The organism is Variovorax sp. OV700 (genome assembly GCF_900099805.1).
Classification (GTDB): Bacteria; Pseudomonadota; Gammaproteobacteria; order Burkholderiales; family Burkholderiaceae_C; genus Variovorax.
The window spans coordinates 394903-451106 of the sequence record NZ_FNDR01000005.1 but is presented as its reverse complement, the minus strand read 5'-3'; the positions used below and the strand labels follow the sequence as shown (position 1 = coordinate 451106).

The 56204-nt window shown below is 66.5% G+C and carries 50 protein-coding genes (2 of these 50 only partly in view); 29 read left to right on the top strand and 21 right to left on the bottom strand.

Annotated elements, in window-relative coordinates:
• A protein-coding gene (nrdR, locus tag BLR24_RS14840) for a transcriptional regulator NrdR (RefSeq protein WP_055806121.1) crosses the window boundary here: on the top strand, positions 1-426 show its 3' portion. Its footprint begins 18 nt before the window's first position; 426 of the gene's 444 nt are visible here — the last part of the coding sequence; the start codon falls outside the window, past its left edge; the stop codon is at positions 424-426.
• Between the two features lie 33 nt (positions 427-459).
• Here the strand turns inward: nrdR and BLR24_RS14835 are convergent, their stop codons facing one another.
• The 6 genes from BLR24_RS14835 to pilV are packed head-to-tail and all read right to left on the bottom strand — an operon-like array spanning position 460 to position 7621.
• On the bottom strand, positions 460-1014 hold the full coding sequence (locus BLR24_RS14835) for a GspH/FimT family pseudopilin (protein WP_093018265.1): 555 nt from the start codon (positions 1012-1014) through the stop codon (positions 460-462).
• Positions 1011-1436 (bottom strand): type IV pilin protein, encoded by a 426-nt coding sequence (locus BLR24_RS14830; protein ID WP_302848508.1) that lies wholly within the window; start codon positions 1434-1436, stop codon positions 1011-1013. Before BLR24_RS14830 ends, BLR24_RS14835 begins: the two co-directional genes overlap by 4 nt.
• On the bottom strand, positions 1433-5347 hold the full coding sequence (locus BLR24_RS14825; RefSeq protein WP_139188760.1) for a pilus assembly protein: 3915 nt from the start codon (positions 5345-5347) through the stop codon (positions 1433-1435). The genes BLR24_RS14830 and BLR24_RS14825 overlap by 4 nt, the downstream gene beginning before the upstream one ends.
• Before the next feature lie 60 nt (positions 5348-5407).
• Positions 5408-6061: a pilus assembly PilX family protein gene (locus tag BLR24_RS14820; RefSeq protein WP_093018076.1), complete on the bottom strand. Its 654-nt coding sequence runs from the start codon at positions 6059-6061 to the stop codon at positions 5408-5410.
• Positions 6058-7032, bottom strand: a complete 975-nt coding sequence (locus BLR24_RS14815; protein WP_093018261.1) for a PilW family protein — start codon at positions 7030-7032, stop codon at positions 6058-6060. The genes BLR24_RS14820 and BLR24_RS14815 overlap by 4 nt, the downstream gene beginning before the upstream one ends.
• Positions 7019-7621: a type IV pilus modification protein PilV gene (gene pilV / locus BLR24_RS14810; protein WP_093018074.1), complete on the bottom strand. Its 603-nt coding sequence runs from the start codon at positions 7619-7621 to the stop codon at positions 7019-7021. Before pilV ends, BLR24_RS14815 begins: the two co-directional genes overlap by 14 nt.
• Before the next feature lie 164 nt (positions 7622-7785).
• Between pilV and ribD the strand changes: the two genes are divergently transcribed.
• The 13 genes from ribD to BLR24_RS14745 all read left to right on the top strand — a co-directional run bounded on the left by ribD (position 7786) and on the right by BLR24_RS14745 (position 23938).
• The gene (ribD, locus tag BLR24_RS14805; protein WP_093018072.1) at positions 7786-8913 is read left to right on the top strand and encodes a bifunctional diaminohydroxyphosphoribosylaminopyrimidine deaminase/5-amino-6-(5-phosphoribosylamino)uracil reductase RibD; all 1128 of its coding nucleotides are present in this window, start codon (positions 7786-7788) and stop codon (positions 8911-8913) included.
• A gap of 86 nt (positions 8914-8999) precedes the next feature.
• Positions 9000-9680 carry a riboflavin synthase gene (locus tag BLR24_RS14800; protein WP_093018070.1) on the top strand — a complete coding sequence of 227 codons (681 nt, stop codon included), beginning with the start codon at positions 9000-9002 and terminating at the stop codon, positions 9678-9680.
• Positions 9677-10831, top strand: coding sequence for a bifunctional 3,4-dihydroxy-2-butanone-4-phosphate synthase/GTP cyclohydrolase II (gene ribBA, locus BLR24_RS14795; protein WP_093018068.1), 1155 nt, complete (start codon positions 9677-9679; stop codon positions 10829-10831). Before BLR24_RS14800 ends, ribBA begins: the two co-directional genes overlap by 4 nt.
• 6 nt (positions 10832-10837) lie before the next feature.
• The gene (ribH, locus tag BLR24_RS14790; protein WP_093018066.1) at positions 10838-11305 is read left to right on the top strand and encodes a 6,7-dimethyl-8-ribityllumazine synthase; all 468 of its coding nucleotides are present in this window, start codon (positions 10838-10840) and stop codon (positions 11303-11305) included.
• A complete protein-coding gene (nusB, locus tag BLR24_RS14785; protein WP_055806086.1) occupies positions 11302-11838 on the top strand; it encodes a transcription antitermination factor NusB in 537 nt (178 codons plus the stop codon). Before ribH ends, nusB begins: the two co-directional genes overlap by 4 nt.
• Positions 11835-13031: a pyridoxal phosphate-dependent aminotransferase gene (locus BLR24_RS14780; RefSeq protein ID WP_093018064.1), complete on the top strand. Its 1197-nt coding sequence runs from the start codon at positions 11835-11837 to the stop codon at positions 13029-13031. The genes nusB and BLR24_RS14780 overlap by 4 nt, the downstream gene beginning before the upstream one ends.
• Positions 13028-13486, top strand: a complete 459-nt coding sequence (locus BLR24_RS14775; RefSeq protein WP_093018062.1) for a YbgC/FadM family acyl-CoA thioesterase — start codon at positions 13028-13030, stop codon at positions 13484-13486. Before BLR24_RS14780 ends, BLR24_RS14775 begins: the two co-directional genes overlap by 4 nt.
• Positions 13483-14205, top strand: a complete 723-nt coding sequence (gene tolQ / locus BLR24_RS14770) for a protein TolQ (protein ID WP_055806079.1) — start codon at positions 13483-13485, stop codon at positions 14203-14205. Before BLR24_RS14775 ends, tolQ begins: the two co-directional genes overlap by 4 nt.
• 15 nt (positions 14206-14220) lie before the next feature.
• Positions 14221-14658 carry an ExbD/TolR family protein gene (locus tag BLR24_RS14765; protein WP_093018060.1) on the top strand — a complete coding sequence of 146 codons (438 nt, stop codon included), beginning with the start codon at positions 14221-14223 and terminating at the stop codon, positions 14656-14658.
• Between the two features lie 3 nt (positions 14659-14661).
• Entirely contained in the window at positions 14662-15588 is a 927-nt protein-coding gene (tolA, locus tag BLR24_RS14760; RefSeq protein WP_093018058.1) for a cell envelope integrity protein TolA, read from the top strand.
• Between the two features lie 118 nt (positions 15589-15706).
• Positions 15707-17437, top strand: coding sequence for a peptidoglycan D,D-transpeptidase FtsI family protein (locus tag BLR24_RS14755; RefSeq protein ID WP_093018056.1), 1731 nt, complete (start codon positions 15707-15709; stop codon positions 17435-17437).
• Positions 17438-17489: 52 nt separating this feature from the next.
• A complete protein-coding gene (locus tag BLR24_RS14750; RefSeq protein ID WP_093018054.1) occupies positions 17490-18710 on the top strand; it encodes a SprT-like domain-containing protein in 1221 nt (406 codons plus the stop codon).
• Positions 18707-23938, top strand: coding sequence for an AAA domain-containing protein (locus BLR24_RS14745; protein ID WP_254787307.1), 5232 nt, complete (start codon positions 18707-18709; stop codon positions 23936-23938). Before BLR24_RS14750 ends, BLR24_RS14745 begins: the two co-directional genes overlap by 4 nt.
• Positions 23939-23999: 61 nt before the next feature.
• Here the strand turns inward: BLR24_RS14745 and dnaE are convergent, their stop codons facing one another.
• Positions 24000-27518: a DNA polymerase III subunit alpha gene (gene dnaE, locus BLR24_RS14740; protein ID WP_093018052.1), complete on the bottom strand. Its 3519-nt coding sequence runs from the start codon at positions 27516-27518 to the stop codon at positions 24000-24002.
• Positions 27519-27579: 61 nt separating this feature from the next.
• Between dnaE and BLR24_RS14735 the strand changes: the two genes are divergently transcribed.
• Positions 27580-28365, top strand: coding sequence for a sulfurtransferase (locus BLR24_RS14735; RefSeq protein ID WP_093018050.1), 786 nt, complete (start codon positions 27580-27582; stop codon positions 28363-28365).
• Between the two features lie 36 nt (positions 28366-28401).
• Here BLR24_RS14735 and BLR24_RS14730 read toward each other — a convergent pair whose 3' ends face one another.
• From BLR24_RS14730 to BLR24_RS14715, 4 genes are all read right to left on the bottom strand, one after another.
• Positions 28402-29313 carry a pirin family protein gene (locus BLR24_RS14730; protein WP_093018048.1) on the bottom strand — a complete coding sequence of 304 codons (912 nt, stop codon included), beginning with the start codon at positions 29311-29313 and terminating at the stop codon, positions 28402-28404.
• A 13-nt stretch (positions 29314-29326) separates the two neighbouring features.
• On the bottom strand, positions 29327-29890 hold the full coding sequence (locus BLR24_RS14725) for a flavodoxin family protein (protein WP_093018046.1): 564 nt from the start codon (positions 29888-29890) through the stop codon (positions 29327-29329).
• Between the two features lie 64 nt (positions 29891-29954).
• Complete coding sequence (locus tag BLR24_RS14720; protein WP_093018044.1) at positions 29955-30395, bottom strand: DoxX family protein; 441 nt, start codon at positions 30393-30395, stop codon at positions 29955-29957.
• A gap of 85 nt (positions 30396-30480) precedes the next feature.
• The gene (locus tag BLR24_RS14715; RefSeq protein ID WP_093018042.1) at positions 30481-31182 is read right to left on the bottom strand and encodes a pirin family protein; all 702 of its coding nucleotides are present in this window, start codon (positions 31180-31182) and stop codon (positions 30481-30483) included.
• A 177-nt stretch (positions 31183-31359) separates the two neighbouring features.
• Here BLR24_RS14715 and BLR24_RS14710 point away from each other — a divergent pair, with 177 nt between their 5' ends.
• The 4 genes from BLR24_RS14710 to trmB all read left to right on the top strand — a co-directional run bounded on the left by BLR24_RS14710 (position 31360) and on the right by trmB (position 35167).
• Positions 31360-32313, top strand: coding sequence for a LysR family transcriptional regulator (locus tag BLR24_RS14710; RefSeq protein ID WP_093018040.1), 954 nt, complete (start codon positions 31360-31362; stop codon positions 32311-32313).
• Positions 32314-32400: 87 nt separating this feature from the next.
• On the top strand, positions 32401-33483 hold the full coding sequence (locus BLR24_RS14705; protein ID WP_093018038.1) for an NAD(P)/FAD-dependent oxidoreductase: 1083 nt from the start codon (positions 32401-32403) through the stop codon (positions 33481-33483).
• Positions 33484-33494: 11 nt separating this feature from the next.
• A complete protein-coding gene (gene gluQRS / locus BLR24_RS14700; protein WP_093018036.1) occupies positions 33495-34418 on the top strand; it encodes a tRNA glutamyl-Q(34) synthetase GluQRS in 924 nt (307 codons plus the stop codon).
• A complete protein-coding gene (gene trmB, locus BLR24_RS14695) occupies positions 34418-35167 on the top strand; it encodes a tRNA (guanosine(46)-N7)-methyltransferase TrmB (RefSeq protein WP_093018034.1) in 750 nt (249 codons plus the stop codon). Before gluQRS ends, trmB begins: the two co-directional genes overlap by 1 nt.
• A gap of 16 nt (positions 35168-35183) precedes the next feature.
• Here the strand turns inward: trmB and BLR24_RS14690 are convergent, their stop codons facing one another.
• Positions 35184-36629 carry a MocR-like pyridoxine biosynthesis transcription factor PdxR gene (locus BLR24_RS14690; RefSeq protein WP_093018032.1) on the bottom strand — a complete coding sequence of 482 codons (1446 nt, stop codon included), beginning with the start codon at positions 36627-36629 and terminating at the stop codon, positions 35184-35186.
• Between the two features lie 96 nt (positions 36630-36725).
• Between BLR24_RS14690 and BLR24_RS14685 the strand changes: the two genes are divergently transcribed.
• The 3 genes from BLR24_RS14685 to BLR24_RS14675 all read left to right on the top strand — a co-directional run bounded on the left by BLR24_RS14685 (position 36726) and on the right by BLR24_RS14675 (position 39267).
• Positions 36726-37490, top strand: a complete 765-nt coding sequence (locus BLR24_RS14685; RefSeq protein WP_093018030.1) for an NAD-dependent epimerase/dehydratase family protein — start codon at positions 36726-36728, stop codon at positions 37488-37490.
• Entirely contained in the window at positions 37487-38026 is a 540-nt protein-coding gene (locus BLR24_RS14680) for a cupin domain-containing protein (protein WP_093018028.1), read from the top strand. Before BLR24_RS14685 ends, BLR24_RS14680 begins: the two co-directional genes overlap by 4 nt.
• A gap of 77 nt (positions 38027-38103) precedes the next feature.
• Positions 38104-39267 carry an ABC transporter substrate-binding protein gene (locus BLR24_RS14675; RefSeq protein ID WP_093018026.1) on the top strand — a complete coding sequence of 388 codons (1164 nt, stop codon included), beginning with the start codon at positions 38104-38106 and terminating at the stop codon, positions 39265-39267.
• Between the two features lies 1 nt (position 39268).
• On the opposite strand, the gene BLR24_RS14670 is transcribed toward BLR24_RS14675, so the two are convergent.
• The gene (locus BLR24_RS14670; RefSeq protein ID WP_093018024.1) at positions 39269-39988 is read right to left on the bottom strand and encodes a Crp/Fnr family transcriptional regulator; all 720 of its coding nucleotides are present in this window, start codon (positions 39986-39988) and stop codon (positions 39269-39271) included.
• A 132-nt stretch (positions 39989-40120) separates the two neighbouring features.
• Between BLR24_RS14670 and BLR24_RS14665 the strand changes: the two genes are divergently transcribed.
• The 6 genes from BLR24_RS14665 (at position 40121) to BLR24_RS14640 (ending at position 47634) form a co-directional block, all read left to right on the top strand.
• Positions 40121-40711: an HD domain-containing protein gene (locus BLR24_RS14665; RefSeq protein ID WP_093018022.1), complete on the top strand. Its 591-nt coding sequence runs from the start codon at positions 40121-40123 to the stop codon at positions 40709-40711.
• A 23-nt stretch (positions 40712-40734) separates the two neighbouring features.
• Positions 40735-41502, top strand: a complete 768-nt coding sequence (locus BLR24_RS14660) for a class II aldolase/adducin family protein (protein WP_093018020.1) — start codon at positions 40735-40737, stop codon at positions 41500-41502.
• Between the two features lie 83 nt (positions 41503-41585).
• Positions 41586-42512, top strand: coding sequence for a LysR family transcriptional regulator (locus BLR24_RS14655; RefSeq protein ID WP_093018018.1), 927 nt, complete (start codon positions 41586-41588; stop codon positions 42510-42512).
• 77 nt (positions 42513-42589) lie between these two features.
• Positions 42590-44017 carry an FAD-dependent tricarballylate dehydrogenase TcuA gene (gene tcuA / locus BLR24_RS14650; protein ID WP_093018016.1) on the top strand — a complete coding sequence of 476 codons (1428 nt, stop codon included), beginning with the start codon at positions 42590-42592 and terminating at the stop codon, positions 44015-44017.
• Positions 44001-45233 (top strand): tricarballylate utilization 4Fe-4S protein TcuB, encoded by a 1233-nt coding sequence (tcuB, locus tag BLR24_RS14645; RefSeq protein WP_093018014.1) that lies wholly within the window; start codon positions 44001-44003, stop codon positions 45231-45233. Before tcuA ends, tcuB begins: the two co-directional genes overlap by 17 nt.
• A 124-nt stretch (positions 45234-45357) precedes the next feature.
• Entirely contained in the window at positions 45358-47634 is a 2277-nt protein-coding gene (locus BLR24_RS14640) for a glycoside hydrolase family 3 N-terminal domain-containing protein (RefSeq protein ID WP_093018012.1), read from the top strand.
• A gap of 87 nt (positions 47635-47721) precedes the next feature.
• Here BLR24_RS14640 and BLR24_RS14635 read toward each other — a convergent pair whose 3' ends face one another.
• The 8 genes from BLR24_RS14635 to urtA all read right to left on the bottom strand — a co-directional run bounded on the left by BLR24_RS14635 (position 47722) and on the right by urtA (position 55176).
• Positions 47722-48072, bottom strand: a complete 351-nt coding sequence (locus BLR24_RS14635; protein ID WP_093018010.1) for an alpha/beta hydrolase — start codon at positions 48070-48072, stop codon at positions 47722-47724.
• Positions 48073-48219: 147 nt separating this feature from the next.
• Positions 48220-48564, bottom strand: a complete 345-nt coding sequence (locus BLR24_RS14630; RefSeq protein WP_093018008.1) for an FmdB family zinc ribbon protein — start codon at positions 48562-48564, stop codon at positions 48220-48222.
• Between the two features lie 7 nt (positions 48565-48571).
• Positions 48572-49804, bottom strand: coding sequence for a formamidase (fmdA, locus tag BLR24_RS14625; RefSeq protein WP_093018006.1), 1233 nt, complete (start codon positions 49802-49804; stop codon positions 48572-48574).
• A 23-nt stretch (positions 49805-49827) separates the two neighbouring features.
• Positions 49828-50517 (bottom strand): urea ABC transporter ATP-binding subunit UrtE, encoded by a 690-nt coding sequence (gene urtE / locus BLR24_RS14620; RefSeq protein WP_093018259.1) that lies wholly within the window; start codon positions 50515-50517, stop codon positions 49828-49830.
• Positions 50518-50844: 327 nt separating this feature from the next.
• Positions 50845-51588: an urea ABC transporter ATP-binding protein UrtD gene (gene urtD, locus BLR24_RS14615; RefSeq protein WP_093018004.1), complete on the bottom strand. Its 744-nt coding sequence runs from the start codon at positions 51586-51588 to the stop codon at positions 50845-50847.
• 18 nt (positions 51589-51606) lie between these two features.
• Complete coding sequence (urtC, locus tag BLR24_RS14610; RefSeq protein ID WP_093018256.1) at positions 51607-52818, bottom strand: urea ABC transporter permease subunit UrtC; 1212 nt, start codon at positions 52816-52818, stop codon at positions 51607-51609.
• A 34-nt stretch (positions 52819-52852) separates the two neighbouring features.
• Positions 52853-53767 (bottom strand): urea ABC transporter permease subunit UrtB, encoded by a 915-nt coding sequence (gene urtB / locus BLR24_RS14605; RefSeq protein ID WP_093018002.1) that lies wholly within the window; start codon positions 53765-53767, stop codon positions 52853-52855.
• 143 nt (positions 53768-53910) lie between these two features.
• Complete coding sequence (urtA, locus tag BLR24_RS14600) at positions 53911-55176, bottom strand: urea ABC transporter substrate-binding protein (RefSeq protein ID WP_021007789.1); 1266 nt, start codon at positions 55174-55176, stop codon at positions 53911-53913.
• Positions 55177-55447: 271 nt separating this feature from the next.
• Between urtA and BLR24_RS14595 the strand changes: the two genes are divergently transcribed.
• Positions 55448-56204 carry the beginning of a hybrid sensor histidine kinase/response regulator gene (locus BLR24_RS14595; protein WP_254787304.1) on the top strand. 2639 nt of this gene lie beyond the right edge of the window, so the window shows 757 of its 3396 coding nt (coding positions 1-757); the start codon lies at positions 55448-55450; its stop codon lies beyond the right edge, outside the window.

Here is a 56204-nt window from a genome sequence, read left to right as displayed (position 1 = left end):
GGTCATCTCGAAACGCAGGTCGTCGAGACCCGCGTGTCGGAAGACGCCGACTTCGTTCGCAGGCGCCGCCAATGCAGCGCCTGCGACAAGCGCTTTACCACCTATGAGCGGCCGGACGTCAACTTTCCGGTCGTCGTCAAGAAGGATGGCAGCCGCGCCGACTTCGACTCGTCCAAGGTTCGAGCCTCGATGATGCTGGCGCTGCGCAAGCGGCCGGTGAGCATCGAGCAGATCGACAACGCCCTGCTGCGCATCGAGCAGAAGCTGCTCGCCAGCGGCATGCGCGAGATCGATTCGACCAAGGTGGGCGAACTCGTGATGCGCGAGCTCAAGAAGCTCGACAAGGTGGCCTACGTGCGCTTTGCCTCCGTGTACCGGAGCTTCGAAGACGTGGACGAGTTCAGGCAGCTGCTGCGGGATATCTGAGCGGGACCGGTCAGCCGTTCGCGTTTGGCGGATTCATTGGCCTTCCTTGCCGCAGGCGCCGCTTCCGCAATCGCCCTTGAGGTCGGGATTGCAGACTCTCGCGCGGCCCGAGGCCGACACGACGATCGACGCCCTGCGGCCCGACTCCGCCTTCAAGGTCAGGCAGCCGGCGCCAAAGCCCGATCCGCCCGCCCGGCGCGAGAAGCCGTTGCTGTCGTAATCCAGGCCCTGCACGAAGCCGTCTCCAAGCCCCGCATCGATGCCGACGCCGTTCGGCAGCCTTTCGAATTTGCGCACCGTCTGCGGTGCGGCGTCCGTTCCCGCCCGCACCGCCCATCCGCTCGACCAGTCGCCTGCGCTCAGCGCCACGACGTGAACCCTCTGCGAACGTTGAATGGCTTCGGTGCGGGCGAGGTTCAGCGCGGCTACGAAACCATTGGACGCGGACGCGAGGCGCTGATTGAGCAGCAGGTCGCGAAATGCCGGCACGCCGAGCGAGCCCAGGATCGCCGCGATGGCGATGACCATCATCAATTCCACCAGCGTGAAGCCGCCGCGCGGCCTGCGCAATGGCCCGCAGCGCTTCATTGCCAGCACCTGCTTGGCGCGGTGCCGTCACAGCCCTTGTCGCCCGTGCTGTCGAGCCAGAGAACCCCGACCTCCGGGTCGGAAAGGCTTTCGTTTGGCGTCGCGGTCAGCCGGATGCAGCGGTCGATGCTGCCCTGCCCTTCGCAATTGCCGCTCTGAACGAGGTATTTGCCGCCTGCGCCGCCATCGCCGGAACCGCCTTCGTAGCGCTTGTACTGCCCGGCCAAGGTGTAGGTGCGCTCCTGCTGCTGCATTTGCTGCACCAGCGCCGACCGCGCCTCCGCGCGCCACCCCTTGCGCATGAAGCCCAGGTACGACGGATAGGAAATGGCAGCCAGGATCGCGAGGATTGCAACCACGATCATCGCCTCGATCAACGTGAAGCCACGGATGGACCCGGCGCTGCTCTTCAGGGCCGTCACGGTTTCGCGCTCCGGTAATCGGCGATCTGGCGCCAATTCAAGCGTCCGGACACCTGCGAGACTCGGCCGCCCTCTGTGGGCCGCACAGTCGAAACGCGGGCGGCACCCGCACCACCGGGAACGCCGACATTGACGACGGAGAGCTTCTTGGTTTCCGTTCGGCGTCCGAACGCATCGGTGGCCGTGTAGGCGCTCTCGCCCAGCTCGACCAGCAATGGCGACGACAGCAGCCCCACTGTCGAAGAAACGCAAGTGCCGCCTTGCGAGAGTCCGGTCATCGCATTGACCGCACAGCTGCGGCCGCCGGCGCTGGCGCCACACGCTTCGGCACCGGGTATCAGCGTGTTGAAGAACAGGAGTCCGTCGCTCAGCGCGAGCCGCGAGACTTGTCGCTCGCCCGATTCCAGCGCGCCCGGAAAGTCGAAATACCAGCCGCGGCGGCTCGCGGTGCTGGTGGTTGCAGCGCCATAGACGAAGAGCTCGCCCACGATGGCCGGCAATGACTGGCCTGCGGCGGCAACAGCCCGGCGCGACTGGAGCTGCACACGTGTCTCGCCGGCCGGAATCGACGTGCCGCTGTCGTACACGCCGTACAGGGTCTGCACGCCGCGGCTGGCACGGCCCATGTCGTCGGCACTCACGAACTTGCCGGTACCGAACAGCACGATGGCACCGCCGTTCGGTCCGACGCCGACTTCGGGCGCCACGGTGATGGGCTGGCGCTTTGCATCTGCGCCGCCTGAAGTTGCGACCATCAACGGAACGCCTCCCAGTCCGAGTGCGTTGGCTTCGCTCCACGGCGCGTTGCCGGTGAAGTCGAACTTCCAGAGGTTGCCTTGCGTGTCGCCGGCGTACAGCCAGCGTGCCCAGCCGTCCGCCGCGGCAAAGTCGCCGGGTGTGGCCAAGGCATTCACAAGCGCGCTGTCCGCCTGCGCGGGCAGCATGATCTTGTGATAGTTGAGGCCGCGCTTCCATGCGGCGCTGGCCGGCTTGTCGAGCGAAAGCAGGAACAGCGCGCTCCGCTTTTCGAGATTCGCGTTGTTGAACCCGGAGGGAACAACGGCGAACCAGGCGTACGTCGCGGGCTGGGTGCGAGTCGCTGAGGACACACGGAACCTCATGATGCGCGGCGCCTGGAGCACGTGGCCCATGTCGCCATCGTCCGCGCCGGTGAACTCCCACAGCACCTTGTCGGCGGAAAACGCGGCGGGGTCGGAGACATCGAGCGCAAAAACACCAGTCGCCCCTGCCCCGGTCCCAGAGACCAGCACGGTCTTCCAGGCACCGTTGGCCATCCGCGCCTCCGCTGCCGTGGGCGAGCCGTCGACATAGGCCTGATGCGCATAGCCGGGTGAGGTGTAGCCGGCCAGCTTCGAAGAAACTGCGCGGGGAACATAGGCGAAGAGCTCGTTGCCCGTAGCGGCCGAGAACGCATGCAACATGCCGTCGTTGGCGCCGACGTACACGGCCTGCTGCCGTGCCTTGTGCGCGTCGAGAAACTGCTCGTAGCCGACGCCCCGCAGGTTCAGGCTCGGAGAGCCGACGAAGAGCGGGTTCGAATTGGCCACGTCGCCCATCACCGAATCGCGCACGCGGAACACGCCGCCGAGGGCAGACAGCTCCTTGCGCCGGTCGCCGCGCAGGTAGCCCACCCGATCGGCGCCCAGGCCATCGGTTGCCGCTGGCACCGCATAGGGCACGGCGTTCAATTGGCTTTGCAGTGGCTTGTCCAGCGCGTCCCATTGAAAGGGCGTGCCGATGCCTGTGGCCGAGAGGGTGAAGATGCGCCTGTCCGACGGGTCGCGTGCAGGCACCGCGGCCTGCGCCGATGCATTGCCGGTCAGCAAGGCCCCTGCGTCCCACATCGGTTCGTCGCTCTGGCGAACGGTGCCCGAACTCGCTTCGTACGCCAGCGGATAAGCCAGCAGCGTGCCAGACCATCTGCGCCCGCTGAACCGGGCCACATAGAGATTGCTTCCCGCCGCTCCGATGCGATTCGACGAAATAGCTGGGTCCGCCGTGCTCTCGCCCAATGGCGCGGCCGCCGACTGGAACACCTTGCGGATTGCGGCCAAAAGCTGCTGAGGCTCGCCGGCCAGGAAGTAGTTGGACGGCTTCGGCTGGCCGTCGTCGTCGAGGCCTTCGGCCCATTCGGCATTGCTGATCATGTCCGCCCCGGCGCTCCCTCCCGCCCCGCGGAACGGATTTCCATCGGCGTTGCTGTCGACGAAACCGCCGTACTTCGATGCGAGATACAAGGCGCTGCCGCGCTGGCCCTGCCGAATGGCGCCCTGCCCGCCCGCGTCCAGATCGATGCCGAAGGTCTGCACCCGAACGTCGGGAAAATCGTCACGAATCTTCTGCGTATTGGCCCAGTAGGCCAGCCCCGCCATGCCAAACGAGCCCCGGTCCGAGCCGGTTTCTGCATTGACGATGTTGCCCGAGCCCAGTTGCGCGCCGCCCTTGTAGTTGAAGGCCGGAAGTCCGCTGTTGCCGGTGGTGGCAAGGCCTGTCTTGCCCGAAGGATGCGTATAGGAAAGCGATTCGCGGTTCTCGAACGCGCCGACGAGGCGTGTCCAGTAGGCGGTGTCGGGCACGAAGGACGCGCTGTTGGATCCTGGACCGAACATGCCAGGCAGCGAACGGTCATCGTGCGTTTCGAGATCGCCGATCGCCAGGATGTGGTTCTTGCGGCAGCTGGCGGCCACCGGGTCCCAGTTGCTCTTGCGGCTCTCTTCGCCCCACCGGGCAGTGTCGTTGAAGACCGGCAGCCCGTCCTTGCGCGGATCGTCCGGTGCGGCCACGCCGGCTACAGCTTCGGGCGTGGCGGCCTTGGCCTGCAAATAGCGCAAAGACTCGTAGTAGAGCTCGCCCGCGGGGTCGAACTTCTTGTAGGCGCCGCCACGCCCGAAGCGGTTCAGGTAGTTGACGACGCCGCTGTACCGGCCGCCCTGCGCATCCGCATCGGGATCGTCCACGAAGACGCCGGTCGTCGCGTTCCACTCCGCCTGGGGGTTGTCCACGCTGTCGAGGCCGGCGTCGCGCTTCCGAGGCCCGGTGTACTTCATCGGCGCACGCAGCACGCCGCCGTAGCGCGACAGGTCGTTGTCCAGCAAGTAGCCGAAAGCGGCGAAGCGCATGCGACTCGAATGGCGCTGGATTTCGCCCACGGGCTTGAATTGGCCGCTCGGGTACTTGAGGCAGAGATCGACGCGTGTCGCGGCCTCGGCCGCGGTGCAAACCTCGACCCGTGCAAAGTAAGGTGCACTCGCAGCGCCCGGGCCAAATTGCTGGTCGGTACCGGGACCTGCGCAACTGCCGCTGGCGCTCGGCCCGACAAACATGCGGTCGAGACAATGGTTGATGTGAACAGTGGCCGCCGCACCCACGCCCATGCGGCCGTCCGCGACGAGCGGCGTGAGCTTGTCGAGGTTGCCGGTCACCGTCTTGTCGGGAAAGTAGCTGCTCCGGTAGAAGTCTTCTTGCAGCATCGCGCGCTGCAGCACGGTGCGATCGACTTGGTCGACCACGCGGTCTCCGCCCGTCAGCGCGAGCCGCAGCACGTCGATGGTGGAGGTGGCCGCCCAGTTCAACAGATTGCCGCTCCATTGATTGGCACATGCGATCTCGCCGCCCGCGAGCTTCACCGCAGGTGCAAGGCGCCTGAAATAACCATCGGCCGCCGCATAGCCGTAGCAGGCCATCGGATCCCAGTAGCCGCGGTAGACCTTCTTCCAGTCGAAGCCGCCGCGGTAGGCGGCACCGGCATTGGAGAACTCCAGAGCGAGGTCGATCACCAGGTTGGGATCGGCGCGCGAGGCCATGGAAGACAGCGCTTCAGTGGGAAGCTCGACCGCCTCTGCCGCCAATGCCTGCGGAGCGATGCAGAGGGCGATTGCGGCAATGACCATCGCTTTGATTCCATGGTTGTCAAGAGAACGCATTCGGGTTCCGGTTTCAGGTGAAAAATCTCAGGAAGGGCAGCCGGGGCTTGCGCCAGCCTTGTACAGATTGGTCTGCAAAACCACCTGCGTGTCCTCTTGCATGCCGAAGCCGATGGCCGTGACGCGAAAGAGATGTGAGGCATTGCGCGCGCTCGCGTTCTGCAACAGGCCCGACTGCCAGCCGCCGAGATTGCGAACCGCCTCGACGATGTAGCGCGGCGCACGCGCGGGCAATGTCCCGGCGCGCGCGTCCGCAGCCCCGTCGCCAGCGGCGTAGGCTTGTCCGGTGAAGGTGCCGTAGACGACGGATGCCGTGCTGTCGGCAGCGAAGTCGGCGGTCATCCACGCTGGCTTGTCGCCGGCCTCGGCGGGCGCACACAGCCCTTGGTGAATGCCCGCGCCACCGCATCTGGGAACGAAGGCCGAGATATCGCTGCCGCTGAAAAGACAGAGGCGCTGAGCCGCGCTGGAATTGGGGCCGAGCACGTCGCGTTCGGCGTCGACGAGCGCGGCTTCCGCGGCCTGGAACGCAACCTCGGTGTCACGGTCGTTGCGCGCACTTCGCTCGCCCACCAGCGAAACCTGTGCCGCACCGATGCCCAGCACCATGGCGATGACCAGCATCAACAGCACCACGATCAACGAGAAGCCTCGTTGCGGCAGGCGATCCGCGCGGGTCATGGCGCCGGCTCTTTCATGACGTTGCGCAGCATGACCGTGAAGGTCGAGGTGCGACGCAGCCTGCCATCGGCCGGGGGCTTGAAACTTGTACTCGAGAACTCCGCGCCCAGCGGGTACAGCGGCTCGCCCTGGACGCGAGCCCAGCTGCTGTTGCGGCCACTGCGCGCGACCATGCCGATGCGCAGACCGACGACCTTGCGCCATTCGGCGTTGATGGCGGCAACCGATCCCGCCTGCGCCTCCAGTTGCGCGGCATCGAGCCAGCGTTCGGGCACGCCATCGCCGTTGCCGTCGTAGGCATAGATAACCTTGAACACCTCGATGCCGCGGGCGAGCGTCTCGGACCTGAACGTGTCCACCGTTTCGCTGTGGTACTTGCAATAGAGCTCGGGCTCCTTGTCGGCCGCTTCGGCGACGTGAAAGAAGCTCCACGCACGATCGGCAAGCGCCGGCTTGCCGGCCGATGGCCCGGCCTGCGAAATTCCCATGCAGTCGACCATGGTGCCATCGGGCTCGGTACCGTCGCCTCCGGTGCGGCTGCGGCCGAAGAAGCGCACGCGAAGTGAATCGCTTCCGTTCACGCCCTTGCTGTTGTGAGTGCCGTGGCTTTCGCCTGTGGCGCTGACCTTGGCATTGCTCGCGCCGACGATGTCGAGGTCGGACGGATCGTCCGCAGATGCCGCCAGATTGGCACTGCTGGCAATGACCACGGTGCCGTCCGCGGCGGTGTGGTCGGGCGCGTAATCGGAATATCCGGCCTGACGCACGATGCCCCGGACGACGAAACCTGCGAACCGCAGCGAATCTTCCACCGCCTGCGCTTCCGCGTTGGCAACGAAGAGCTGCTTGCTGCCGAGGAAGGTTGCCGTGGCCGCAAGCACAACCAGCAGCCCGGCGGCCATGGCGACCAGCAGTTCGACGAGCGTCATGCCTTGCTCGCGGCAAGGCCGTGCGGCGTCAGGAGCCGTCATGGCCAGCCTGCGCCCAGCCAGAGACCAGCTGCATCACGAGACGCGGTGGAAGCTCCCGTTGCGATTCGCCCTTCTGCCTGCCGCTTGATGCATCTGCATGGGGTGCCCAGCCAAGCTTTGCGACCAGGCTGCGGCCGCTCTGGCTGCATGTCCAGGCGAATTCGCCGGCCGCCGCGTTCCAGGGCTTGTCGTCGAAGCACACGCGTACCCGGGCGCCAGGCAACGCCTTGGCGACTCGGCGTATCCATTCGTCCATGTCCCACGCGGCCAGGCCCGCTGCGTCGCAGGTCGCACCCGGCGCCGTGCAGCCGCCGGTCGCGGCGCTCGAAGCGGCACCCTCGGCCGAGCGATCGACCAGATAGGTGTTGGCCGCGCCGTTGCCTGCCGCGACGCCGGGGTTCATGCGAACCTTCTCGGACAGGTCGCGCACGAGCCCGACCGCGACGTTGAACGTGGCGGTCTCCTTGCCCGCGCGCACCGCCGCCAGCAGCATGCCAATCGTGCCCAGCAAGCCGATGCTCAGCACGGCAACGGAAACGAGCACCTCCACGAGCGAAAAGCCCGCGCCGGACCGTCTTGTGGTCGTCATTTTTCGATGTCCTCCCGTCCTGCAACTTGTGTTGCTTCTTTATTCCTGCCATCGAATCCGGAGCGTAGGCGTGGGCTTCAGCGGTGGATTTACCGTTCATCCGCTTTGGACTGCCGCTCGTATGATCCGGCGGCCCAGGTGTTAAATAATTCTTCTCGCAGTCCATGCCCTCTCTTGACCAAGACGCGCAGCACATGGCCACCGCCTTGCGGCTGGCTTCCGCCGCGCTGTTGCTGACCGACCCCAATCCCCGCGTCGGTTGCGTGCTGTGCGATGCAGAGGGCCGGGTGCTGGGCCAGGGCCACACGCAGCAGGCCGGCGGGCCGCATGCCGAAGTGATGGCGCTGCGCGATGCGGCGGCCAAGGGCCATGCCGTCGCGGGCGCCACCGCGTACGTCACGCTCGAGCCTTGCTCGCACCACGGGCGCACCGGCCCCTGCTGCGACGCGCTCATCGCGGCCGGCATCGGCCGGGTCGTGGCATCGCTGGCCGATCCGAATCCGCTAGTGGCGGGCCAAGGCTTCGCCCGCCTGCGTGCGGCCGGCGTCCAGGTGGAAACCGGCCCGGGCGCCGCCGAGTCGCGCGAGCTCAACATCGGGTTCTTCAGCCGCATGGTCCGCAAGCTGCCCTGGGTGCGCCTCAAGGTAGCGGCCTCGCTCGACGGCAAGACCGGCCTGGCCAACGGCGTGAGCCAATGGATCACCGCCGAAGCCGCCCGCGCCGACGGCCACGCCTGGCGCGCCCGTGCCAGCGCCGTACTGACGGGCGTGGGCACCGTGCTCGAAGACAACCCCCGCCTCGACGTGCGCCTGGTCGACACGCCGCGCCAGCCGCACCTGGTGGTGGTCGACAGCCATCTGCAGACGCCGCCCGATGCTCATGTTTTCATAGCAGGTCGGCCGGTGTGGATCTATGCCGCAGCGCGCGATGAAGCCCGCGCCAAGGCGCTGGAGGCACGGGGCGCCACGATCACCTGCCTGCCCAATCCAAGCGGAAAGGTCGACCTGGCCGCCATGCTGAAAGACCTGGCTCAGCGCGGCGTCAACGAGCTTCACGTCGAAGCCGGCCACAAGCTGAACGGCTCGTTGATTCGCGAAGGCTGCGTCGACGAACTGCTGGTGTATCTGGCACCCAAGCTGATCGGCAGCGGCCTGGAGATGGCAAGCCACCTGCATGCCGAGGGTCCGCTCACCTCGCTGGCTGGCGCGCTGCCGCTCGAATTCAAGTCGGTGGAGATGCTGGGACCAGATCTTCGGATCGAGTCGCGGGTGAGTGGACGCGACAACTTCTAATCGCCTCGCGCTTTCAGGGGACGGATCACATCGCCCTAAAGCGCCATGAAAAGCCGGGGGGCTCACGCATCTGCGAAAATGTGCGAATGTTCACCGGAATCATTACCGGCGTGGGGCGCATCGCCGCCATCCACGACCTCGGCCCCTCCTCCTCCTACGGCAAAAGACTCGGCATTTCGGTGCCCGACGGGTATCTCGACGATGTCGGGCTCGGCGACAGCATTGCGCTCAACGGCGCGTGCATGACCGTCACCACCCTCGATCCGGCGCAGCAGCAGTTCACCATCGACATTTCGGCCGAATCCCTCGACAAGACCGCGGGCCTCACCGAAGACGGCGCCCGCATCAACCTCGAGAAGGCGCTGCGCGCCAGCGACCGGCTGGGCGGCCACATCGTCTCGGGCCATGTGGACGGCATCGGCACGGTGAGCCACTTTGCGCCGGTCGGCGAAAGCTGGGAGCTGCGCGTGCTCGCACCGCACGCGCTGGCACGCTTTCTGGCCTACAAAGGCTCCATCACCATCAACGGCGTGAGCCTGACCGTCAACAGCGTGGCCGACAGCGCCGATGGCAGCGAGATCAGCATCAACCTGATTCCGCACACCGTCGAGAACACCTCGCTGGGCGACCTGAAGGCGGGTTCCCAGGTCAACCTCGAAATCGATACCGTGGCGCGCTACGTGGAGCGCATGCTTCAGGCCGGCGTTCTTGCGCCCACATCCATGGCTTCCATGCAATCCACGTACTCCAAGGACACTGCCGAATGAACGCTTCCGTCACGCCCATCGGCGCGCCCCGCAGCTCGCGGGCACCCGCGCCGATTTCCTCCGTCGAGGAGATCGTGGCCGAGCTCGCCGCCGGCCGCATGGTGATCCTGGTGGACGAGGAAGACCGCGAGAACGAAGGCGACATCGTCATTGCGGCGGACCACATCACGCCCGAGTCCATCAACTTCATGGCGCGGCATGCGCGCGGGCTGATCTGCCTCACGCTTTCGCGCGAAATGTGCGAGCGGCTGCAGCTGCCGCCGATGGTCTCCCGCAATGGCGCCAAGCACTCGACCGCCTTTACCGTTTCGATCGAAGCGGCCGAAGGCGTGACCACCGGCATCTCGGCCGCCGACCGCGCGCGCACCGTGCAGGCGGCCGTGGCGCGCAACGCGGTGGCCAGCGACCTGGTGCAGCCTGGCCACATCTTTCCGTTGCAGGCGGTGGACGGCGGCGTGCTCATGCGCGCCGGCCATACCGAAGCCGGCTGCGACCTCGCGGCCATGGCCGGCTGCTCGCCCGCCTCGGTGATCTGCGAGGTGATGAACGAAGACGGCACCATGGCGCGCCTGCCCGACCTGCAGATTTTTGCGGCCGAGCACGGGCTCAAGATCGGCACCATTGCCGCGCTCATCGAGCACCGCAGCCGCACCGAATCGCTGGTCGAGAAGGTCGGCTGCCGCGAAATCCAGACCGCCTGGGGCACCTTCACCGCCCACGCCTTCACCGACAAGCCCAGCCGCGGCGTGCACCTTGCACTGGTGCGCGGCAAGTGGGCGCCCGAAGACACGGTGTCGGTGCGCGTGCACGAGCCGCTCTCGGTGCTCGACGCGCTCGAAATCAACCGCTCGCTGCACTCGTGGAGCCTCGATGCCAGCCTCGCGCACATCGCGAACGAAGGCAAGGGCGTGGCCGTGCTGCTCAACTGCGGCGAAACGGCCGGCGAGCTGCTCGCGCAGTTCGACGGCACCGCGCGCCCCGCGCAAGCCCCCGAGCGCGGCCGCATGGATCTGCGCAGCTACGGCATCGGCGCGCAAATCCTGCGCGAATGCGGCGTGCACAAGATGAACCTGCTCGGCACGCCCCGCCGCATGCCGAGCATGGCCGCAGGCTACGGCCTCGAAATTGCCGGCTACCTCACGAAAGACTGACACGACATGCAAGGTGCAAACAAGGGCGCGGATGCCAAGCCGCTCGACGGAAAAGGGCTGCGCATCGGCATCGTGCAAGCGCGCTTCAACGCCGACATCACCGATGCGCTGGCCGCGGCCTGCGTCGCCGAGCTCGAAAAGCTGGGCGTGGCCGCGGACAACATCCATCATGTGCAGGTTCCCGGCGCGCTCGAAGTGCCCGTGGCCCTGCAGGCGATGGCCGTGCGCGGCGGCTACCACGCGCTGGTCGCGCTAGGCTGCATCATCCGCGGCGAGACCTACCACTTCGAACTGGTGGCCAACGAATCGGGCGCAAGCGTGAGCCGCGTTGCGCTCGACCATCGCCTTCCCATCGCCAACGCGATCCTCACGACCGAAAACATGGAACAAGCCATTGCCCGGCAGACCGACAAGGGCCGCGATGCGGCCCAGGTGGCTGTCGAGATGGCGCAATTGCTGGCCTCTCTCCAATGACCGAAGACAACAACAAGACAGCCGGCGCCAAGCCGCGCCAGGCGCGCACCGGACTCACCAGCACGGGCGCGCGCAAGGCTTCGGCCAAGTCCAACCGCAGCCGCGCACGCGAATTCGCGCTGCAGGCGCTCTACCAGCACCTGGTGGGCCGCAACGACCCGACCGAGATCGATCACTTCACGCGCGACCTCGCGGGCTTTCACAAGGCCGACGCCGCGCACTACGACGCGCTGCTGCACGGCTCCATCGAAGGCGCCGAGCAGCTCGACGCATTGATCCGGCCGCTGCTCGACCGCAAGTTCGAAGAAATATCGCCCATCGAGCATGCCGTGATGTGGATCGGCGTGTACGAGTTCCAGCATTGCCTGGACGTGCCGTGGCGCGTGGTGCTCAACGAGTGCATCGAGCTTGCCAAGGAATTCGGCGGCACCGACGGCCACAAGTACGTCAACGCCGTGCTCAACGGCCTGGCGCCTCAACTGCGCGCTGCCGAGGTCGAGGCCGACCGGGCTTCAGGCAAGGCCAGGACGTGAAGATTTCGGCGCGCGCACAGCGCATCGAACCCTTCTATGTGATGGAGGTCGCCAAGGCGGCCGGCGTGCTCGCGCGCGAGGTGGCCCACACCGACCGGCCGATGATCTTTCTCAACATCGGCGAGCCCGACTTCACCGCGCCACCGCTCGTGCAGGAAGCTGCCGCTCGCGCCGTGCGTGCCGGTGCCACGCAGTACACGCAGGCCACCGGCCTGGACCTGCTGCGCGAGCGCATCAGCGGCTGGTACGCGCAGCGCTTCGGCGTCGACGTGCCAGCCCGCCGCATCGTGGTGACCGCGGGGGCTTCGGCCGCATTGCAGCTGGCCTGCCTCGCACTGATCGAATCCGGCGACGAGATCCTGCTGCCCGACCCGAGCTATCCGTGCAACCGCCACTTCGTGAGCGCCGCGGACGGCAAGGCCGTGCTGGTGCCGACCACCGCCGAAGAGCGTTTCCAGCTCACCGCCGTCAAGGTGGAAGCTGCATGGACCGACAAGACGCGCGGCGTGCTGCTCGCCTCGCCCTCCAACCCGACCGGCACCTCGATTGCGCCCGACGAGTTGCGCCGCATCCACGAGGTGGTGTCGCAGCGTGGCGGCATCACGCTGATCGACGAGATCTATCTCGGTCTCTCGTATGACGACGCGTTCGGCCAGACGGCGCTGGCCATCGACGACAACGTCATCAGCATCAACAGCTTCAGCAAGTACTTCAACATGACCGGCTGGCGACTCGGCTGGCTGGTGGTGCCCGAAGCGCTGGTGCCCGTGATCGAGCGGCTTGCGCAGAACCTCTTCATCTGCCCCAGCACCGTGTCGCAATACGCCGCGCTGGCCTGCTTCGAAGAACCGAGCATTGCCGAATACGAACGCCGCCGCGCGGAGTTCAAGGCGCGACGCGACTGGTTCATTCCGCAGCTCAACGCATTGGGCCTCGACGTGCCCGTGGTGCCCGACGGTGCCTTCTATGCCTGGGCCGACTGCACCCGCGTCGCCGAGAAGCTGGGCATTTCGGGCAGCTGGGATTTCGCTTTCGAAACCATGAAGCGCGCCCACGTCGCCGTCACGCCCGGGCGCGATTTCGGCACTGCTGAAACCAGCAAGTTCGTGCGCTTCTCCACCGCCAGTTCGATGGCGCATCTGCAGGAATCCGTCGAACGCCTGCGCGCCATGATCGCGAACCCGGCCCGATGAGCTACGCGTTTCCGATCCGCGTCTACTGGGAAGACACCGACGCCGGCGGCATCGTGTTCTACGCCAACTACCTCAAGTTCATGGAACGCGGCCGCACCGAGTGGCTGCGCTCGCTGGGCGTGGAGCAGCGAAAGCTGCGCGAGGAAACCGGCGGCCAGTTCGTGGTGAGCGAAACGCAGCTCAAATACCATCGCCCTTCCCGCCTGGACGACGAACTGCTGGTTACAGCCGATCTTCAACAACTGGGCACTGCGTCGTTGATAATCGGTCAACGCGTGCTATCAAAAACAGAGCAAGAGCGTACGGGAGCCTCGGCGCCCGTCCTGCTGTGCGAAGGCAAGATCCGCATCGGCTGGGTGGATGCTTCCACTTTGCGCCCCGCGCGCATACCGAGCCAAGTTTCGGGAACCCTGGAGCGCTGCGGCGGCTCCATGACTCAACCTTTCAAGCCATGAACCAAGACCTCTCCATCATCAATCTCCTGCTCCACGCGAGCTTCGTGGTGCAACTGGTCGTGCTGCTGCTCGTGATCGTCTCGATCGCCAGCTGGGCCGCGATCATCCGCAAGTACTTTTCCCTGCGCCGCATGCGCGCGCTCAACGACGACTTCGAGCGCGAGTTCTGGTCGGGCACCAGCTTGAATGAGCTGTTTGCCTCGGCCGCGCAGAACGCCAAGTTCGCCGGCCCCATGGAGCGCATCTTCGCTTCGGGCATGCGCGAGTACCAGAAGCTGCGCGAGCGCCACGTGAGCGACGCCCCCACCCTGCTCGACGGCGCCCGCCGTGCCATGCGCGCGAGCTTCCAGCGCGAACTCGACGCGGCCGAACAGAACCTGTCGTTCCTCGCCACCGTCGGTTCGGTCTCGCCGTACGTCGGCCTCTTCGGCACGGTCTGGGGGATCATGCATGCCTTCACCGGCCTGGCCGCGCTCGCGCAAGTGACGCTGGCCACCGTGGCGCCCGGCATCGCCGAAGCGCTGGTGGCCACCGCCATCGGCCTGTTTGCCGCGATTCCGGCCGTGGTGGGCTACAACCGCTTTGCGCGCGAGATTGACAAGATCGCCATTGCCCTGGAGACCTACATCGAGGAGTTCTCCAACATCCTGCAGCGCAACCTGTCGGCCAACCCGGCCGCGGTGGCGTCGGCAACTTCGGCGGCTCCGGCCAACCGCTGAACGGAGGTCCAGCGCATGCCCGCCGTTTCATCCCGGGGCCGAGGCCGCCGCACGATCAACGAGATCAACATGGTCCCGTTCATCGACGTGATGCTGGTACTGTTGATCATCTTCATGGTCACGGCGCCGCTCATCACGCCGAGCGTGATCAACCTGCCCTCGGTCGACCGCGCCAACAAGCAGCCCGACAAGCCCATCGAGATCGTGATCAAGAGCGACGATGAAGTGCAGATCAAGAAAGACCCGTCCACCGGCAGCGGCGGCGCGTCGATTCCCATGACCCAGATCGGCTCCGCGGCCAAGACCGCCCAGGGCGGCGACGAGCAGCGCCCCGTGGTTATCAGCGCCGACAAGTCCGTCAAGTACGAAACCGTCGTGAAGGCGATGAACCAGCTCAAGCGCAGCGGCATCGAGCGCGTAGGCCTGTCCGTCACCACCACGGGCGGCAAATAAGGCATGTCGCTCGCCCTGGATCGCCCCGAGTTCGCACCACCACCGCAGCGCGGCACGCCGCGCGCGGTGATGCTCGCACTGGTCGCGCATGCGCTCCTGATCGCGGCGCTGACGTGGGGAGTGCGCTGGCGCAGCGAGGCCGACGACGGCGCGGTCGATGCGGAGCTGTGGTCTTCCACGGTGCAGCAGGCTGCGCCGCGCCTGTCCGCACCGCAAGCCCCGACGCCCGCCCCCGCACCACCGCCGCCTGCGCCCGCACCGCCCCCGCCACCGCCGCAGGTGAAGGCCCCGGAACCCGCGCCACCGCCGCGCGCGCCCGACATCGCCCTGGAGCGTGAGAAAAAGCTCAAGGAAGAAAAAGAGCAGAAGGAGCGCGAGCTCGAGCGCCAGCAACAGCAGCGCAAGAAAGAGCTCGAGGCCAAGCAGCGCGCCGAAGACGAAGCCGAGCGCAAGAAGGTCCAGCAGCAAAAGCTCGCCGAGCAGCAGAAGAAGCAGCAAGAGGCCGAGGCCAAGCAGGCCGAAGCGAAAAAGCAGCAGGAAGCTGCCGCCAAGCAGGCGGCCGCCGACCGCGCCGCAACGCTCAAGCGCATGCAGGGCCTGGCCGGCGCGAGCGGCGCCGACGATTCGAAGGGCACGGCCCTGCGTTCGTCGGGGCCCTCGAGCGGCTACGCGGGACGCATTGCAGCGGCGGTGCGGCCGAACATCACCTTCCCCGATGCGGAGACGGTGAACGGCAACCCCGCGGCCGAGTTCGAAGTGAATCTCGCGCCAGACGGCACCATCGTCGGCGTCAAGCTCACCAAGTCGAGTGGGCTCCCTGCCTGGGACGAAGCCGCCGAACGCGGCCTGCACAAGACCGACAAGCTGCCGCGCGACACCGACGGGCGCATCTTCCCGTCGCTGATCGTCTCGCTGCGGCCCAAGCGCTGACGGCGCAGCATCGATTTGCGCATCGATTCCGGGCGGTTTCGGACCACCGCCCGGAACTCGTCCGATGCCCCGTTGTCTACCCGCGGACAACAACAGCCGGGTGCCATGCCCGCACAAGATGAATCCCAACGGCCGCATCCGCTACGGCAGCAGTCCGCTGCTTGCCAGTCCAACGCCCGTGTGGCGCAGCAAGTTCATCGTCGCCAGCATTGCCTTTGGCTTCGTGCTGCTGGCGGGCCGTGCGGCCTACATCGAGATCTTCGACAACGACTTCTTCCAGCACCAGGGCGATGTGCGCTACCTGCGCACGCTGGAACTGCCTGCGAACCGCGGCCGCATCCTCGACCGCAATGGGATGATCCTTGCCTCCGACGTTCCCGCGCCCAGCATCTGGGCCATTCCCGAGGACATCGAGCGCGACGATCCCGCGGTGCAGGCCAAGCTCAAGCAAGCGGCCAGGTTGCTTGGCATGCCGCAGAAGGATTTCGACAAGAAGCTCGAGGACGAGGACAAGAGCTTCGTCTGGATCAAGCGCCAAGTCGACCCGTCGGTCGGCCGGGAGATCGCGGCGCTCGACATCAAGGGCATCTATCTGCGGCGCGACTACCGCCGCCAGTACCCCGAAGGCGAGGCGGCGGCGCACCTGGCCGGCTTCACCAACGTGGAGGACACCGGGCAGGAAGGTGTGGAGCTTGCCTTCAACCGCGAACTGGCCGGCACCTCCGGCTCGCGCCACGTCATCAAGGACCGGCTGGGCCACATCGTCGAGGACACCGAGGACCAGGTGCCGCCGACCGATGGCCACGACGTCCAGCTGAGCATCGACGACCGCGTGCAGTACTTCGCCTACGAGAAGATCCGCGACGCCGTCATTGCCAACAAGGCGCACGCCGGCAGCGTGGTGGTGGTCAACGCCCAGACGGGCGAACTGCTGGCCATGGCCAATTACCCGAGCTACGACCCCAATGACCGCCGCAATCTCACCGGAGAGCAACTGCGCAACCGCGCGATGACCGACGTGTTCGAGCCCGGCTCGACGATGAAGCCAATCACCGTTGCCACCGCGCTGCAACTGGGCCGCGTCACGCCCAAGACCATCATCGACACCAATCCGGGACGCATCACCGTGTCGGGCGCGACCATCCATGACGACGAGAACTTCGGCGTGCTCACGGTCGAGGGTGTGATCCAGAAGTCGAGCAACGTGGGGGCGACCAAGATATCGCAACGCATGACGGCCGAGGAGATGTGGAACTCGCTCACGGCCGTCGGCCTCGGGCAGAAGCCGCAGACGCCTTTTCCCGGTGCGGTGACGGGGCGGCTGCGGCCATGGAAGTCATGGCGCCCGATCGAGCAGGCCACCATGTCCTACGGTTACGGCCTTTCGGCCTCGCTGTTCCAGATTGCGCATGCATACACCGCCTTCGCTCACAACGGCGAGGTGATCCCTGTGAACCTGCTGAAGAACAACGGCGAGCAGCCGGCCGGCGTGCAGGTGTTCTCGCCGCTGGTGGCGAGCGAGGTGCGCCAGATGATGCACATGGCGGCCGCGCCCGGCGGCACCGCGCCGCTGGCACAGACCGAGGGCTATTCGGTGGGCGGCAAGACCGGCACCGCGCACAAGCAGGTCGGCAAGGGTTACGCCGGCAACAAGTACCGCGCCTGGTACACGGGCATGTCGCCAATCGACAAGCCGCGCATCATCGTCGCGGTGATGGTCGACGAGCCGAGCGCCGGCAAGTACTTCGGCGGTCTGGTGGCGGCGCCGGTGTTCAGCCAGGTGGTGCAGCAGACGCTGCGCATCATGAACGTGATGCCCGATCTGGCCGTCGCGCCGATGGCGCACTGAGCAGAGCCGCTCGTTTAGGATCGTCGGCAACTTATTGCCTGGCGCTCCTGACATGGTCGACACCACTCCCGCCGTTCGCCTCGAAGATCTGACCCCGCTTCCCTACCAGCAAGCACTTGCCGCCCATCTGCAGGCGAACGAGCGCGAGGTCTGGCGCTGGGCTGCCTCGGCAGAAGCGCGCGAGGAGCATGCCGCGGCAGTGCGCGCCGACCTGCTGCGCAATTCGTACCGGCTCGATGCCGATGCCCATCCCGATCTGCACGCGCATTGCACCGCGGCCGCGCTGCACTTGGGCATCACTGCGCGCGTCACGCTCTACCAGGCGGGCGACGGCACGATGAACGCCACACTCTACTTCCTGCCCGGCGAGGCGCACATCGTGCTCTCGGGCCCGCTGCTGGAACGCCTGCAGGGCCCCGAGCTGCAGGCCGTGCTCGGCCATGAACTCGCGCACTACCTGCTGTGGGAGCGCGACGGCGGCAAGTACCACGTGGTCGACCGCATCCTGCAGGCCGCGGCGGCCGACTCCCGCGCCGACGCGAGCCATCTGCATGCGGCGCGCCGCTACGGGCTCTACACCGAGGCTTTTGCCGACCGCGGTGCCTGCATCGCCTGCGCGGCGCTCGAACCCGCGGTCACTGCGCTGGTCAAGGTGCAGACCGGCCTCGCGCAGGTCAATGCGGCGAGCTACCTGCGGCAGGCCGACGAGATCTGCGCCGAGCCCGAACTCCAGACGCGCGGCACCAGCCACCCCGAGGTGTTCGTGCGAGCGCGGGCGCTGCGCCTGTGGACCGAGCGCCAGCCCGAAGCCGACGAATGGCTGGCGGGCGCGCTCGAAGGCCCGCTGGACGTCGCCACGCTCGACCTGCTCGGCCAGCAGCGCGCCAATGCACTGACGCGCGAGACCATCGCCCAGTTGCTGCAACGCCCGTTCCTGCAGTCCGAATCGCTGCTGGCCCACGCGCGCCGCTTCTTCCCGAACTTCGCGCCGCCCTCGGCGACCATGCCGCCGCCCGCGCCGGTGCCGGCTGGCGTGCACGACTACCTGGCCAGCGTGCTGGTCGATTTCGTCGCGGCCGACCCCGACCTCGACGACATCACGCTCGCCGCCGCGCTCGGTCTTGCCGAAGCCATGGGCTGCGCCGACCAGCTCGAACAGCGCGTCCTGAAAGACATGCGCTTTCCCAAGCGCAGCCTGACCCGCGTGAAGCGCGATGCCGCCACCCTGCTTGAAAAGGCAGCGGCCCAACATCTTCAGGGCGCATCCGCATGACGACACCCGCCACCTCTCCCATTCAGCAGCTGCTGGACACCGGCGACGCCCACGGTGGCCTGCAGACCGACGACGTGCTGAGCCTCGTGCTGCCGCTGCTGCGCGAGGTGTCCGCCTTGCACGAGCAAGGCAAGGTCGCCGCGCTCGGAAGCGTATTCGCCTACCGTGTCGACGACGCACCCGCCCTCGCGCTCGCACAGCCCACAGGCGCAGAGCCGCGCCAGAACCGCGAAGCCATCGCACCGCTCGAACAGCCCGCGGCTTCCGTGCTGCGCGTGGTCGGCGAACACCGCGTGACGGTCGATACCGACGAAGGCGTGTCGGTCGAGAACCTTGCGCTCATGGCCGACGCCTCGCCCGACGCCCTGCCGACGCGCCCCGTCTACCTGCCCGGCTACACGGCGTGGGAGTTGCGCTTCGGGCACCATGACGCGCTGACCGACATCCTCTGCCTCGGCCAGGTGCTGGCCAGCCTCTCGTGCGGGCTCGACTTCACCGACACCGAGGACCTGAGCCGCTTCGTCGCGGGCCGCGGCAACCTGTTCGCACTCAACCACCGTCTGCACCCGGTGGTGGGCGCGGTGATCGGCGAGATGACCGCGCTCGACCGCCACGAACGCGCACGAGACCTGCCCTCGGTGATCCGCCGGCTCGAAACCTACCGTGACCAGCCCCTGGACCTCGGCCTCGACCGCATCGCGCCCGCCAGGGACGGCGCGGGCCAGCGCCGCCAGGCGATCCGCCTGCATCTGCGCGACCGCCTCTTCGACCTCTCGCGACGCAACCGCCTGCTGCATTTCAAACCCAGCCAGACGCACGTGAACCTCACGGTGGCGAGCGTGCCGCTGGTGGTCGACATCAAGAACATCCGCGTCGACCAGCTCTGCGTGTGGGACGGCCGCTTTGCGAGCGACATCGCCACCTGCGACCCCGTGCCGCTCGCGCGCTGGCTGCGCTTCGAAGACCAGCCCTACCTGCCGGGCGCACTCGACCGCATCCTGCAGGAGGCGCGGCGTGACCGCTCCGAATACGGCTTCTCGCAGCTGTCACTGGTGATCGCCTTCCTGCGCTGGCACAACCTGAAGGAAGGAGAAACCGAGCGGGCCGAGCGCATCGCGTCGCCGCTCCTCATGCTGTCGGTCGAACTCACGCGCAAGAAGGGAGTAAAAGACCAGTACCTGCTTGAAGCCGCCTCGAGCGAAGCCCAGGTCAACCCGACGCTGCGGCACCACCTGCGCCAGCTCTACGGCATCGTGCTGCCCGAGACGGTGGATCTGCGCGAAACCACCATCGAGCAGTTCCATGCCCAGCTCGCCGCACAGATCGCGGCCAGCGAGCCCGGCGTGCAGCTGCGGCTCGTGAAGCAGCCCGAAATCGAACTGATTCATCAGCGTGCCCGCCAGCGGCTCGAACAGTTCAAGCGCCGCGCGCGCGTGCGCAACCCCGGTGCGCAACCCGTCGCGGCGCAGGACTTCAGCTACGCGCGCGACGACTTCCGCCCGCTCGGCCTTCAGCTCTTTCACGCGAAGGTGCGGCCGGTTCCGCTGCCGTTGCGCGATGCGGTCGGCGCCCGGCCCGTGCCGCGCGCACCGCAGATGGCCTCCACCGCAGCCCAGACCGAGCGCGAGACCTTCACGCTGCGCGAAAGCACCGGCAATCCCTACCAGTGGGACGTCGACCTCACCTCGGTGACGCTCGGCAATTTCAACCATCGCAAGATGTCCCTGGTGCGCGACTATTCGGCGCTGAGCGAAACCGAAATCGCGAGCGAGGCCTTCGACCGCGTGTTCTCGCTGCAGCCGCGCCAGGTCGATGCCGAACCGCCGGCTGCGCTGCCGCTGGCCGACCAGTGGCCCGTGGTGCAGGCCGACGCCACGCAGACCGCCGCCGTGGCGCTGGCGCGCACCGGCACCAGCTACATCATCCAGGGGCCGCCCGGCACCGGGAAGTCGCAGACCATCACCAACCTCATCGCCGACTACGTCGGGCGGGGCCAGCGCGTGCTCTTCGTCTGCGAGAAGCGCGCCGCCATCGACGTGGTGTTCCATCGGCTGAGGCAGCAGGGGCTGGACGAGCTGTGCTGCATGATTCATGACTCGCAGGGCGACAAGAAGGCCTTCGTGCAGAACCTCAAGAAGACCTACGAGCACTGGCTCGCGTCGCCCGAGGAACTGGAGGCCGAGACCCGCGAGCGCAAGCAACTCGTCGACACCATGGACGCCGACCTGAAGGCGCTGGAGCGGTTCGACGCCGCGATGCGCGAAGCACCCGAACATCTGGCCGTGACAGTGCGTACGCTGATGGCGCGGCTGATCGCGCTCAAGCCGCACGACCCGGCGCTCACGCCGTTGCAGGCCGAGGCCCTGCCCACCTTCGCGGCCTGGCGCCGTCATGCCGACCTGATCGCCCGCCTGCACCTCGCCGTGACCGAAAGCCTCGGCGTGCCGTATCTCGCGCAGCATGCCTTCGCGCAGCTCGCGCCGGCGCTGCTGCGGCAGGAGCGGCCGCTCGCACGGCTGGTCGAACTCGGCGACCGCACGGCGGAGCAGATCGGCCCGCACCGCGATGCACTCATCGAAGCCTGGCCACCGCTCGCCGACGCCCGCGTCCTCTGGGGCGACGCACTGGCCGTGGTGGCCGACGCACGCCGCGTGGCTGCGCTCGCTGCGCGCGGGCATCTCTCACTGCTCGACACCGCACACCCCACCAGCCTCGCTTTCGGCGAGGCGATGACGCAGCGCCGTGCGTTGCAGCAGGTGCTCAAGGAAGCCCTCGAACGCACGATCCACTGGCGCGACAAGTTCTCGCCGGGCGACACCGAAGCCGGCCTCGCTCAGGCCAAGGCGCAACAAGGCTCCTTGCTGCGCTGGCTCCAGCCCTCGTGGTGGCGGCTGTCGGGCGAGCTCAAGCGCCGCTATGACTTCGCCAAGCACGCAGTCCGCCCGCTGCCCAGCCAGGTGCTCGAGGAACTGCTGGGCGAGCACACGGCCCGCGCGGCCGTCGGCAAGCAGGCGGCGCAGATCGAAGCCACCTACGGCTGCACCGACCCCGAAGAGTTCGTGCAGCAGCTCGACACCCTGCGCCGCGGCGATGGCACCGGCAACGGCGTGCACGCAGCCTTCCATGCGCACCTGCACACCGAACCCGGCGCGAGCCGCAACGTCGAACGACTGGCCGCCCTCGGCCAGCGCACGGACGCGCTCGATGCCCTGTGGCACGAACTGCTGGCCGACCCTGCCACCCAGCCGCTGGCGTCGCTCGAAGCGCTGGCCCGCACGATGCGCGAGCAGGCCGACACCCTGCCGACGGTGCTGCCCCACTTGCAGGAACTGGCCGATGCCGATCCGGCGGTGGCCAGGGCGCTGCGCACGCTGCCGCTCGCGCCCGACGCCGTCGAATACGCCGTGGCGCACGAAGGGCTGGAGCGGGTCTACCGCACCGAGCGCTGGCTGCCGCGCTTCGACAGCGCCGCGCTCACGCGCCATGCGCAGCGCCTGGGCGAGGGGGAGCGCAAGCTGCTCGACCGCAACGCCCGCACCCTGGCCGCCGCGGTGCGCCAGCGCTTTCGTGACCATGTGCAAAAGAGCGCCCTGCCCGCAAGCCAGCTCGACGCTGGCGGCAAGCTCTTCAAGAAAAGCTACAACGCGGGCCGGCGCGAACTCGAACACGAGTTCGGCAAGACCATGCGCTACAAGGCCATCCGCGAACTCGCCTCCGGCGATACCGGGCAGGTCGTGCGCGACATGAAACCGATCTGGCTGATGAGCCCGCTCTCGGTGTCGGACACGCTGCCGCTCGCCGCCGATCTGTTCGACGTGGTGATCTTCGACGAGGCGAGCCAGATTCCGGTGGAAGAAGCCGTGCCCGCGCTCTACCGCGCGCCGCAGATCATCGTGGTGGGCGACGAAATGCAGCTCCCGCCGACGAGCTTCTTCTCCTCGGGCCGCGATCCGGAGGACGACACGGTGTCGGTCGAGGACGAGGGCGACCGCATCGCCGTGGTGCTCGATGCCGACAGCCTGTTGAACCAGGGCGCGCGCAACCTGCCGGCCACCCTGCTCGCCTGGCACTATCGCAGCCGCTACGAGTCGCTCATCGGCTTTTCGAACGCAGCCTTCTACGCGGGCAACCTGTTCACCATTCCGGACCGCAGCCTGCCCGCGGCCGCGCGCGACGAGATCCTCGTGCAGTCGCGCAACCCGACTGACGAATCGGTGGCGGCGCAGGTCGATGCCCTGCTCTCGCGCGCCATCAGCTTCCACCGCGTGACCGATGCGGTGTACGAGAACCGCATCAACGACGGCGAGGCGCGCCACATCGCGCAACTGGTGCGCGAACTGCTCAAACGCGAGACGGGCCGAAGCCTGGGCATCGTCGCCTTCTCCGAAGCGCAGCAGACCGAGATCGAAGCCGAGCTCGATGCGCTCGGCGCCATCGACAGCGACTTCGCCGCGCGGCTCGAGGCCGAGTACGTGCGCGAGGAAGACGACCAGTTCTGCGGCCTCTTCATCAAGAACCTGGAGAACGTGCAGGGCGACGAGCGCGACATCATCATTCTGAGCATCTGCTACGGCCCGAACCCCGAGGGCCGCATGCTGATGAATTTCGGGCCGATCAACCAGCGCGGCGGCGAGAAGCGGCTGAACGTGATCTTCAGCCGTGCACGGCATCACATGGCGGTGGTCTCGACCATTCGCCACGAGGCGATCACAAACGATCACAACGAAGGCGCTGCGGCCCTCAAGCAGTTCCTGCGCTATGCGGAGTGCTTGTCGCGTGGCGACTCGGCCACCGCGCGGCGCGTGCTCGAAGGCATGAACCCGCTCACGCGGGGCAGCAGCGCGCAGCATGCGCGCACCGACGAAGTGACGGCGCAGCTCGCGGCGGCGCTGCGCGCGCGCGGCCACGCGGTCGACGAACAGGTGGGACAGTCGCGCTTCCGCTGCGACCTTGCGCTACGCGCGCCCGAGGCCGGCCACTATGCACTGGGCATCCTCGTGGACACCGCTGCGCATTACGAGAACCGCGACGTGCTCGAACGCTATGTCTCGCGTCCGCGCGTGCTCGATGCGTTCGGCTGGGAGGTGGTGCAGGTGCTCGCCAAGGATTGGCTGCATGCGCCGGAGGCCGTGCTCGAACAGATCGAACTGGCTCTGCGCAAGAAGGGAGACAAGGCGGGCGAGCTCGCTGCCACCACTGCCGCCAGCGCACCGGGCACAGCCGCTTGAGGTCGAGTTCGGCCTGCGAGCGCGCGCGGGTGCTGCGCAACCGCGCGCCTTGCTTGCCTCTTTACTCGTAGACCACCGAGGCTTTTCCAGCTTCCGCCTGCGCCGTCCAGCTCGCGAGCGCAGCATCGGTCGGGAAGAACTTGGCGCGCTCTCCCAGCTGCAGTTCGACCTGCGCACCACCACGCGCCATCGAGAGACGAACGGGCAGCCCCTGCACCAGGTCGCCATGCTCGCTTTGCTCGGTGCGCGGAGGAAAGTCTTTCACCAGACGGGCGATGTCGGGCGCCTTGCCGTTCACGGCCACCCGCAGGAACTTGCCAAAGCGGCATCGCGCCGTGGCCAGGTCCCACACCTGCTGCACCTGAAAGCGCGCTTCGAAACCGCCGCGCCCCGGCTGCAGCCGGCCGCTCACGATCACCAGTTCGTCGTCCTTCAGGGTGTTGCGGTTCGCGTTGATCAGCGCCTCGTCGGCGGTGGCATCGATCGAGTCCGACTTGTCGTCCAGCTTGAAGATCGCCAGCCGGCCGCGCTGCCCGTTGATCACGCGGAAGTCGCTCACGATGCCCGCGATCACCTGCTGCTCGCGGGTGTCCATCAGGTCACCGATCTCGCGCTTGCAGAAGCGCCGCACCTCGTGCGAGACCTCGTCGAACAGATGGCCCGAGAGATAGAAGCCGACGGCCGTTTTCTCGTAGGTGAGCCGCTCCTTCACGCCCCAGGGCGTGGCATCGACCAGCTCGGGCTCCTGCGTCGCCGAGCCGTGCTCGCTGTCGCCGAAGATGTCGACCTGCGCGGCATTGGCCTCGGTGGCCGACGAGAACTCGAAGGCCCGGTCGACCGAGGCAATGAGCGACGCGCGGTTCTGCTGGATCGCGTCGAACGCGCCGGCCTTGATGAGCGCCTCGACCGTGCGCTTGTTGATGCGCTGGCGATCGATGCGCACGCAAAAATCGAACAGGCTCTTGAACGGCCCGCCTTCTTCGCGCGCCCGCACGATGGCCTCGACCGCCAGCTGGCCCGTGCCCTTGACGGCCCCCAGTCCGTAGCGAATCACCTTGTCGGTGACGGGCTCGAAGCGGTAGTTGCCGCGGTTCACGTCCGGCGGCTCGAAGGTGATGCCGAAGTTTTTCTGCGCGTCTTCGAACAACACCTTGAGCTTGTCGGTGTCGTCCATTTCCACGGTCATATTGGCGCAGAAGAACTCGGCCGTGTAATGGACCTTGAGCCAACCCGTGTGGTACGCGAGAAGCGAATACGCGGCGGCGTGCGACTTGTTGAAGCCGTACCCGGCGAACTTCTCCATCAAGTCGAAGATCTCGTCGGCCTTGTCCTGGGGAATGCCGTGCGTCGCGAGCGCACCCGCGCGGAATTTCTCGCGGTGCTCGGCCATCTCCTCGAGCTTCTTCTTGCCCATCGCACGGCGCAGCAGGTCGGCGCCGCCGAGCGAGTAACCGCCCAGGATCTGCGCGGTCTGCATCACCTGCTCCTGGTAGACCATGATCCCGTAGGTCTCCGACAGCATTTCGGCCACGGCCGGATGCGGATACTCCACCTCTTCGCGGCCGTGCTTGCGCGCCACGAAGCTCGGGATCAGATCCATCGGGCCCGGACGGTACAGCGCGTTGAGCGCAATCAGGTCTTCAAGACGCGTGGGCCGCGCGTCCTTCAGCATGCCCTGCATGCCGCGGCTTTCAAACTGGAACACCGCTTCCGTCTTGCCCTCGGAAAACAGCTTGTAGGTTTCGCGGTCGTCCAGCTTGATGTTCTCGTACGCGAAGTTCTCCTGGCCCTTGTGGCGCTTGACGATGAACTCTTTCGCGATCTCGAGGATGGTGAGCGTGGCCAGTCCCAAAAAGTCGAACTTCACGAGGCCGATGGCCTCCACGTCGTCCTTGTCGTATTGGCTCACGGCCGAGTCGCTGCCGGGCTGCTGGTAGAGCGGGCAAAAATCGGTGAGCTTGCCGGGCGCAATCAGCACGCCGCCCGCGTGCATGCCGATGTTGCGTGTCATGCCTTCTAGCTTTTGCGCCAGCTCGACCAGCATGCGCACTTCTTCTTCCTTCTCGATGCGGGACGCAAGCTGCGGCTCCATCTCGATGGCGTAGTTGTTCTTGTCGCCTTCCACCTTCGGATTCGGCGGGTACTGGATCGTGACGGGCTGGCCCGGCTTGTTCGGAATCAGCTTGCTGATGCCGTCGCAGAACATGTAGCTCATGTCCAGCACGCGCCCCACGTCGCGAATGGCGGCGCGCGCGGCCATGGTTCCGAAGGTGGCGATCTGGCTCACCGCGTCGCGGCCGTACTTGTCCTTCACGTAGTCGATCACGCGGTCGCGGTTGCCCTGGCAAAAGTCGATGTCGAAGTCGGGCATCGAGACGCGCTCGGGATTCAGGAACCGTTCGAACAGCAGCTTGTATTCGAGCGGATCGAGGTCGGTGATCTTGAGCGCATACGCTACCAGCGAGCCCGCACCCGAACCCCGGCCCGGGCCCACCGGACAGCCGTTGTTCTTGGCCCATTTGATGAAGTCGCCCACGATCAGGAAGTAGCCGGGGAAGCCCATATTCAGGATCGTGTTGATCTCGAACTCGAGGCGCTCCACATAGCGCGGCCGCTCGGCATCGCGCTTGGCGACGTCGGGGTAAAGATGCGCAAGACGCGCTTCCAGGCCTTCAAACGACTCCTGGCGGAAAAATTCGTCGATCGGCATGCGAACGCCTTCGCTGACGAAAGGCGTCGGAAAGTCGGGCAGCTGCGGCTTGCCGAGCACCAGCGTCAGGTTGCAGCGCTTGGCAATCTCGACCGTATTGGCGAGCGCGCTCGGCACGTCGGCAAAGAGCGCTTCCATCTCGGCGCTCGACTTGAAATACTGCTCTTCGGTGAACTTGCGCACGCGGCGCGGGTTGCCGAGGATTTCGCCTTCCGAGATGCAAACGCGCGCCTCGTGCGCCTCGTAGTCCTGGCGTTCGGCAAACTGCACGGGGTGCGTGGCAACCACCGGCAGGCGCAGTCGGGCCGCGAGCTTCACGGCGGCAATCACATGCGGCTCGTCCTCAGGGCGACCCGCGCGCTGCAGCTCGATGTAGAAGCGGTGCGGGAACATGCCCGCCAGCTGAAGCGCCAGTTCGGCTGCGCGTTCTTCCTGCCCCTGCAGCAGCGGCGCGCCCAACGGGCCGGCCTGCGCGCCCGAAAGCGCGATGAGTCCGCCCTGCAATTCCTCAAGCCATTCGAGCTTGCAGGCCGCCTGCGACTGTCCGCGGCCCACGTTCTGCGTCCACGCACGCGCCAGCAACTCCGACAGGTGCAGGTAGCCCTCCGTGTTCTGCACCAGCAGCACGATGCGGGTGAGCACGCCGGGCTCCTTGCCCAGTCCCTCGATGAAAATCTCGGCGCCGATGACCGGCTTGACACCTTTGCCTCGCCCCTCTTTGTAGAACTTGACCGCGCCGAACAGGTTGTTCAGGTCGGTGATGGCGAGCGCGGGCTGCTTGTCGGCAGCGGCCGCCTTGACCACTTCGTCGATTCTGTTGGTGCCGTCGACGACGGAAAACTCGGTGTGCAGGCGCAGGTGAACAAACATCCTCCCATTGTAGAAACCGGCACTCCACGATGTGGGTTGGCAATCCCTACAATCGCCCCCCGTGCAAGAGATTTTGAATATTGCGGCTTACAAATTCGTAGCCATCGACGACAGCCCCGTGCTGCGTGAAGACCTGCGCGAGCGCGCCCAGGCCCTGGGGCTCATGGGCACCATCCTGCTGGCGCCCGAGGGGATCAACCTGTTCCTGGCGGGCCTTCCCGACGCCATCCGAAGCTTTGTGGCGGGCCTCCGCGCCGATTCGCGCTTTGCCGACCTCGAAACCAAGGAAAGCTGGTCCGCCGCGCAGCCCTTCCGCCGCATGCTGGTCAAGCTCAAGCGCGAGATCATCCGCATGGACCACCCGGCCATCCAGCCGGCTGCCGGGCGAGCGCCGGGCGTGGATGCCCCCACCCTCAAGCGCTGGCTCGACCAGGGCCACGACGACGAAGGCCGCGAGATCGCGCTGCTCGACACGCGCAATGCCTTCGAGGTCGACGAAGGCACCTTCGACGGTGCGATCGACTGGCGCCTCACCAAGTTCACCGAGTTCCCGCCGGCGCTGAAAGCGCATCGCGCCGATTTCGCGGGCAAGACGGTGGTGAGCTTCTGCACCGGCGGCATCCGCTGCGAGAAGGCGGCCATCCTGATGCGCGAGGAAGGCGTCGAGAACGTGCTGCAGCTCGAAGGCGGCATCCTGAAGTATTTCGAAGAGGTCGGCGGTGCGCACTACCACGGCGACTGCTTCGTGTTCGACGGCAGGCGCGCGCTGGCACCCGACCTGAGCGCGCGCGCGGCAGACGCCAGCGCACGCGCCTCCGAAGATCCTGACCTCGCGTTGAAGCACTGACCCCCGCGGCGCGAGGCGTTCTTTGCCGCGGGCGCGTCAGACCGGTGTGGTGCCGACGTCCGGCTCGCGCACGCCAAAAGGCTTGCCCGGCAGCGGAATGAATTCGGTCTCTCCGGGCACATGGCCCATGCGCTGCGCGGCCCAGTCGGAGCCGGCTTCGAGAATGCGATCGCGCCGGCTCGAAACAAAATTCCAGGTGATGTAGCGCGGGCCATCGAGCGGCTCGCCGCCGATCACCATCAGGCGCACGGCGGTCGTCGAGCTGAGCACTGCGCCCGCGCCGTCCGGCAGCACCGCCATCGTGTGCGCGGGAATCGGCTCACCGTTGACGCTCGCATCGGCATCCACTGTGTAGACGGCTAATTCGGGCGCCAGTGCGGGCAGTTCGAAGCGGCCACCCGCGGGCAATGCGATATCGAGGTAGATTGTTTGCGACAGCGTCTTGACCGGTGAGCGCTTTCCGAAAGCCTCGCCCACCAGCACGCGCACCGCCACGCCCTGCTCCACCAGCTCCGGAATGGCACCGGCCGGCGTGTGCTCGAAGCTCGGCTCGGTTTCTTCATGCGCCTGCGGCAATGCAGCCCAGAGCTGCAGACCGTGATTAACGTAGGTGTCGGCCTTGAGGCGTTCGGGCTTGCGCTCGGAGTGCACGATGCCGCGCCCCGCCGTCATCCAGTTGATGGCGCCGGGCAGGATCTCCTGCACGCTGCCAAGGCTGTCGCGATGCATCATCGCGCCTTCGAAAAGATAGGTGACGGTGGAAAGGCCGATGTGCGGATGCGGCCGCACGTCGTGCTCGGCGCCGGGCTGTTCGGTGGCCGGGCCGAAGTGGTCGAAGAAGACGAAGGGCCCGACCGAGCGGCGGTTCGCGGCCGGCAGCAGTCGCCGTACCTTGAAGCCGCCGCCGAGGTCCTTGTCAGCGGGATGCAGCGATAGAAGCGAGTCCATGCTGCATCATGCCTCAGGCCTTGCCGGCTGCCCAGCGCGCCGAGGCCTTGGCCACGCGCTCGCCGAACAGGCGCGCGGTGTCCAGATCGCCCTGCACCATTTCGGCCGGCGACGCATCCGAGGGCGACTGCGCCATCGCACCGCTGAACGAGGCCACGTAGTTGATGTCGTTGCGCTGCGCCGCCTTGGTGTTGCTCGGCATGATCGCGGTGCCGACCCAGACGCCGCCTTGCTGCATGGCCAGCGTGAACAGGTAGTGCAGGGTCGAGAGCTTGTCGCCGTTCATCGATGCGCTGTTGGTGAAGCCGGCAAACATCTTGTCCTTCCAGGCTTGGGAGAACCAGGCCTTGGACGACGCATCCGCGAATTTCTTGAACTGCCAGCTCACGCTGCCCATGTAGGTGGGCGAGCCCATGATGATGGCGTCGGCCGCGTTCAGCAGCTCCCAGCCTCCGGCCGGCAGGTTGCCGTCGGCGTCGATCTGGACCAACTCTGCGTTGGCGCCTTCCGCCACGGCCTGGGCCATGCGTTGCGTGTGGCCGTAGCCCGAATGAAAAACGACTGCGATCATGGTCATGAAGTTATCTTTGAGTTGTGTTTGTTGAAAAAGAAGTCAAGCGGAGTGGACGACGTGCGTCCGATCAGCGCTTGTCGATGCTGAAGCGGCCAGGGCCGAAGGCGGCCAGAGCGAGCAGGCCACCGGCGATGGCGATGTTCTTGTTGAAGTTGATCTGTTGCATCATCTTCATGGCGTCGGGCGCCGACCAGTACTTGTGGAAGAACAGCGCGGTGGCCACCGTGAAGACCGCCATGACGATGGCGGTCCAGCGGGTCTTGAAGCCCACCAGCAGCGCAATGCCGAGGACCAGCTCGACCAGGATGGCAATCGCCGCCCCTACTTCAGGCAGCGGCAAGCCGACCGACGTGATGTAGCCCACGGTGCCCGAAAAGCCCACGAGCTTTCCGATGCCTGCCGGAATGAACAGGTACGCCATCAGGATACGGCCGACGAGGGCCAGCGTGTCCTGTGCCGCATTGGGGGTGGTGGTCGCCGAGGTTGCGTTGAATGCGGTGGTTGCCATGATGATGAAACTCCTTGAGTTGATTGATTGAATGAAGGAAAGGGGAAGCAAGACAAGTGCCGGGCGGCGGCGCCCGGCGCGGGAATCAGGCGGCCAGGTCGAACACCAGCACTTCGGCATCCTTGCCGGCGCCCAGCGTGAGATGAGATTCGCCTTCGAGCATTGCGGCGTCGCCGCCCGCGAGCTTCTGGCCATTGACTTCGAGCTCGCCGCGCACCAGGTGCACGTAGCTCTTGCGCTCGGGGTCGAGCGCCAGGCTGGCCTGTTCGTCGCCGTCGATAAGGCCCGCGAACAGGCGCGCATCGGCATGCACCGTCACCGAGCCCTCAGCGCCGTCTGGCGAGGCCACCAGGCGCAGCTTGCCGCGCTTTTCGTCGGTGCTGAACTTCTTCTGCTCATAGCCGGGCGCAATGCCGCGCACGTTCGGCTCGATCCAGATCTGCAGGAAGTGCGTGGTCTCGTCGGCCTTGTGGTTGAACTCGCTGTGCATCACGCCACGGCCCGCGCTCATGCGCTGCACGTCGCCCGGCGGAATCGATTCCACGTTGCCCATGCTGTCCTTGTGCGCCAGCTCGCCAGAGAGCACGTAGCTGATGATTTCCATGTCCTTGTGGCCATGGGTGCCGAAGCCGGCGCCCGCGGCCACGCGGTCTTCGTTGATCACCCGCAGATTGCCGAAACCCATGTGGGCCGGGTCGTAATAACCGGCGAAAGAAAAGCTGTGGAACGAGCGCAGCCAGCCGTGGTCGGCATAACCGCGTTCCTGTGATTTACGGACTTGCAACATCGTCGAACTCCTTCGGCCCTTTCCCCGAGGGGGAGCCCGGGCCTTCTTCGTATGCCGCGCCGGATGCGCAGCGGATGTAAAGAACTTTAGGCCCGCACCACCGCTTTGAAAGCGCCGGGGTTTGATGGCATCATTCAAATTTTTTGATCAATCGATCGACTCATCCATGGAGCCGCGATGCCCAGCGCCAGAGACGTACTGACCCCCGACGCGCTCGCCATGCTGCAGACCGTGGCCAGCACAGGCAGCTTTGCGGGCGCGGCCCGCGCGCTCAACCTGGTGCCCAGCGCGCTCAGCTACCGCGTGCGCCAGATCGAGGACGCGCTCGATGTGTTGCTGTTCGACCGCAGCGCGCGCCAGGCCCGCATCACCGAGGCGGGTGCCGAACTGCTGCGCGAGGCGGCGCGGCTGCTGGGCGAGATCGATGCGGTCGCCAACCGCGTGAAGCGCGTCGCCACCGGCTGGGAGCCGATGCTCACCATCGCGGTCGACAGCGTGATTGCGCGCGATCCGCTGCTTGACCTGGCCACCGCCTTCTTCGCGCTCGATCCGCCCACGCGGCTCAAGCTGCGCGATGAAACCCTGCTCGGCACCATCGAGGCTTTGACCAGCGGCGAAGCCGACCTGGCCATCGGCGCCGTGCTGGACGCGGCGAGCCTTGCCTTTACGGCCACGGGCATCCGCAGCCGGCCGATCGGCGAGCTGTGCTTCGTCTATGCCGTCGCGCCGCACCATCCGCTGGCGCGCCTGCCCGAGCCATTGACCGATGAAGTGCTGCGCCAGCACCGCGCGGTTGCGGCCGCGGACTCGGTGCGCAGCGGGCCGAGCATGACGGTCAACCTCGTCGGCGGACAGGACGTGCTCACGGTGCCGAGCATGCATGCCAAGCTGAATGCGCAGCTGCACGGCCTGGGCGGGGGCTTTCTGCCCGAGCCGATGGCACGGCCGTATATCGAGGCCGGACACCTGGTCGAACGCAAGACCGAACGCCGCCCGCCACTCGCGACCATGCACTGCGCATGGCGCGTGCGCAGCGCCGGCGGGCCGGGCCGCGCGCTCGAATGGTGGCTCGCGCAATTCGACCACGAGGCCACGCGGCGGGCGCTGCTGGAGCGGCATCGGGGGCGCTGAGCGCCAGCCGCCCGAAAGCGCCCTTCGCAGACCGTTGTAGAGTCCGAATACATCCATCGTCTCCCCCACACAAGAAAAGAGTCCCGAATGACCACTCGCGCAACTGCAAAGGCAACCGACCGCCACCGAACGCCCACCGCTCCACGCCACTACGCCGTCGTCGGCGCCGGCATTGCCGGCGTGGCCTGCGCCCGAACGCTGGTACAGGCCGGCCACAAGGTCACGGTGTTCGAGCGCGAAGCCACGCCCGGCGGCCGCATGGCGAGCGTCGAAACCGCTTTTGGCCGCTTCGACAGCGGCGCGCAGTACTTCACCGTGCGCGATCCCCGCTTTGCGCTGGCGCTCGAAGCCACGCCCAGTCTCTGCCGCCCATGGAGCGCCAACCTCGTGCGCGTGCTCGATGCGCATGGCCGCGTGGCCGAGGCGGCCCTGCCCGGCCGCGAATCGCACTGGGTGGCCCAGCCCGGCATGGATGCGCTGGTGAGCCACTGGGCTGCACCGCTCGGCGACAGCCTCGTCGCCAACACGCAGGTCACGCAGATCGAACCGGATGCGCTCGACCCCAAGCGCTGGCAGCTGCGCACCGCGGGCCCGGACGATTCGCAGCACGTGTACTCGGGCTTCGACGGCGTGCTGCTGGCCGTGCCGCCTTCGCGCACACGCGTGCTGCTGGGCGACGGCAAGCTTTCCGCGTCCGTCAGCCAGAAGATCGAGCCGGTGCGCATCGCGCCGTGCTGGACGCTGATGATCGCGTTTCCGCAGGCCAACCAGGCCAACATGTCGCACCTGGGCCCGCAATGGAATGCGGCGCGCAGCACCCACCACCGCGTGGCATGGCTGGCGCGCGAGTCGTCCAAGCCCGGCCGCGAACGCGTCGAGCGCTGGACGCTGCAGGCCAGCGCCACCTGGTCGCAAGAACACCTGCGCGACGACGCCGCGCGCGTCGAAGCCAAGCTGCTGCGCGCCTTCGCCGAAATCACCGGCATCCACGCCACGCCCACGCACGCCCAGGCACGCTGCTGGACCGAAGCCCAGACCCAGGTTCCCGTCGGCAAGAGCCACCTCTGGGACGCCAAGGCCCGCATTGGCGTGGCCGGCGACTGGTGCACCGGGCACCGCGTGGAAGACGCGTTCCTCTCGGGCCTTTCGCTGGCGCTGGCAGCGGCCTGATCCAACCAGGGATGCGGGAGACCGGCCGCTTCGCGCCTTCACCCACCGGCCCGCTGCATGCCGGCTCGCTGGTGGCCGCGCTTGCGAGCTGGCTCGACGTGCGCGCCCGCGGTCTGCAGGCGCGCTGGTTGATCCGCATCGAAGACGCCGACACCGAACGCTGCCTGCCCGGCATGGGCGAGCACATCCTCCGGCAATTGGCCGACTGCAGCCTGCTGCCCGATGAAGCGCCGGTGTGGCAGACGGCGCGCACCGGCCGCTATGACGCGGCACTTGCCAGGCTGCAGGCCCTCGGCCTTGCCTACCCCTGCGGCTGTTCGCGCAAGGACATCGACGAGGCGCTGGCGCGCCTTGGCCGGCCGCACACGCGCCACGGAGAACGGGTCTATCCCGGCACCTGTCGCAATGGCTTGCACGGCAAGCCCCCGCGAGCCTGGCGCTTTGCCACCGAGAAGTTCGAATCTGCCCAGCCGGCGCTGCCGGACGGTGAACTCTGCTGGGCCGACCGCCGCCTCGCCCGGCAATGCCAGCACGTCAGCCGCGAGGTCGGGGACTTCGTGCTGCGCCGTGCCGACGGCCCCTGGGCCTACCAGCTCGCGGTGGTGGTCGACGATGCGGAACAGGGAGTGACCGACGTCGTGCGCGGCGAAGACCTGGCCGACAACACCGCACGCCAGATCTTGCTGCAACGCGCGCTCGGGCTGCCCACGCCCAGCTACCTGCACACGCCGCTGGTGCGCGGCGCCGATGGCGACAAGCTCTCCAAGCAGAACGGCGCGACCTCCATCGATACCGCAACGCCCGAAGCCGCACTGGCCTCGCTCGATGCTGCGGCGCGCGTGCTCGGCCTGGGCGCCGCGCAGGGGCGCACTTGTGCCGCGGCTTTGGCCGGCTGGGTGCCCGAATGGCGCCGTCTCTACAATTCGCGGCCGTAATGACCTCTTCCGACACCGTGCCCCACGACCTTCCACCCAGCGACGACGACGCGGGCGACGACGACAACAAGCCGCATCCGCTGCACCGCCGCCTCAAGAGCTTCGTGAAGCGCGCCGGCCGTACCACCGACGGACAGGCGCGCGCCTTTGCCGAACTCGGTCCGCTGTTTCTCATTCCCTACAAGCCAGAGCCGCTCGACCTCACCGCCGCTTTCGGCGGCCGCGCCGCGCCGACCGTGCTCGAAATCGGCTTTGGCATGGGCGAGGCCACCGCGCACATCGCCACGGTGATGCCCGAGACCAACTTTCTCTGCTGCGAAGTGCACGAGCCCGGCGTGGGTGCACTGCTCAAGCGCATCGGCGAGCAGTCGATCACCAACATCCGCATCTGCGCGCACGATGCGGTGGACGTGCTCGACCATATGCTGAAGCCCGATTCGCTGGGCGGCGTGCACGTGTTCTTTCCCGATCCGTGGCACAAGAAGCGCCACAACAAGCGGCGGTTGATCCAGCCCGAGTTCGTGAAGAAGCTTGCCGGGCATCTGCGGCCGGGCGGCTACATCCATTGCGCCACCGACTGGCAACCCTATGCCGAGCAGATGCTCGAGGTGCTGTCCGCAGAGCCGCTGCTGCGCAACACGGCCGAAGACTACGCGCCCAAGCCGGGCTACCGGCCGCTGACCAAGTTCGAGAACCGCGGCCTCAAGCTGGGCCACGGGGTCTGGGACCTGGTGTTTCAGCGCATCTGAACCTCTTCCAACCTTTTCAGGGCTTTCCGCCTAAAGCGGCCCGCAGCTTCGCTGCAAGCTGCTGCGCATCCGCGGCGGAGCCGATGTTGGTGAAGCCCATCAGCAGCCCCTCGTCGCGAAAAGCCGCCGTGCCTCGCCGGGACAGCGGCTGGCAGTTCAGGCCGGCGAGCTGCGCGCGACGGGCCAGCTCCTCATCGCTTTCGCGCCACCGGTCGAAGCGCGCGATCAGGTGCATGCCGCCGCTCTGCAGATCGATGCGCACGTCCTCGCCAAAGGCCTTCTGCAAGGCGGCCGCAAACACGCTGCGGCGGCGTGCATAGAGCAGCCGCATCTTCTTGAGGTGACGGGAGAAGTGGCCTTCGCGCATGAAGTCGGCCACCACCGCCTGCGTGAGTTGCGGGCATCCGTTGGACCACGTCCGCGCAGCCTCGCCGAAGGCGCTTAGCAGCGAGTCGGGCGCGACCAGATAGCCCAGCGCCAATCCGGGATACAGCACCTTCGAAAAGCTGCCGGCATACAGCACGCGATCGTGGCCATCCAGGCTCTTTAGGGCGGGCAATGGCGGGCCGGCGTAGCGGTACTCGCCGTCATAGTCGTCTTCGACGATCCAGGCCTTTGCCTCGGAGGCCCAGTCGAGCAGTTGCAGCCGGCGCGCGAGCGACATCGACACACCCAGCGGCGCCTGGTGCGAAGGCGTGACGACGGCCATCTTCGCCTTTGCTGCCTTGCGCATGCCATGCGTAACGTCCATGCCTTCCTCATCCACCGGCACGGGCATCGGGCGCTGGCCGGCGCCGCGCAGCACCTCGTGCGTGGGCGTGTAGCCCGGGTCTTCCACCCACACGCGATCATCCTTCGCGAGCAGCGTGTGCGAAATGAGCGCGAGAGACGCGCGGTAGCCCCCGGTCACGAAGACCTGCGACGGATGGCACGAGACGCCGCGCGACACCCGCAGATAGGCGGCAATGGCGGCGCGCAACGCCGGGTGGCCCGAAGGGTCGCCATAGAACATGTCGGCCGCGGTCGTCGCCCTCACGCGCCGCGCGGCCAGGCGCGCCCAGAGCTTGCGCGGAAAGGCGTCGAGCGCCGGAATGCCCAGTTGCAATGGCGGCGGCGGAGCGGGTTCGGTCAGTGCCTGGCCGATCGCCTCCGGCGCGGTTCTTTGGGGCCCGCGGCGCGCGGGCCGTCGCGCGGGAAGCGAAGGGGAAACCACCGTGCCCGCCTGGCCCTGCGGCGAGAAATAGCCTTCGCCCGAAAGCTGGGTGTAGGCCGTCTCGATGGTGCCCCGCGCCACGCCCAGTTCACTCGCCAGGCTGCGCGCGGATGCCACGCGATCGCCCGGGTTAAGCACCCCCAGTTCGATGGCCGCCCTGAAGCGCTCGTAGACCTGCCGGTACAGCGGGGCAGGCGCCGCGCGGTCGATTGCCAGGTGGGCGGCGGAAAAGGTCTTCTCTTGAATCATGGCCTATTCATTTTGACGAATCTTGGCTCTTTCGAGTGTGGCATCGAGACCCTAAGCTGAAACCGTGAAGCAGCCAATCAGAGAAAAGGACATGCGATGAGCGAGAAGATATTCGTGGCGGGCGCGGCCGGTGCCATTGGCAGCATGCTGGTCCCGCTGTTGATCGACACGGGCTACACCGTGTATGGAAGCACCCGGCGGGCCGAGCGCGCGCATGCGCTGGAGGCGCGCGGCGCGCTGCCGGTGGTCGTCGACGTATTCGATGCTGAAGCTCTGCGAGTGGCACTGAAGCGCATTGCGCCGACGGCCGTGATCCACCAGCTCACCGACCTGCCGCCCGACCTCGATCCCAAGCTGATGGCCGACGCCGCCCATCGCAATGCACGCGTGCGCACCGAAGGCACGCGCAACCTCGTGGCCGCGGCGCTGGCCGCCGGCAGCCGCCGGCTTGTGGCGCAAAGCATCGCCTGGATGTACGCACCGGGTCCGCTGCCCCACGTCGAAGAACACCCGCTCGATCTCGAGGCCGAAGGCCTGCGCCGCGTCAGCGTCGATGGCGTGGCTGCGCTCGAGCGCAGCGTGCTCGCCGCCGCGGGCCTCACGGCCACGGTGCTGCGCCATGGGCAGTTCTACGGGCCGGGCACATGGAATGCCGGCCCCAAGGGCACATGTCCCGTCCACGTGGAGGCCGCGGCTTGGGCAGCGGTGCTGGCGCTGCGGCATGCGGAAGGCGGCGGCATCTTCAACATCGCCGAGGACGGCCCCGATGTCAGCAGCGAAAAGGCGAAGCGCGAACTCGGCTGGCACGCATCGCTGCGGCTGCGCCAGCGGGAGCGGCAGCGCCAGGGAGTGGCATCGTGAAGCCGGCCCGGCTTCATCGCATCCCGCTGGGGGCGGGCATCGCGGCGCTCTCGCTGGTGCTGGCCGCCGGCTGGGCGCTGATGCCGCACGGCAACCGCCAGGAAGCAGCGCAATGGTTCGCCGACGTATGCAGCGGCGTCGCCCGGCCGATGTTCTCTTCCGCCCCGGCGCCCGCGGGCTCGGGCGCCGACGCCAGGCCAGCCACTTCGGTCAAGGTACTCTCCTGCGAAGCGCTGCCCAACGTGCCGGGCAAGTCGGTCACCACGGTCCTCGTCGACTTTCCGCCGCTCGCCTATTCGCCGGCCCATCGGCATCCGGGCTCCGTGACCGCCATCATTCTCGAAGGCACGATCCGCTCCCAGCTGGGCGGTGGACCGGTGGGCACCTACAAGAGCGGCGAAACCTTCTTCGAGCCGCCGCGCACGCTGCATCTGTTTGCGGAAAACCCCGATCCCGTGCGGCCCGCCAAGCTGGTGGCCGTGTTCGTCACCGACGAGAACTGCGGACCGCTGGTGCTGCCGCCCGACGCGGACTGAAAGGCGCGTAAACCCATCTTCTCCGCGGGCACCGAACTTGCTACACTTTTTTACTAATTTTGTACGAAAGGTGGCACATGAACGGCTCTCGAAGGAAAGTGATGAAGGCGTGCGGGGCAATGCTGCTGGGCGGCGGCCTTCCTCTTTCGGCGCTTTCTCAATCCACCAAGGCGGCACCAGCGGGCACACGGGTGGTGCTGCTGGGCCAATCGGTACCCCTGACCGGCGCGGCCGGCGAGATCGGGCTGGCCTTTGCCGCGGGCAGCCGGCTCGCAGTAGGTGAATTCAACGAGCGCAATGCCGCCAGCGGAATCCAGCTCAAGCTGCTGCAGCTCGACGACGGCTACGACGCGGCCCGCGCCGGCGCCAACGCACGCACTCTCCTGGGCGCCGACAAGGCCGACATGCTGTTCGGCTTTGTGGGCACCGCCAGCAGCGCTGCCGGAGCGAGCGTGGCGACGCAGCAAGGCAGCCTGCTGTTCGCGCCCTTTGCCGCAGCGGACACGCTGCGCGAGGCGAGCCACCCGAACGTGTTCCACGTGCGCCCGGGCATGATCGACGAAGCCCTGAAGATCGTGCGCCAGTGCGCCACCGTGGGGCAGACGCGCGTTGCGCTGGTGGGCGACGAAGACGCCATGGGCCGCGCCGGCTTGGCCGCCGTACAGCAGGCCATCACCGAACTCAAGCTGCCCGAGCTGGTGGCCACCGCCATGGTGCCCGTGGGCGGCGGCGACAAGCTCGACGCGGCGCTCAAGACGGTGTTGCAGCAGACGCCCCAGGCCATCGTGCTCGTGTCGCTCTCAGGCACCACGGCCAACGCCATCCGCAAGCTGCGCAAGAGCGGCTATGCCGGCAGTTTCATGGCCTTTTCGATCGTGGGCATCGATCCGCTCTATGCCGAGTTGGGCAAGGACATCGGCGGCATCGTGATCTCGCAGGTGGTGCCCTCGCCGCGGCCCTCGGCGATTCCCATCGTCAAGGAATACCGCGCCGCCCTCGACAACTCCGACCAGACGCCCTCGTACGAAGGCCTCGAGGGCTTCATTGCGGCCAAGGTGGTGGGCGAGGCAGTGCGCCGCGCGGGCCGCGCCTTCACGACTGCGAGTCTGCAGCGCGTGATGACCGCGATGACCGACTACGACGTGGGAGGCTTCCGCGTCAACTTGCGCCCGGGTCTGCGCGACGCATCGCGGAACATCGACCTGATCAGCATATCGGCCGACGGACGCGTGCTGCGCTGAACTATCCGCTCCTGACCAGCGCCTGCAGGGCCTCGACCGACACCAGGTCGATGCGCCCATAGCCGATCGAAATCACCTGGTCGCGCGCGAGTGCGTTGAGCTCTTTGGAGAGCGTCTGCCGGGTGATGCCGAGCATCATGGCCAGCGCCTCCTGCGGCAGCATCAGCGTGCGGCGCAGGTGTACCGACTGCGTGGCATCGCCGCGCGCCAGCACCAACAGCCGGTGCGCCACGCGCGCACGCAGGCTGCGCAACGTGGCATCTTCGGTCAGGCCGTAGAGCATGCGCACGCGCGCCGCCAGCATCGCGGCAATCGCATTCGCGAAGACCACGTCGCGCATCTGGTGGGCAAAGGCCTCCGGCGGTACCACGAGCAGGTCGAGCGATTCCAGCGCAGTGGCGTCGTGCGTGCGCGGCGAGCCGTCGATGAGCGTGATTTCGCCGAACCAGTTGCCGGGCTCGAGCACCGCGAGGATGGCTTCGCGCCCATCCTGGCGCAGCGACGAGATCTTGATGGTGCCCGCCGCCAGCCCATAGAAGCCGCCACCCGCCGCATGCACCGGATCGCCCTGGCGAAACACCATGGCTCCTCGCCGCACGTGTAGCAGTTCGGCCGCGCCCACCAGCGCCTCGCGCTGTGCACGCGGCATGCTGGTGAACCACGGATTGCGCTCCATCGCGGCGCGGTGCGGAGCTGAAAGACGCAGCTTGGGAGCGGCCATACGGGAGAAATTGCCTCGAAGACGCCTCGGGGCGGGGTTTACCAGAGCCTTGCATTGTCAAATTCACGACAGTTGAACGTCAAGCACAGGTCTACAGTGGCCGGCATTCCCCGAGAACATGGAGACGACACGATGAGCGAACGGGCAAGTTTCAAGAGCATGCAGGAGAGCACGCGCGAGGACTGGCAACTGATCGGCGGCGAGTTCAGGCAGTTTGCGGGCGGCCTGCCCGCGCGCGTGATCAAGCACCTGCAGATCCTCGAAGGCGACTACGGCGGCTTTCCGGTCGACCGCTACACCCATTCGCTGCAGACCGCGACGCGCGCACTGCGCGATGGCCGCGACGATGAGTACGTGGTGTGTGCGCTCTTGCACGACATCGGCGACACGCTCGGCAGCTTCAACCACCCCGACATTGCCGCGGCCATTCTCAAGCCCTTCGTGAGCGAAGCCAACCACTGGATGGTGCAGCACCACGGCATCTTCCAGGGCCACTATTTCTTTCATCACATCGGCCTGGACCGCGACATGCGCGACAACTTCAAGAGCAATCCGCACTACGAGCGCACGGCCGAGTTCTGCGCGCTGTACGACAACCCCGCCTTCGACCCCAAGGCCGAGACGCTGCCCATCAGCGAATTCGAACCCATGTTGCAACGCCTGATGGCAGAGCCGAAGCAGAGCATCTACAAGGCCGCGATGAAAGAGCCGGCGGCCGCCTGAGAACCCACTAGGAACAATTCACCATGAACGCAGCCTCCCAACCCGAAATCCAGAAACTCGTGTCCGCCGAAGAATGGCAGCTGCGCGTCGACCTTGCCGCCTGCTATCGCCTGGTGGCGCTTTACGGCTGGAGCGACCTGGTGTTCACGCACATCAGCGCGCGCATCCCCGGGCCCGAGCACCACTTCCTCATCAACCCTTACGGGCTCATGTTCGACGAGATCACCGCGTCGAGCCTGGTCAAGGTCGATCAGCAGTGCAACAAGATCATCGAGTCGCCCTACCCCGTGAACCCGGCCGGCTTCGTGATCCACAGCGCGGTGCATGCCGCGCGCGAAGACATCCAGTGCGTGCTGCACACCCACACCAAGGCCGGCATTGCCGTGAGCGCGCAGAAGAACGGCGTGCTGCCGATCAGCCAGCAATCGACCTTCGTGCTGGCTTCGCTCGCCTACCACGACTATGAAGGCGTGGCCTTCCGCGACGACGAGAAGCCGCGCCTGCAGGCCGACATGGGCAGCGCCAACTACCTCATGCTGCGCAACCATGGCCTGCTCACATGCGGCAAGACCATTGCGGACGCCTTCCTTTCAATGTATGTCTTCGAGACCACCTGCCAGATCCAGATTGCGGCGCAGTCGGGCGGCAGCGAACTCACGCACGTGAACCCGAAGATCGTCGAAGGCGTGGGCCAGGCCATGAAGGTACAGACCGGCGGCCTGGGCGGGCAGTTCGTCTGGCCGTCGCTCATCCGCAAGCTCGACCTCATCGACGGCAGCTACAAGCAATAAACGCCAATCCCGGTTTACACGGCTGCCAGCGCCTGCGCGACAGGTGCCGGCAGCCATTTTTTTATCTGCGCGATGATGCGGACATGGAACTCCGGCAACTGCGCTACTTCGTCAAGGTCTGCGAGCTTCGCAGCATGGGCCGCGCGGCCATCGAGCTGGGCGTGGTCACTTCGGCACTGAGCCAGCAGATCAGCCGGCTCGAAGGCGAGCTCTCCACGCGGCTGCTGCAGCGCAACTCGACCGGCGTCACGCCCACCGACGCCGGTCTCGCCTTTTTGCAACAGGCGCAGCTCACACTGCGGCATGCCGACGACGCGGTGCGCGCGGCGCAGCAGGCGCGCCTGTCGGGTCATGTGAGTGTGGGCCTCGCGCCCACCACCGCTACGGTGCTCGGCGTGCCGCTGATGCGCGCGATGCAGGAGCGCTATCCCGAGGTGCGGCTGCACATGGTCGAGGCGCTCTCGGGCCACCTCACCACCATGCTGCAGGCGCGCCAGCTCGACCTGGCAGTGCTGTTCCAGACCGACACGCCGCGGCGCTGGAGCGTGCTGCCGCTGCTGGCGGAAAAGCTGTTCGTGATCGCATCGCCCCATCTCGCACAGCGCCCGTCCGGCACCAAGGTGCGACTGTCGCAACTGGCCGAGCTGCCGCTCATCCTGCCCAGCGGAAGCCACGGCCTGCGCGCCACGCTGATGGCCGCCTTTGCGCGCGCCCGCATCCAGCCGCGCATCGTCGCCGAGGTGGACGGCCTGGCGCTGCTGATGGACGCGGTACGCGCGGGCTACGGCGCCACCATCCAGCCCGGCGCAGCCACCGCGCGCCATGAGAGCGACGACCTTCAGCTCACGCAGATCAGCGATGCGCACGTGGGCCGCCACAACCTTCTGGTGAGCCTGTCTGACGACGAGCTGTCGCCGGCCGCGCTGGCGGCGCGCGTGGTGCTGGCCGACACGGCCCGCGCCCTGGTGCGCGAGGGCCGCTGGACCGGCGCAAGTCTTCTCGATCACTGAACACCCGTTGCCTCGATCGGCCTTTCGCGTGAAGGCCTCGCTCAATAAAGTCTCCTGTATTCCAAGGAGGCCCACGAGTGATCGATGTACTGGTTGTCGGTGGCGGCAATGCCGCGCTGTGCGCCGCGCTGATGGCGCGCGAGGCCGGCGCTTCGGTGCTGCTGCTCGAAGCTTCGCCCAAGGCGTGGCGCGGCGGCAATTCGCAGCACACCCGCAACCTGCGCTGCATGCACGATGCGCCGCAGGACGTGCTGGTCGACGCCTATCCTGAAGAGGAATACTGGCAAGACCTGCTGAAGGTGACCGGCGGCCTGACCGACGAATACCTGGCGCGGCTGGTGATTCGCGCTTCTTCCAACTGCCGCGACTGGATGCGCAGCCATGGCGTGCACTTCCAGCCGCCGCTGTCGGGCGCATTGCACGTCGCGCGCACCAATGCTTTCTTCATGGGCGGCGGCAAGGCGCTGGTCAACGCCTATTTTCGAAGCTCCGAAAAGATGGGTGCGCAGATCCGCTACGACACGCCCGTGGCCTCGGTGGAGCTCGACGGCGACCGCTTCGTGGGCGTGCGCACCGAGGCCGGCGAGCGCATCGAGGCGAAGAGCTGCGTGCTGGCTGCCGGCGGCTTCGAATCGAACCGCGAATGGCTGCGCGAGGCCTGGGGTCAGAACGAGCGCGGCGAATGGCCGGCCGACAACTTCCTCATCCGCGGCACGCGCTTCAACCAGGGCGTGCTGCTCAAGTACATGATCGACGCCGGCGCCGACAGCATCGGCGATCCATCGCAGGGCCACATGGTGGCCATCGATGCCCGCGCGCCACTCTATGACGGTGGCATCTGCACCCGCATCGATTGCGTGTCGCTCGGCGTGGTGGTCAACCGCGAGGCGCAACGCTTCTACGACGAGGGCGAAGATTTCTGGCCCAAGCGCTATGCGATCTGGGGCCGGCTGGTGGCGCAGCAGCCAGGGCAGATCGCGTGGTCGGTGATCGATCAGAAGGCGGTCGGCCGCTTCATGCCGCCGGTCTTCGCCGGTACGCAGGCGAACACGCTCGGCGAACTGGCGCAGAAGATCGGCCTCGACGAAGCCACCTTCGTCCGCACCGTGCAGGACTACAACTCCGCCTGCCGCGTCGGCCGCTTCGACCACACCGCGCTGGACGATTGCCGCACCGAAGGCCTCGCGCCCGCCAAGACGCACTGGGCCCGCCCGCTCGACACCGCGCCCTTCCATGCCTACCCCGTGCGACCCGGCATCACCTTCACCTACCTCGGCCTGAAGGTCGACGAGACCGCGGCGGTGCGCTTTGGCGGCCGGCCGAGTCCCAACCTGTTCGTGGCCGGCGAAATGATGGCCGGCAACGTGTTGGGCAAGGGGTACACGGCCGGCGTGGGCATGAGCATCGGCACGGCCTTCGGCCGCATCGCCGGCACGCAGGCCGCGCGAGCAGCAAAGAACATGCCGAAGAATTCCCCGGAGACCGCCCTTGCAGCAGCTCACTGATCTCGTCGCACGCGCCCGTGCGGATGCCGACGGCATCGGCAGCGCGCCGCCTTCGCAGCGCGTGATCCCGATCCAGCCCGCCCTTCCATTGACCGCCAGCGAAGGCGAGGTCGCGCGCATCCTGCAGATCTGCAACGCCTGCCGCTATTGCGAGGGTTTTTGCGCCGTGTTCCCCGCGATGACGCGGCGGCTGGAGTTCGGCAAGGCCGATACGCACTACCTCGCCAACCTGTGCCACAACTGCGGCTCCTGCCTGCACGCCTGCCAGTACGCGCCACCGCATGAGTTCGCGGTCAACGTGCCGCAGGCGATGGCGCAGGTGCGCATGCAGACCTACCACGACTACGCCTGGCCGCCCGCGATGGGCGCCCTGTACCGCAAGGCCGGCCTCACGGTCGCGCTGGCCCTGGCCGGTGGGCTCGCGCTGTTCCTGGTGCTGGCCGTGGCGATGAGGGGCGCGCTGCTGCACGAACCGCTCGCGGGCAATTTCTACGCGATCTTTCCGCACAACTTTCTCGCGCTGGTATTCGGCGTGGTGTTCGCCTTCGTGGTGTTCGGATTGGCGATGGGCGTGCGGCGCTTCTGGCGCGAGGTGTCGCCAGCACAGGAGAACCCGCCCACCGAAGTGGCCGGTGTGCGCGCCGCCGCGAGCGCCGAAGCCGTGCATGACGCGCTGCGCCTCACCTACCTGGGCGGGGGCCATGGCGAGGGCTGCAACAACGAAGACGACCGCTTCACGCTCTGGCGCCGGCGCTTTCATCACTTCACCTTCTACGGCTTCATGCTGTGCTTCGCCTCCACCTGTGTGGCGACGCTCTACCACTACCTCCTCGGCCTGCATGCGCCCTATGCGCTCACGAGCCTCCCGGTGCTGCTGGGCACCGCCGGTGGCATCGGCCTGGTGGTCGGGCCGGTCGGCTTGCTGTGGATGAACCTGCGGCGCAACGCAGCGCACGGCGACGTGGCGCAGCGGCCGATGGACCGCGGCTTCATCGCGCTGCTGCTGCTCACCAGCGTCACCGGCCTGGCCCTGCTCGCCTGGCGGGATACCGCCTTCATGGCGCTGCTGCTGGCGGTGCACCTGGGCGTGGTGATGGCGCTCTTTCTCACACTGCCCTACGGCAAGTTCGCGCACGGCATCTTCCGCTCAGCGGCGCTGCTCAAGTTCGCGATCGAAAAACGCCTGCCCAACCGCTTGCAGCTGGGCGCCGACTGAACCAAGCGAATCCTGCAATCCAAGAAGAGGAACCACGCGAGGCGAGCCGCCGATGAACCAGATGTAACAGCGCCAAAGCCCGATCGGACCGACCGGTCCTGCTTTGGCGCGAGAATGGCAGGCCATGCACGTCCGTATTCCCGCCATGGCGGCCCTGCTGGGCCTGGCCTCTTGTCTCTTCTTCCCCGCTTCCCACGCCGCCCCGGCCACCGCCGAGGATGCCGTGGGTGCTGGCGCCCGCATCGAGTCGCTCATTGCCCGCATGACGGTCGAGGAGAAGGTGGGCCAGCTCAGCCTCTACGGGCCCGCCGACACCAACATCCCCGGCAATCCACAGGCCGCCCAGCGCAACGGGCAGCAGGAGATCGACGACGTGCGCGCCGGCCGCGTCACGGGCCTTTTCAACAACGAAGGGCTCGAGCGCAAGCGCGTGCTGCAGGAGGTGGCCGTGCGCGAATCGCGCCTGGGCATTCCGCTGCTCTACGGCGCCGACGTAATCCACGGCTTTCGCACCATCTTCCCGATGCCGCTGGCCGAGACCGCAAGCTGGGAGCCCGCACTGGCCGAGCGCACCGCGCGCGCGGCGGCGGTGGAGGCCAGTGCCGATGGCTTCCGATGGACCTTCGCGCCCATGGTGGACATTGCGCGCGACGCGCGGTGGGGCCGCGGCATCGAGGGCGCGGGCGAAGACGTGTACCTGGCCGGCCAGTTCGCGGCCGCGCGCGTGCGCGGCTTCCAGGGCAGCGACCTCTCGCGCCCCGACGCGCTGCTGGCCACGCCCAAGCACTTCGCGGCCTATGGCGCAGCCGAAGGCGGGCTGGACTACGCGGCCACCGACATCTCCGAACGCACGCTGCGACAGGTGTACCTGCCGCCGTTCCGCGCCGCGCTGGACGCGGGCGCTTTATCGATCATGAGCGCCTTCAACGAGATTTCCGGCATCCCGTCGATCGCCAACCCGGCGCTGTTGACGGGCGTGTTGCGCGACGAGTGGAAGTTCAAGGGCTTCGTGGTTTCCGACTACACGGCCGACGAAGAGCTGATTGCCCACGGCTATGCCGCCGACGGCCGGCAGGCGGCCAAGCAGTCGTTCCTGGCGGGCACTGACGTCAGCATGCAAAGCGGTTTGTACATGCGCCACCTGCCTGAGCTGGTGGCCGCTGGCGAAGTGCCGATGGCGCGCCTGGACGAGGCCGTGCGCCGCGTGCTGTGGGTCAAGCAGAAGCTGGGCCTTTTCGACCAGCCTCTGCGCGGGCTCGATACCGCGCCGTCAAAGACCCGCGTCGAGAACCCCGAGCACCTCGCGCTCGCACGCGAGGATGCTCGCCGCTCCATAGTGATGCTGAAGAACGAGCGCGCGGTACTGCCGCTGCCAAAGGCCGGCAAGAAGATCGCGCTCATCGGCCCCTTCGCCTCGGGCACGCAGGACTTGCTCGGCGCGTGGAGCCTGTTCCCGGGCCAATCGGCCCCGGTGGGCATCGACGAAGGCCTGCGCGGCGCGCTGCGCGACGGCGGCGCGCTGGCCGTGGTGCGCGGCTCGAACATCGACACGCTATTGCCCGGTGGCATCGAGGCGGCCGTGGCCGCGGCACGCGATGCCGACGTGGTGGTGCTCGCCATCGGCGAGAGCGAGCGCATGTCGGGCGAAGCGCGCTCGCGCACCGACATCGGCATCCCGCAAGCGCAGCAAGACCTTGCCGAAGCCGTGGCCGCCACCGGCAAACCTGTGGTCGTGCTGTTGAGCAACGGCCGCGCCATGGCGCTGCGAGGCGCAGTGCGTAACGCCGACGCGATCCTCGTGACCTGGTTTCTCGGCGCGCAGACCGGCGCCGCCATTGCCGACGTGGTGTTCGGCGATTTCAATCCTTCGGGCCGGCTGCCGGTGAGCTTTCCGCAGACGTCGGGCCAGGTGCCCTTCTACTACGGCCAGAAGCGCACGGGCCGGCCGCTACCCGACAACGACCAGGCGATGGCATTCAAGACCCGCTACGTGGACACGACGAACCAGGCGCTCTACCCTTTCGGCCACGGCATCGGCTATGCACCGGTACGCTACGACGGCGTGGAGACGAGCCAGGACCGGCTGCCCCTCGGCGGCACGCTGCGCGTGCGAGCCACGGTCACCAACACCGGCCAGCGCGAGGCAGAGGAAGTGGTGCAGCTCTATGTTGCCGAGCGCGCCGCAAGCGTGACGCGGCCCGTGCGCGAGCTCAAGAACTTCCGCAAGGTGCGCATCGAACCCGGCGCATCGAAGGTGGTCGAGTTCACGCTCGGTTCCGAAGACCTGCAGTTCATCGGCCGCGACATGAAGCCGACGGTCGAACCCGGTGAGTTCGACCTGTGGGTGGCGCCTTCGGCCACGGGCGGGTTGCGAAAGAGTTTTGCGCTGACGCGGGAGTGATGCATCGCGGCAACGTCGCAAGCATTTCGCACCAACGGCGAATGGGCCCGAGGGCCCATTCTTCATCGCGTCAAAGAAGCGATCGACTTACAGGCCCGCTTGGCGCGTGAACGACACGCTGGGCTTCTTGTAGGCTTGCGGCACTTCGTCGCGGTAGAAAGCGCGGCGATCGAGGCTGGCGAGCGGGTCGTGCGCCTTGGCAACGGCTTCGGCCTGGATCACCGAGCGATCGGCGGTCGAGCTGAAGGCTTGTGCGCCGGCGCTGGCGCCATCGCTGTATTCGTTGCCGGCGCGAGCGGCTGCAACGGCTTGCGGGGCGACTTCGGCGCGCGAGACGCCGGAGTTCACGCTTTGCACGCCTTCATAGGTTTCTGCGTGTGCACCGGCAGCGGCCAGGAGCGAGAGAGCAGCGGCAGCGAGGATCTTCGAGGCATTCATTTCAATCTCCTAATGGGTTGGTTGGTGAGATGAAGTTTGATCCCGAAGTCCCATGAAAAAACGCCGCAAAACGAATCACGGCGTTCACGGGATTGAAACAATCGAGCCGTGCCGACCCGCAGTACGCCGCGAATAGTTAGCCCGGCATTAGTGCGAAATCATCCATGGCCGCTTCGACGGCGCAGACTTCGCGCCGTTCGCCGCGGTCACCGTCGCGCTGCGCCTGGACGATCCCGAGCAGCAGCCGCAGCCCGCCGGATGCTTGAAGCGCGCGTAGTCCCGCGAGCTGCCCGGCTCGTGCCGTGTGCGCTCGTTGGTCTCCATCGCACTGCGCGTAGCCGAGGCCATCAACGCGAGCCTTGGCGCGGCCGAAAGTACACGCGGCGATGGGCCTCCGCAATCGGGGCATGCGGCCGGCTCGTCGCGTTGGCCCGAAGGCCGCAGCGCGTCGAATCCGCCGCATTGGCCGCAGGCGTAGTCGTAGGTCGGCATGGGCGCCTCAGGCCAGGTCGTGCGACAGCGGCATGTCGATGCTGCCGTCGATCATCTTCACCGGCCCCGACGCATTCGGGTTGATGTCGAAGTCGAAGATCTGCGTGGGCAGCCAGAGCGTGGCGCAAGAGTTGGGCACATCGACCACGCCGCTGATATGGCCCTGCACGGGCGCCGTGCCCAGGATCGAATAGGCCTGCGCGCCCGAATAGCCGAACTTCTTCAGATACTCGATGGCGTTGAGGCAGGCTTGGCGGTAGGCCACGTTCACGTCGAGGTAGTACTGCTTGCCGGTCTCGTCGACCGAGATGCCTTCGAAGATCAGGTAGTCGTTGTACTGCGGCGTGATCACGCTCGGCTTGAAGATCGGATTCTTGATGCCGTACTTGGCCATGCCGCCCTTGATGAGCGTGACCTTCATGTGCACCCAGCCGGCCATCTCGATGGCGCCGCAAAAGGTGATCTCGCCATCGCCCTGGCTGAAGTGCAGGTCGCCCACCGAAAGGCCCGCGCCGTCGACATACACCGGAAAAAACACCTTCGAGCCGCGCGACAGATCCTTGATGTCGCAGTTGCCGCCGTGCTCGCGCGGCGGCACGGTGCGGGCGCCCTCCGCTGCCGCCTTGGCGCGCGCTTCGCCGCTCATCTTGCCCATGTGGGCGGTGCCGGCCGAGGGCGGGTTGGCCAGGCCTGGCACGCGGGTCGGATCGGTGTCGATGAGCTTCTGCTCGCGTTCGTTCCACATGTCGAGCATCGGCTTGTCGGGCAGGCAGCCGATGAGGCCGGGATGGATCAGGCCCGCAAAGTTGACGCCCGGCACGTGGCGCGAGCTGGTGAACATGCCCTTGAAGTCCCAGATGGATTTTTGCGCTTCGGGAAAATGCTCGGTCAGGAAGCCGCCGCCGTTCTTCTTCGAGAAAAATCCGTTGAAGCCCCAGAGGCTGTCCTGCTTGGCGCCGATGTCGAGCAGGTCGACCACCAGCAGGTCGCCCGGCTCGGCGCCCTTCACGCCCACAGGGCCCGAAAGGTAGTGCACCGTGCTCAGGTCGATGTCGCGCACGTCGTCGGCGCTGTCGTTGTTCTTGATGAAGCCACCGGTCCAGTCGAAGGTTTCGAGGATGAAGTCGTCGCCTGGGTTCACCCAGCAGGCCATCGGAATGTCCGGATGCCAGCGGTTGTGGATCATCTCGTTCTCAGTGGGCGACTTGGTCAAATCGACCTTGATCAGCGTGTCCGTCATTTGCAGTGGCTCCTGGGTTGTGGTTAAACAGAGAGGTAAGCTTTGATGTGATTCACATCGGTCTTGTCGCGCGCGGTCTCATGCACCAGCCGCCCGCCCTCGATCACGAAGAGCCGGTCGGCCACGTCCATGGCAAAACTCAGCACCTGCTCGGACACGACGATGGTGATGCCGCGCAGCTTGCGAATCTCGTTGAGCGCCTTGGCGATGTCCTTGATGATCGAAGGCTGGATACCCTCGGTGGGCTCGTCGAGCAGCAGCACCTTGGGATCGGTGACGAGGGCGCGTGCAATGGCCAGTTGTTGTTGCTGGCCGCCGGAGAGGTTGCCGCCCTTGCGGCGCTTCATGTCCCACAGCACGGGAAAGAGCGCATAGATCTCTTCGGGTATGCGGCGTGTCTTGGAGTTTTCGAGGCCGGTCTGGATGTTTTCCTCGACGGTCAGCGTCGGAAAGATCATTCGACCCTGCGGAACGTAGGCAATGCCTTTGGCCACGCGTTTGAAGCTTTCGTCGCGCGACACGTCCTGTCCCGCCACCTCGATGCGGCCACTCTTCAGCGGCAGCACGCCCATGAGGCTCTTGAACAACGTGGTCTTGCCCATGCCGTTGCGGCCCATGATGGCGATGGTTTCGTTGGCATGGCCTTCGAACGAGAGGCCGTGCAGTGCTTCGCTCTGGCCGTAGGCTGTATGCAGGTCATCGACCTTCAGCATGATGTTGCTCAATTCAATGACTCCTTGAGTGCTTCTGTTCAGGGCGCGTGCAAAGGCCACCGGGTACCCCCTCCGCGAATGTCCCCCGCCTTCGGCTCCTCCTTTATTTCGCTGCGGGGAGCACCCGGCGCCCTGTGCACTGAGGCACGCTGCTGGTGTACCGCTGATCAACGACTGCTCTGAATCACGCTCCCGCTGGCGGGGTGCCTTGCGCAGCGAAATAAAGGAGGAGGCCGCAGGCCGGGGGACATTCGCGGAGAAAGGTACCCCGTCGGCGGGAGCGCGCCCTGAACAGCGCACAACGCAAGCACCAGAAGAACAATTCATCTAGTGCCCCAGATAAACGTCGATGACCTTCGGATCCGCCTGCACCTTCTCCATCGGCCCTTCGGCCAGGATCTTTCCCTGGTGCATCACAGTCACCTTGTGAGCGATCTGCTTCACGAAGGCCATGTCGTGCTCGATGACGATCACCGCCCGGTTCTGGCAAATGCGCTTAAGCAACTCGGCCGTGAGCTCGCGTTCGCGGGCGCTCATGCCGGCAATGGGCTCGTCGAGCATCAGCAACTCGGGCTCTTGCATCAACAGCATGCCGATCTCGAGCCACTGCTTCTGGCCGTGGCTCAACAAGCCCGCCTCGGTGCGCAGCTTGTCGGCCAAGCCGATGTCTTCCGCCACCGCCTGGACCTTGGCCTTGACCTCTTCGTCGCACTTGAAGGCCAGCGCGCCGAACACCGAGCGGCCCTTGGGGAAGGACACCTCGAGGTTCTGGAACACGCTGAGGTTCTCGTAGATCGACGGCGTCTGGAACTTGCGGCCGATGCCCAGCCGCACGCGCTTGTGCTCGGCCATCTTCGTGAGCTCGGTGTTCTTGAACTTGATGCTGCCACCGCTTGCGCGCGTCTTGCCGCAGATCAGGTCGAGCAGTGTGGTCTTGCCGGCGCCGTTGGGGCCGATGATCACGCGCAGCTCGTTCTTGTCGATGTAGAGCGTCAGGTCGTCGATGGCCTTGAAGCCGTCGAAGGAGACGGTCAGGTCTTCCACCGCAAGGGCGAAGTCGGTATTGCTCATGAGTGGATAGCTCCGGGTTCAGGCGCGCTGGCTGCCGACGCCTTCAGGCAACGGCATGTTGGGCAAAGGCGTCGGCGCAAGGGAAACCGGTGCGGGCGGCGGCGTCATCATCATGGGTGCGGGAGGCTGTACCGCCGCCTCCCGCAGCGCCTTGCGACGATCCTTCCACCAGGGCCTGATCTTCTCGTCCCACAGCCCCGCGAGCCCCATCGGGAAGGCCATGGTCACGCCGATGAAGAGCCCCGCCATCAGGAACAGCCACAGGTCCGGAAAGCTCTCCGAGAACAGCGTCTTGCCCGCATTGACCAGCAGCGCGCCGTACACCGCGCCCACCAGGCTCATGCGCCCGCCGACCGCGCAGAAGATCACCATCTCGATGGAAGGCACGATGCCCACGAAGCTCGGCGACATGAAGCCCACCTGCAGCGCGAACATCGCGCCGCCGATGCCCGAGAGCCCGGCCGCCAGGCAGAAGGTGAAGACCTTGAAGTTCGACACGTCGTAGCCCGAGAAGCGCACGCGGTCTTCCTTGTCGCGCATCGCGAGCAGCAGCGTGCCGAGCTTGCTGGTCTGGATCCAGCGGCACAGCACGATGCTGCAGACCAGCAGCCCGACGCAGACGTAGTAGAGAACGTACTTGGCGCCGTCGGTGCGCGTGTCCCAGCCCAGCATCGTCTTCAGGTCGGTCATGCCGTTGACACCGCCGGTGTAGCCCTGCTGTCCGATGATGAGCACGGTGCAGATGAGCGCCACCGCCTGCGTGATGATGGCAAAGTAAACGCCGCCCACGCGGCGCTTGAACATCGCAAAGCTCACCAGCCAGGCCAGTGCCATCGGCGCCAGCACCACCAGCGCCAAACTCAGGGGCAGGCTCTTGAACGGCAGCCACAGCATGGGCAGCTCGGTGATCTGGTTCCAGTCCATGAAGTCCGGAATGCCGGGCGTCGACTGGATCTTGGTCGTGATGGGGTCCGAGGCTTCGAGCTTCAGAAACATCGCCATCGCATAGCCGCCGATGCCGAAGAACACGCCCTGCCCCAGGCTCAGCACGCCGCCGTAGCCCCACACCATCACCAGGCCCACGGCCACGAAGGCGTAGGTGAGGTACTTGCCCACGAGGTTCAGGCGAAAGATGTCGAGCGACAGCGGCAGCACGACTGCGAGCAGCAGCACCAGCAGCAGCAGGCTTCCGAGCTGATAGCGCAGGATCGAGGCCTTGATGAAATTCATCATCGGAACGTTCTCCAAGAAGAAAGCGGGTTCATCAGCGGCGGACTTTCACGGCGAACAGCCCTTGCGGCCGCATCATCAAAATCAGCACAATGAGCGAGAGCGTCAGCACTTTCGCCATCGACCCGGTCATGAAGAATTCCGAGATCGACTGCGTCTGAGCAATGCCGAAGGCCGAGACCACCGTGCCCAGCAGGCTGGCCGCGCCGCCGAAGGTGACGACGAGAAAGGCATCGACGATGTAGAGCGAGCCCGAGGTCGGCCCGGTCGAGCCGATGGTGGTGAAGGCTGCGCCCGCCATGCCGGCAATGCCGCAGCCGATGGCAAAGGTCAGCCGGTCGGTCTTCATGGTGTCGATGCCGGTCGCGTTGGCCATGGTGCGGTTGGCCACAGTGGCGCGCACGCGCAGGCCCCAGCGGCTCTTGTGCAGGGCGACCAGCACGCTGCCGGTGACCAGCGTGGTGAGCGCGAGCACGAACAAGCCATTGATCGGAATGTCGAGGCCCTCGTGGGGCGTCCATGAGCCCATGAGCCACTCGGGCAGCGTGGGGCTCACTTCCTTCGGGCCGATGAAGGTACGGAAGATTTGCTGCAGCCCCAGGCTCACGCCCCACGTGGCCAGCAGCGTGTCGAGCGGCCGCTTGTAGAGATGCCGAATCAGCACCCACTCCACGATCCAGCCGACGATGAAGGCAAAGACGAAAGCAAGGCCGATCGCGATCGGAAAGTAGTACGGCATGAACGCAGGCGCCAGGCTTTCGGTGACGCGTGCGGCCAAGTAGATCGAGTAGGCACCGATGGTCATGAACTCGCCATGCGCCATGTTGATCACGCCCATCTGGCCGAAGATGATCGCGAGCCCAAGGCCCATGAGCAGCAGCACAGCGAAGAGGCTCAGCCCCGCGAAGCCCTGCATCAGGCCGATGTTCATCATGTCCGACAGAGTCATGGAGAGTTCCCGTATTGGCTGTTGGCTCCTTCCCCTTCCGGGGGAAGGTTGGGATGGGGGCAGGCAGGGCGTGCCCATTGGAGGCGCCGCTTGCTCCCACCCCTGCCCTCCCCCAGAGGGGGAGGGAGAAAGTCATCACGGGTTTACTGATAGCCCTTGGGGAACGGATCGGGCTTGATCAGTTCGGCCGACTCAGCAACCACCTTGAACGTCCCATCCAGCTGCCCCTGCCCGATGCGCGCCTTGCTCCACAGGTGGTGGTTCGCATCCAGCTTCACGTAGCCTTCGGGCGCGGTCTTCAGCTCGATGCCGGGCGAGCCCGCCACCACCTTGTCCACGTCGAAGCTACCGGCCTTTTCGACGGCCGCCTTCCAAAGCCACGGGCCCAGGTAGCCCGCCTGCGTCACGTCGCCGATCACGGCGTCCTTGCCGTACTTGGCCTTGAAGGCCTCCACGAACTTCTTGTTGTTCGGGTTGTCGAGCGACTGGAAGTACTTCATCGACGAATAGAAGCCCGCGAAGTTTTCGCCGCCCACGCCGGTCATTTCGTCTTCGGTGACCGCCAGCGTCAGCAGGAACTGCTTGTCGCCGGTGATGCCCGCGGCCTTGAGCTGCTTGTAGAAGGCCACGTTCGAGCCGCCCACCACCGCCGCGAAAATGCAGTCGGGCTTGGCCACCTTGATCTTGTTGATCAGCGAGTTGAAGTTGGTGTGGCCCAGCGGGTAATACTCCTCGCCCTTGACCGAACCCTTCTGGAAATTTTCGATGTGCTTGCGCGCAATCTTCATCGAGGTGCGCGGCCAGATGTAGTCGGAGCCGACGAGGAAGAAGGTCTTGGCCTTCTTCTCCTTCGCGCCCCAGTCCAGGCCCCAGATGATCTGCTGCGTCGCTTCCTGGCCCGTGTAGATCACGTTCTTGCTCTGCTCCAGGCCTTCGTAGAAGGTCGGGTAGTACAAGAGGCCGTTCTCCTTCTCGAACACCGGCAGCACCGCCTTGCGCGAGGCGCTGGTCCAGCAGCCGAATACTGCGGCGCAGTGGTCGTTGACCAACAGCTTCTTCGACTTCTCTGCAAATGTCGGCCAGTCGGAGGCGCCGTCTTCCTTGATGACCTTGATCTTGCGGCCGAGGATGCCGCCCATCGCGTTGATCTGGTCGATGGCGAGCTGCTCGGCCTGGATGGAGCCGGTTTCCGAAATGGCCATGGTGCCGGAGGACGAGTGCAGCTGACCCACCGTCACTTCGGTGTCGGTCACCGCGAGCTTGGTGGTGTTGACCTTGGCCGTGGGGAACTGCGACTGCCCGAAGCTCAGGCCGCTCAGGCCCATCACGGGCAACGCGGCGGCGCCCTGCAGCAGTCGTCTGCGGCGCAATGCCAGGGCATCGAGGGAAGGATCGGAATCACGCGACATCAGGAACTCCAGGCAGGTTGAAGAAAAGAAAAACATGGGTTGGCCGCGCACCATCGCTGTGCATCGGACGGTGCCCCGAGCACCATGGCTGGTACTTTAGAAATCACTCGCTGCGCCGCGAATACGTCATTCAACGTAGCGGCCGGAGGCGCGGCTGCAGCCAGACTCGCAAGCCGTGCACAGGCGACAACAGGCGGCAATCGAGCAGGGAGCGCTTCTTGCTGTGTCTGCCGTCATGCCACTGCCGCCGCCCTCGCCGCAAGAGCCCACCATGCAATCCGTCACCGGCCAGAAGATCTTTCGCATCCGCCGCGACTACAACGCGTGGGTCGCGAACGAAACGCTGGAGGACTACGCGCTGCGCTACACGCCGCGCAGCTTTCGCAAATGGTCGGAGTTCCGCGTCGCCAATGCGGCCTTCGGCGCCACCTCGTTCCTGGCGCTGGAGGCCATCGGCGGCGCCATTGCGCTGAACTACGGCTTCTGGAATGCGCTGTGGGCCATCCTGGTGGTGGGGTTCATCACGTTTCTCACGGGCCTGCCGATTTCCTACTACGCGGCAAAGCACGGCGTCGACATGGACCTGCTCACGCGCGGCGCGGGCTTTGGCTACCTGGGCTCCACGCTCACCTCGCTCATCTATGCGAGCTTCACCTTCATCTTCTTTGCGCTCGAGGCGGCCATCCTCGCGCTGGCGCTGCAGCTGTACCTCGACTGGCCATTGCCGCTCCTTTACCTGCTGTCGTCGATCGTGATCGTGCCGCTGGTGATGCGCGGCATCACTCTCATCTCGGGCCTGCAGCTGTGGACGCAGCCGATCTGGATCGTGCTTTTCATCTGTCCCTTCATTGCGGTGCTGGTGAAAAAGCCCGAGCTGTATGCCGACTTCACCGGCCTCGCGGGCCGCACCTCCGGCAGCAGCAGCTTCGATCCGCTGATGTTCGGCGCCGCCGCCACGGTGGCCTTCTCGCTGGTGGTTCAGATCGGCGAGCAAGTCGACTACCTGCGCTTTCTGCCCGAGAAGACGG

Excerpts from the sequence above, each read along its gene's own strand:
- BLR24_RS14745 (WP_254787307.1), top strand. The coding sequence starts at position 18,707 with ATGACGACACCCGCCACCTCTCCCATTCAGCAGCTGCTGGACACCGGC.
- BLR24_RS14755 (WP_093018056.1), top strand. The coding sequence starts at position 15,707 with ATGAATCCCAACGGCCGCATCCGCTACGGCAGCAGTCCGCTGCTTGCC.
- BLR24_RS14675 (WP_093018026.1), top strand. The coding sequence starts at position 38,104 with ATGAACGGCTCTCGAAGGAAAGTGATGAAGGCGTGCGGGGCAATGCTG.
- BLR24_RS14665 (WP_093018022.1), top strand. The coding sequence starts at position 40,121 with ATGAGCGAACGGGCAAGTTTCAAGAGCATGCAGGAGAGCACGCGCGAG.
- urtC (WP_093018256.1), bottom strand. The coding sequence starts at position 52,818 with ATGAATTTCATCAAGGCCTCGATCCTGCGCTATCAGCTCGGAAGCCTG.
- ribD (WP_093018072.1), top strand. The coding sequence starts at position 7,786 with ATGCCCTCTCTTGACCAAGACGCGCAGCACATGGCCACCGCCTTGCGG.
- BLR24_RS14815 (WP_093018261.1), bottom strand. The coding sequence starts at position 7,032 with ATGACGGCTCCTGACGCCGCACGGCCTTGCCGCGAGCAAGGCATGACG.
- BLR24_RS14730 (WP_093018048.1), bottom strand. The coding sequence starts at position 29,313 with ATGGACTCGCTTCTATCGCTGCATCCCGCTGACAAGGACCTCGGCGGC.
- BLR24_RS14690 (WP_093018032.1), bottom strand. The coding sequence starts at position 36,629 with ATGATTCAAGAGAAGACCTTTTCCGCCGCCCACCTGGCAATCGACCGC.
- gluQRS (WP_093018036.1), top strand. The coding sequence starts at position 33,495 with ATGCGGGAGACCGGCCGCTTCGCGCCTTCACCCACCGGCCCGCTGCAT.
- BLR24_RS14825 (WP_139188760.1), bottom strand. The coding sequence starts at position 5,347 with ATGGTCATTGCCGCAATCGCCCTCTGCATCGCTCCGCAGGCATTGGCG.
- BLR24_RS14710 (WP_093018040.1), top strand. The coding sequence starts at position 31,360 with ATGCCCAGCGCCAGAGACGTACTGACCCCCGACGCGCTCGCCATGCTG.
- trmB (WP_093018034.1), top strand. The coding sequence starts at position 34,418 with ATGACCTCTTCCGACACCGTGCCCCACGACCTTCCACCCAGCGACGAC.
- dnaE (WP_093018052.1), bottom strand. The coding sequence starts at position 27,518 with ATGTTTGTTCACCTGCGCCTGCACACCGAGTTTTCCGTCGTCGACGGC.
- BLR24_RS14720 (WP_093018044.1), bottom strand. The coding sequence starts at position 30,395 with ATGGCAACCACCGCATTCAACGCAACCTCGGCGACCACCACCCCCAAT.
- BLR24_RS14670 (WP_093018024.1), bottom strand. The coding sequence starts at position 39,988 with ATGGCCGCTCCCAAGCTGCGTCTTTCAGCTCCGCACCGCGCCGCGATG.
- BLR24_RS14765 (WP_093018060.1), top strand. The coding sequence starts at position 14,221 with ATGCCCGCCGTTTCATCCCGGGGCCGAGGCCGCCGCACGATCAACGAG.
- BLR24_RS14705 (WP_093018038.1), top strand. The coding sequence starts at position 32,401 with ATGACCACTCGCGCAACTGCAAAGGCAACCGACCGCCACCGAACGCCC.
- tolQ (WP_055806079.1), top strand. The coding sequence starts at position 13,483 with ATGAACCAAGACCTCTCCATCATCAATCTCCTGCTCCACGCGAGCTTC.
- urtB (WP_093018002.1), bottom strand. The coding sequence starts at position 53,767 with ATGACTCTGTCGGACATGATGAACATCGGCCTGATGCAGGGCTTCGCG.
- BLR24_RS14725 (WP_093018046.1), bottom strand. The coding sequence starts at position 29,890 with ATGACCATGATCGCAGTCGTTTTTCATTCGGGCTACGGCCACACGCAA.
- pilV (WP_093018074.1), bottom strand. The coding sequence starts at position 7,621 with ATGACGACCACAAGACGGTCCGGCGCGGGCTTTTCGCTCGTGGAGGTG.
- tolA (WP_093018058.1), top strand. The coding sequence starts at position 14,662 with ATGTCGCTCGCCCTGGATCGCCCCGAGTTCGCACCACCACCGCAGCGC.
- BLR24_RS14685 (WP_093018030.1), top strand. The coding sequence starts at position 36,726 with ATGAGCGAGAAGATATTCGTGGCGGGCGCGGCCGGTGCCATTGGCAGC.
- ribH (WP_093018066.1), top strand. The coding sequence starts at position 10,838 with ATGCAAGGTGCAAACAAGGGCGCGGATGCCAAGCCGCTCGACGGAAAA.
- BLR24_RS14630 (WP_093018008.1), bottom strand. The coding sequence starts at position 48,564 with ATGCCGACCTACGACTACGCCTGCGGCCAATGCGGCGGATTCGACGCG.
- BLR24_RS14835 (WP_093018265.1), bottom strand. The coding sequence starts at position 1,014 with ATGAAGCGCTGCGGGCCATTGCGCAGGCCGCGCGGCGGCTTCACGCTG.
- ribBA (WP_093018068.1), top strand. The coding sequence starts at position 9,677 with ATGAACGCTTCCGTCACGCCCATCGGCGCGCCCCGCAGCTCGCGGGCA.
- BLR24_RS14655 (WP_093018018.1), top strand. The coding sequence starts at position 41,586 with ATGGAACTCCGGCAACTGCGCTACTTCGTCAAGGTCTGCGAGCTTCGC.
- urtD (WP_093018004.1), bottom strand. The coding sequence starts at position 51,588 with ATGAGCAATACCGACTTCGCCCTTGCGGTGGAAGACCTGACCGTCTCC.
- BLR24_RS14800 (WP_093018070.1), top strand. The coding sequence starts at position 9,000 with ATGTTCACCGGAATCATTACCGGCGTGGGGCGCATCGCCGCCATCCAC.
- BLR24_RS14820 (WP_093018076.1), bottom strand. The coding sequence starts at position 6,061 with ATGACCCGCGCGGATCGCCTGCCGCAACGAGGCTTCTCGTTGATCGTG.
- BLR24_RS14775 (WP_093018062.1), top strand. The coding sequence starts at position 13,028 with ATGAGCTACGCGTTTCCGATCCGCGTCTACTGGGAAGACACCGACGCC.
- BLR24_RS14660 (WP_093018020.1), top strand. The coding sequence starts at position 40,735 with ATGAACGCAGCCTCCCAACCCGAAATCCAGAAACTCGTGTCCGCCGAA.
- urtA (WP_021007789.1), bottom strand. The coding sequence starts at position 55,176 with ATGTCGCGTGATTCCGATCCTTCCCTCGATGCCCTGGCATTGCGCCGC.
- BLR24_RS14750 (WP_093018054.1), top strand. The coding sequence starts at position 17,490 with ATGGTCGACACCACTCCCGCCGTTCGCCTCGAAGATCTGACCCCGCTT.
- BLR24_RS14635 (WP_093018010.1), bottom strand. The coding sequence starts at position 48,072 with ATGAATGCCTCGAAGATCCTCGCTGCCGCTGCTCTCTCGCTCCTGGCC.
- urtE (WP_093018259.1), bottom strand. The coding sequence starts at position 50,517 with ATGCTGAAGGTCGATGACCTGCATACAGCCTACGGCCAGAGCGAAGCA.
- nusB (WP_055806086.1), top strand. The coding sequence starts at position 11,302 with ATGACCGAAGACAACAACAAGACAGCCGGCGCCAAGCCGCGCCAGGCG.
- BLR24_RS14715 (WP_093018042.1), bottom strand. The coding sequence starts at position 31,182 with ATGTTGCAAGTCCGTAAATCACAGGAACGCGGTTATGCCGACCACGGC.
- BLR24_RS14640 (WP_093018012.1), top strand. The coding sequence starts at position 45,358 with ATGCACGTCCGTATTCCCGCCATGGCGGCCCTGCTGGGCCTGGCCTCT.
- fmdA (WP_093018006.1), bottom strand. The coding sequence starts at position 49,804 with ATGACGGACACGCTGATCAAGGTCGATTTGACCAAGTCGCCCACTGAG.